We start from the raw sequence: 57671 nt of genomic DNA, 5'->3' as shown, positions 1-57671 counted from the left end.
GGACGCCAGGGACACCGCGCAGGAGGTGGTGGACCAGTACATGAACGTGCCGGGGGAGAAGCATCCGTACACCCTGGCCGCGCAGAACAACCTCGGCGCCTACCTCTCGGGGGCGGGCGCGCCGCAGGAGGCGGAGAAGCTGCTGACGCGGGTGGTCGCCTCGATGCGTGAGGTGTTCGGCCGTGAGCACCCGAACACGCTGTTCTGCGTGATGAACCTGGCGAACGCGACGGCCGGGCGCGACCTCGAACTCGTGCTGGAGACGGAGCGGCGCGTCGCCGGTCAGCTCCGGGAGGTTCTCGGGGCACATCACCCGGAGACCTTGGCCATGACGTCGAACCTCGCGGTCACCCTCGGCGCGATGGGCCGCAAGGACGAGGCGTCGAGGCTGCGGGCGGAGACGGGGGACGAACTGGCACGACAGCTCGGCGACGAGCACCCGCTGACCCGGATAGCGAGGGACGAGCGGCGGTTCTGGCGCGAGCTGGAGCCGATGTCGGTGTGAGCCGGAGGGCGCCGGGATCCGGAAGTCCGGAGCCCGGCGCCCTCCGCGGTCAGCAGACCACTGCTTCCCGGTCGTCCAGCAGCCAGTGGAGCACGTCGGGAAGCACGGACAGCGCGTCGAAGTGCGCAGCCGTGGGTTCCAGTACGGCGGTGGAGCCCGGGATCTGACCGGCCAGCCAGCGGGAGTGGCCGACGGGCGAGAACACGTCCTTCTCGCCGTGCCACAGCATCACGGGACCCTTGATGTCCGAGGGGGCGAACCCCCACGGCCGGCAGAACGCGATCGCGTCGTCGATCCAGCCGTACGCCGAGGTCCGCAGCCCTTCGCGGAAGTTGGCGAGCAGCATCATGCGGATCCCGGCGTCGTTGACCACGATCCGGTCGGAGTCGGTCAGCTCCTGGCGCAGGTCGTCCAGGAGCTGGACCGGGTTCTGTCGGATCGCCGCCGAGCGGATGATGAAGGACTCCGCCAGCCCGTCCGGGTCCTGCGCCGCCGTGGAGTACGCGAGTACGTTCGAGGCGGCCATCCCCTCGAACCAGTCGAGCCCTTCGGCGTCCCAGGGCGCCAGGCTCACCAGCGCGGCCGTACGGGTGACCCGGTCGGGCATCAGCGCGGCGCAGGCCAGGGCGTGCGGCGCACCGCCCGAGCGGCCGACCACGGCGAAGCGCTCCAGGCCGAGCGAGTCGGCGATCGCCCGTACGTCCTCGGCGACATCCATGACCCGGCGCCCCGGCAGGCGGTCGGAGCCGCCGTACCCCGGGCGGTCGAAGGTGATGAGCTGCATCTTCCGCTGGTAGAGGACCATCCCGCGGGGTGCTGGGCCCAGCCGGCTGCCCGGCATCCCGTGCAGGAGGAACACCGGTCTGCCTCGGGGATCCCCCTGACGCTCGACCATCAGATGCCGTCCGTCCGCCACGCGCACCCGACTTCGCACGCCACTCCTCCGCTCGGTCACCCCGCTCGGTCCGGGCACCCAAGTGCCCGGCGTGTACTGCCAGTTCGATGATGACCCATCGGAGGCGATACCGGCACTCCCCGTCGGAACGAGCCGGTGGTGTTCGGAACGTTCGGAGGCATTCGGTGGTGTTCGGCTTCAGGAGTGCTCTCGGCGGCATCCGGACTCCAGGAGCCATTACAGGACAGGACTAGTCCTCACTCGCTGCCGACGGGCCATCGCGCCGGGTGTTCGCGAACGGAACCGACGTGGTGCGAAACCCGGCTTGTGAACGCGGCGCGGGTGAACCGTCGTCGTCGTGTGCGCGTCCGGAAGTCGACCTTGTGTGCTATCCCTCGCATCGGAATAGTGGGCGCCCCATCCTCCGTGCTCCGGACACCCCACTTGTCCGTGCACGGCCCCACAGGAGGTCGAAGTTGAAGCACCGACGCATATCCAGGAAGCGTGTGGCCCTGGCCGGATCGGCCGTCCTCGCCCTGGTCGCGGCAGGAGTCACGTTCCAGACTGCGAACGCCAGTGACGACGTGCCCCAGTTCACCGCGCGCACCCTCGACGCCCACTCGGCCGGAAGCCTCGCCGCCACCCTGGACAAGGCCCTGGGCGCCGACACGGCGGGCGCGTACTACGAGGCCAAGTCCAAGAACCTCGTCGTCAACGTCGTCGACGAGGCAGCGGCGGAGCAGGTCCGCCAGGCGGGCGGCAAGGCCAGACTGGTACAGCACACGCTCGCCGAGCTGACGAACGCCCGGCAGACCCTCGCGGACAAGGCCACCATCCCCGGCACCTCATGGGCCGTCGACCCGGTCAGCAACAAGGTCGTCGTCACGGCCGACCGTACGGTCGACGGCGCGGCCTGGGACAAGCTCAGCAAGGTCGTCGACGGGCTCGGCACCAAGGCCGAACTCAAGAAGTCCGCAGGGGAGTTCAAGCCCCTCATCGCCGGCGGCGACGCCATCTGGGGCAACGGCGGGCGCTGCTCGCTGGGCTTCAACGTGGTCAAGGACGGCGAGCCGTACTTCCTGACGGCCGGCCACTGCACCGAGTCGATCACCAGCTGGTCCGACGCGCAGGGCGGCTCGGAGATCGGTGCCAACGAGGGCTCCAGCTTCCCGGACAACGACTACGGGCTGGTCAAGTACACCTCCGACGTCGCGCACCCCAGCGAGGTGGACCTCTACAACGGCTCCACCCAGGCGATCACCAAGGCGGGCGACGCGACCGTCGGCCAGTCGGTGACCCGCAGCGGCTCCACCACCCAGGTCCACGACGGTGAGGTCACCGCACTCAACGCCACCGTCAACTACGGCAACGGCGACATCGTCAACGGCCTCATCCAGACCACGGTCTGCGCCGAGCCCGGCGACAGCGGCGGCTCGCTCTTCGCGGGTGACACCGCGCTCGGCCTGACCTCGGGCGGCAGCGGCGACTGCTCCTCGGGCGGCGAGACGTTCTTCCAGCCGGTGCCCGAGGCACTGGCGGCGTTCGGCGCCGAGATCGGCTGACGTTCCGGCTTCGCTGAGCGCCGGCGAGCCCGTCCCCTCACGCGGTACGAGGGGGCGGGCTCGCGGGCTGTGGTACGCGGACGCACGGCTTGGAGCAGGGGTGCTCCCTCGCTACCTTCCGGCCGCCAGCCCGCCTGCGGCGAGCCTGTCGCTGATGTCGTCCGCGAGCTGCTCGCCGAGCGCGTCAGCCCTCGTCAGCAACTGCTTGAAGGCCGTGAGGTGCCGGAACGCTTCCGCATAGCCGGCCTGCTCGTCCAGCGGAAGCTGCAGGACATGCAGGCGTCTGATGTCGACGCGGGACGAGCTCGATGCGTGCGTGCCGGCCTGGCGGCCGTTGGACGGTGCACGCAGGCAGCCGGCCAGGAAGTGGGCGCTCAACTTGGCGGGCTCCACGCGCAGGACGTACAGCTGGGGACCCAGGGCGATCGGTGGTCCTTCGTGTACCCAGGCCCTGAAGGCGCGAACGACGCCGGCGACCACGACATCACCCTCCTCGGCCACTGTCTGGGCGTCTTCGGAAGCCACCCGGCTGCTCGGGTTCCCGTCCGTCAGCAGATCGGAGACGGTGAGGAGCGGCATACCGGCGTCGCGGGCCGATTCTGTGGCGTCCCCCGCCTGCTGACCGGCGCGGAAGGTGAGGGCTCCGGCCTTGACCAGGTCGCCGACCGTGGCCGTCGTGCGCGACTCCCCCTCCGAGAGGCCGAGCCTCGACAGGTGGTGCGCCAGTTCCGTCAGCTGACCGAGAGAACCGGTCAGCTCGTCCCACGAGGCCGCCAGATCGACGCCGGACGGGTCACCGCCCGCAGAGGTGTAGCGGCCGGGAGTGACGTCCACCTCGTCGTCCAGCAGGTCGAGAAGGGGGATCCGTACGGCACCGTCCGGCAGCTCCCCCTCCGGTACGTCGAGCTGTGACACGGCGGACAGTACGAAGTCCGTCAGCGGTTCCCAGTCGGGTCCCTGCTCGCGTGCACCGGGCTTCGCGAGCCGGGTCGCATCGACGAGGAGAGCGTCCTGGGCGGCCGGGCCCGCGGAAGCCGGGCCGTCCGGAGCCGCTCGCAGGACCCACAGCTGCAGCGAGACGCTGTGTGGCTGTGCGCAGCCGGGCGGAAGCGCGACGACCGCCCGCAGCATTCCCGTACGGAGCAGCGATCCCCGGATACGGCGGCCCGCCTTGCGTGACGCGACGGCGGGGGGCAGGACGACCACGGCGGTGCCGCCGGGCCGGAGGTGGGTCAGCAGGTGCTGGACCCAGGCCAGCTCCGGTTCGGTGCGCGGCGGCAGGCCGTGAATCCAGCGCTGGTCGGTGGCCAGCTCCTCGTATCCCCAGTCGCGCTCGTTGAACGGTGGGTTGCACAGCGCGATGTCGGCCCGGAGCCCTGCGAAGGGATCGGCACGCAGGGCATCAGCTGTGACGATCTCCGTACGTGTGCCGGCTCGGCCTTCCGTCACGAAGCCGAGGCGGGCAGTGGCCAGTGCGGCGAGTGCCGGGTCGCGTTCGCATCCCAGCAGTGTCAAGCCCTGCCCCGAGTACTCCTCAGCGGCCGCCACTGGCAGGTGACCTGTGCCGCAGGCGGGATCGAAGACAGTGAGTTCTCCGGTGTCCTCACCGAGCCGGGTGCCGAGCGCGATTCTGGCCATCAGCGACGCCAGTGGCGCGGGCGTGGTACTCAGCTGGCGTACGTGGGTGTCCAGCCACCGCTGCAACAGGAACTCGAACGTCTCGCGTTGGCCTTCGCTCCGCCCCAGCCTGGCTGCCTCACCGGCCACATCACGCGCTTCCTCGGAGAGGCCGGTGGGCGTGGAACGGGCCCGCGGGGAGCGCATCCGGCGGGCCGCCTCGGCGACGGCGAGCCCGGACGCGTCCCTGCTGCCGAGCGCTTCGAACCGGGGCCACAGGAATTCGCGGCCGGCGACGTCGTTGAGCTTGCCGTTGTCGCGCAGCCACTGTTCGACTTCGGACAGCGAGAACTGCGGGCTTACGTCCGTACCGCCGATGCGGGAAGGGAACGAGTCGTGGCGCCGGCGCCAGTTGCTGACCGCCGCCCGCCCCACACCGGCGATCCGGGCGATCTCGGCCAGACTGACCGGTACGGCGTTGGTGGTTGTAGCCATTCGAGGGTCTCCGGGTCCTTGGCGGGCCGGGCGGGTCGGCGTCCCAGCGGCCTCAGTCATGGCAGGCTACTACGATCATTGACTTTGTTCACAGGCTGGATCTGCGATATTTCTGTGCGGGAAATGTGGAGGCTTGGAAATATGAGTGGATTTGCTCCGGGGATAGTGCTGCGTGACCGGTACCGGATCGACTCCGTGCTCGGGCGTGGCGTGATGGGCCAGGTGTGGCAGGGGGTCGATCTCTATCTGGACCGGCCCGTGGCCGTGAAGACCATCGCGTCGGAGCTGCTCGCCGTCCCGCGGAGCCGTGAGGAAGCACTGGCACGCTTCAAGAGGGAGGCGCAGGCGGCGGCCCGCCTGGACCATCCCAACATCACCACCGTGTACGACGCGTCGTACACGGACGACACCTGCTGCCTGGTGATGCAACTGGTCGACGGAACAACGCTGGAGTACCTCTTCGATCAGCAGGAGAACGAAAAGTTCGACGTGTCCTCGGCCGCCTCGGTCGCGGCTCAGCTGTGCGCGGGCCTCTCCGCCGCGCACGCCGCCGGTCTCGTGCACCGGGACCTCAAGACGCAGAACGTGATGGTGCGGACGGACGGAGTCGTCAAGATCCTGGACTTCGGTCTGGTCAAGTCCCTCGCGGACGCCGATCCGCGCCTCACCATGACGGGGGAGGGGATCGGCAACATCGTCTGCGCCTCACCCGAACTGCTCTCCGGGCGTGGCACGCTCGACGGCCGCAGCGACCTCTACGCGGTGGGCTGCCTGCTGCACCACATGCTCACCGGGGCGCCTCCGTTCTCCACCGCGCAGCCGGCGCTCCTCGCGTCCCAGCATCTGACGGCAGCCCCGCCCCTCATCGGCGGAGGGGTGCCCGCCCCACTCCAGGACCTGGTGACCGCCCTGCTGTCCAAGAGTCCCGACGCCCGCCCTGCCTCCGCCGCCGAGGTCTACGCCTCCCTCGCTCCCTATCTGCCGATGCCTGAGCACGCCCTGGCCTCCCGCCGAGGTCTGCCCGAAGATCCACGCCGCCCCTTCCTCGTTCCGCAAGGACCACTGCCCGTGTGATCGGTGAGAGGATGGCGTTGCCGGCCGGGTGCGCCCCAATGCCCCGGTCGTAGGGGTGTGGCAGGCGCCGCCGGCGCCGGAACCGGGGACGGGCACGATGCGGCGAAGCCTTGGACGGTACGAGCTCACGCACGAGTTGGGCCGAGGAGGGATGGGCGTCGTGTGGGCGGCCCGTGATCCCGACCATGATCGCGAAGTGGCCGTCAAGCTCCTCGCTCCGTCCGCATACGGCTCCGAGCTCTCGACCCTGGAGCGCCGTTTCCTGCGAGAAGCGCGCCTCACCGGCCGCCTGTACCACCCCGGCATCCCCGCGGTGTACGACCACGGCAGCCTCGATGGCGAGCTGTACCTCGTGATGGAACTCGTCCCGGGTCAGGCCCTGGATGCCGTCCTCAAGGACGAGGGCACTTTGGCTGTCGAGCGGGCCGCGGCCGTCGCACACGGTGTCGCTGATGTTCTCGCATACGCTCACGGACAGGGCGTCGTGCACCGCGACCTCAAGCCGTCGAACCTCATGATCACGCCGTCCGAGAGGGTCAAGGTACTCGACTTCGGCGTTGCCGCGGCTTTGGAGCCTCGTCCCGGCGAGACCCGTTTCACTGCCGCCAACGCCACGCCCGGAACGGTCGTCTACATGGCCCCCGAGCAGGCTGTCGGCAAGACCGTGGCCGGAAGCGACCTCTATTCGCTCGGCTGTGTTCTGTACGAACTGCTTGCAGGGAACCCGCCGTTCACGGACGGCAGCCCCTTCATGCTGTACCACCAGCACGCCCACGAGCCCGTCCCTCCGCTCTCCGGCCACCGCCTCGGCATTCCGACCGGTATGAGAAGGCTGGTGGAGGGTCTGCTGGAGAAGGAGCCGGAGAACCGCCCTGCTTCCGCCGGTGAGGTCCGCGCCCTGCTCACCGCCTGGGCAGCCCCCGCTCCCACGCGTACGGCAGTTCTCCCTCATCCGCGCCTGGCTGAGATGGCGGCCCTGCGTCTGTCCGGTCGCCCTGCGGTCGCGCTGGAGCAGTACCAGGAGTTCCTCGCCACCCCACGGCTCGGGCATGCCGATTTCCTTGCCGCCCGCGTCGGCGCCGCCCTCTGTGCCGGTGTGCTCGGCCGTACCCGTGAGGCCCTTGATGAACTGAAGTCCGTCCTCGCCGAGCAGCGCAGCCTCCTGGGGCCCGCCGACCTTGGAGTGCTGGATACGCGTTACGAGATCGCGGTGCTCCTCGTGCGCGCGGGAGAGCGTCACCCGGCGGCAGAGCTGCTCCGCCGGCTGGTCGACGACGAGGACCGCGTCCTGGGTGCGGAGGACCCTCGGCGCGGCCGTTCGCGTGCCTTGCTGGCTCGGCTCGACCGCATGGCATGACGGGCGAGCGATGCGCACTGTGATCTCTGTTCACAGCGATTTACGCGTGTTAGGCTGTCGCGGCACCGTTCGGGTGGGAGACGGGACACTGTCTACGGACGGCAGCGCCATAGACCGAGGGGACAGCGCCGATGACGCCAGCAGCTCAGCGCGAGAGCGACCGGACCGGTACTGAGGAGCTCCCGGAAGAGGGGAAGCTCGTCGAAGTGCGTGGCCAGTCCTGGGTCGTCGCCCGCGTCGAGCCGTCCCCGCCAGTGGACGACGGCCGTCGGCCCGCCACCCTCGTCCACCTCCAGTCCGTCGCCGACGGCCGCTTCGGCGACACCCTGTCCGTCATCTGGGAGGTCGAGCCGGGGCGCCGAGTGCTGCCCGCGGGATCCCTCCCGGACGCCTCCACCGGACAGTACGACCCCCCGTCCCGCCTCGCCGCGTTCCTCGACGCCGTCCGCTGGTCGGCAGTCGCCTCCGCCGACGGCAAGACCCTCCAGGCACCCTTCCGCTCCGGTGTCGCCGTCGAGCCGTACCAGCTCGAACCCGTCTCCCGCGCCGTCGGCGCCCCCCGCGTCAACCTCCTGCTCGCCGACGACGTGGGCCTCGGCAAGACCGTCGAGGCCGGGCTCGTCGCCCAGGAGCTGCTGCTGCGCGGCCGGGCCCGACGCATCATGATCGTCTGTCCTGCGGGGCTCACCCTGAAATGGCGCGACGAGATGGCGGAGAAGTTCGGCCTCGACTTCACCATCGTCAATTCCGAGCACTGCGCCCGTCTGCGCCGTACCCACGGCACCGCGGCCAATCCCTTCCGCGTGCACCCGCTGACCATCGTCTCCCTTCCTTGGCTGCGAGGCACAAAGGCCCAGCGCCTCCTCGACGAGGTCATCGGAGCCCCCGAGGAGAGCAGCAACGGCGACCACAAACGGTTCTTCGACCTGCTGGTCCTCGACGAGGCCCACCATGTCGCCCCGTCCGCCCCGAAGCAGGTCTACGCGGTCGACTCCCAGCAGACGAAGCTGATCCGGCGCCTCGTCCCGCACTTCGAGCACCGGCTGTTCCTCTCCGCCACCCCGCACAACGGCTACCCGGAGTCGTACACCGCTCTCCTCGAGCTGATCGACGACCAGCGCTTCGCGCGAGGCATGGACCCCGACAAGGACGCCCTCAAGGACACCGTCGTACGGCGCCTGAAGGCCACGGTCACCAACGCGGACGGCACGCCCCGCTTCCGCACGCGGAAGCCTGGGCAGCTCTCCGTCGACTACACCGACGCCGAGCGAGAGATCCACGGCCTGCTCAGCTCCTTCGCCGATCTGCGCCGCAAGAAGCTCGTCCCCGCAGCTCGCGGTGGCCGGCGCGCCGCCGACCTGGTGACGCTGCTGTTGAAGAAGCGGCTCTTCTCCTCCCCGGCCGCCTTCCTCCACACCGTCCGCGTCTACCTCTCGCACCTGGAGGACACGGGCTCCCGTACGCGCACGGCGGCCGCCGAAGTCCCTGACTGGCTGGACGACTTCGCGGACATGGTCGCCGACCTCGACGACCTCGGCCTTGTCGATGCGGAGGACACGGCTCTGACCCGGTCCACTTCGCTGACCCCGGCCGAGGATCACCAGGAGCTCGATCTGCTCCAGCGGATGGAACGCTGGGCGGTCACCCACGAGGCCGACGCCGACTCCAAGGCCGCGGTCCTCCTGCGTACGCTCAAGGCGATCTGCCGCACGTCCGACGGAAGGCACTGGACGAACGAGCGCATCGTCGTCTTCACCGAATACCGTGACACCCTGGACTGGCTCCTCACCTTGCTCCGCCAGGAGAAGCTCACCGACGACGGCCGCACCGCCGTCCTCCACGGTGGCCTGACCACCGAGGAGCGGGAGCGCATCCGTCTCGGCTTCCAGGCCGACCCGTCCACCGGCGAGGGCGCGGTGCGCATCCTGCTGGCCACCGATGCTGCCGGTGAGGGCATCGACCTTCAGAATTACTGCCACCGGCTGGTCAACTACGACATCCCGTTCAACCCCAACAAGCTCGAACAGCGCATCGGCCGTATCGACCGCTGGGGCCAGCGCAAGGACCCGGAGATCTCCCACTTCATCGGCTCCGGCTGGCAGCAGGCCCAGGCCGGATCGTACGAAGCGGACCTGGAGTTCCTCTCCCGCGTCGCCAAGAAGGTGGCACGCATGGAGCAGGACCTCGGCTCTGTCAACGCCGTCATCGCCGAGGCCGTCCAGCGCCGTATGACCGGCGACACGACGCCCGTCGACATCGAGAACGCCAAGCCCCGCACCATTCAGGGCCGCCGCACCGGTGGCGAGGTCGCGCCCGAGCAGAACGTCACCGCCCAGTCGAAGCGCCTGGCCGACCAGTACGACGAGACCGTGACCACGCTCGGGCTCACCCCGGCCAACATCAAACGCGTCGTCGACACCGCCCTCGCCCTGGACCACCAACCGCCCCTGGCCCCCGACCGCACCCTGGCCGAGGACTTCGAACCGGGCCAGCTGCACGAGGTCCCGCCGCTCTCCGGCACCTGGGAGCGAGCGACCCGCGGTCTCGCCCACAAGCTGCGCGAGGACGAGCAGCGCCCCATCACCTTCGACGCGGCCGTTGCCGCCAAGGGGCGTGAGGACGTCGTACTCGCCCACCTCAAGCATCCGCTCGTCGCCCTGTCCACCCGCCTGCTCACCGCAGCCGTCTGGAACGCGGACACTGTCGGCCTGCACCGCGTAGCCGCCGTCGTCAGCGACGACCCGACGATCACCACCACCCTCGTCTCCGCGTACGCCCGGTACGTCCTCGTCGGCAACGACGGCACCCGCCTGCACGAGGAGGTCGTCCACGCGGGCGGCTGGTTCGGTGACACCGGACGCTTTCGTCGCTGGGAGTCCGTACGCACCCAGGGCGCTGTCCTGGCGAAGGCGCTCACCGAAGGCACTGAGGCCGCCCCGCACCTGCGGCAGGAACTCACCACCGCGTGGGAGAAGCTGGCCAAGCCCCTCAACACCTCCCTCGAAGCCCGCGCCCGTGAGCGTGGCGACAGCCTGGAGCGCGCACTCGCCGACCGGCAGACCGAGGAGGAACGCCGCATCACCGCGACGCTCGGCCGCTTCGAAGCCACCCTGCGCGCCAAGCTCAAGGAGGAGGGCGACGACCTGAGCGAACAGTTCGCCCTCTTCAGCCGGCACGACATCACCGCCGCCGAACGCCGCCAGTACGACGACGACCGGGCCCGCTGGCAGCAGCGCCTCGACGGCCTGCCCGGCGAGCTGGAACGCGAACTCGCCGCCATCGGCGCCCGCTACCGCGACCCGCGCGCCCACCTCTTCCCTGTCGCCGTCGTCTTCGTGATCCCCGCAAAGGAAGCCCGCCGATGAGCCCTCGCCCGACCTCACGTGGTCTCGCCGCAGCCAAGGCGCAGGCACTCGACGGCCGCCGCCAGCACCAGGAATGGCTCGACCTCACCGAGGTCTCCGGCCCGTTCCTGACCATGCCCGTCCTGCGCAGGGCCTGGCCCCAGCTCGACGCCCTGGAGAAGGACGAACGCGCCCGCCTGCGCGCCCGCCACGCCGACTGGCAGAACGACACCGCAGCAGGCCGCGACGAGTGGGTCGCCTACCTGCTGCGCTCCGTCCTGGAGTGGGGCGACGCCCTCGCACTGCGCCAGGGCGAGGCAGAGGACCCGGCACTGGACCGCCTCACCCTCCACGTCCCGGAGCACGGCGCCGTCCTGCGCCCCGACTTCGCTCTCGTCGAGCCGGGCATCGACCTCGCCGCCGAACCCGACACGGCATCCGTCGCCAAGCGCGTACGCCTCCTCGGCATGACCGTCCCCGCCGGCACCGTCCCCACCTCCCGTGCTGCGGCGGGCGGAGACTGGGCTGCGTCCCCCGCGGACCGCCTCGCCCGGCTGCTCCGCCACCACGACATCCCGCTCGGCCTGGTCACGGACGGCCGCTGGTGGTGCCTGGTCTGGGCCCCCATCGGCGGCGTCACGACCACCGCCGTCTTCGACACCATCGGCTGGAACGAGGCCGCCGAACGCAACGTCGTCCGCGCCTTCGTCTCTCTCCTTCGCCGCCGTCGCTTCTTCGAGTACGAGGAGTCCGAGACCCTGGTCGGCCTGCTCAAGGCCAGCCTGGCCGCGGGCGAGGACGTCACCGAGGCGCTCGGCATCCAGGTCCGCCAAGCCGTCGAACTGCTCGTCGACGCCATAGGGCGAGCGGACGTACGGGCGATGGACGCGGGAGCACCGGGCCTGCATGCGTCGGGCGTCGCGGCCGGCGAGGTCTACCGGGGTGCCGTCGCCGTCATGATGCGTGTCGTCTTCCTCCTGTACGCGGAGGAGCGCGGCCTGCTCCCGGCGGACAACGAGGTCTACGCTACGGCGTACTCCGCCCGCTTCCTGCGCGCCGAACTCAAGGCCCGCGCCGACGCGGACGGTGAGAGCGCCCTGGAACACACCACCTCCGCCTGGCACCGCCTGATCGCCCTCTTCCACGCGGTCCACGGGGGCGTGGACCACCCGGAGCTGCATCTGCCCGCGTACGACGGGTCGATCTTCGCCCCGGACACGTACGCCTGGCTGGAGCTCACCACCCCGCTCCTCCCGATCGACGACCGCACGGTCCTGCACATGCTGCAGTCGGTGCAGGAGGTCCGCGTCGGCACCGGCAAGAACGCCGAAGTCCGCACCCTCAGCTTCCGCGCCCTGGACGTCGAGCAGATCGGCTACGTGTATGAGGGCCTGCTCTCCTTCGGTGGCGAGCGTGCGGTCGAGGACATGGTCGGCCTGATCGGCCCCGAGGGCCTCGAACACGAGGTGCCGCTGCGGGAGCTGGAGTCCTTGGCCGCCAAGTCCGGGGGATCGGTCAAGGCCCTGGCCAAGGCGATCCACGAGAAGTGGAAGGACCCGAAGCCCCCGGCGAGCGCGTCCAAGCTGGAAAAGCTGCTCGCCCCGGCGAAGGACGAGGTCGAGGCCCGCCGCCAGCTGAACGCGGTGACGAAGAAGAACTCGGGGCTGAGCGAACGCCTGCTCCCCTTCTTCGGCATCCTGCGCCGCGACCTGCGTGACCTGCCGATGGTCATCCCGAACGGCTCGCTGTACGTCACGGAGTCCTCCCTCCGGAAGAACACCGGCACGCACTACACGCCCCGCTTCCTGGCCGAGGACGTGGTCCGGCACGCGCTGGAACCGCTGGTCTACGAGCCGGGCCCGCTCCAGACGGCGGACACGGCGGAGTGGCGGCTCAAGTCACCCGAGCAGATCCTGAAGTTGAAGGTCGCGGACATCGCGATGGGCTCGGCGGCGTTCCTGGTGGCCGCCTGCCGCTACCTGGGCGACCGGCTGATCGAGGCCTGGGAGAGCGAGGGCCGCACGGACGCGATGACGTACCGGGCGGGCCGTGCGGTGGACGCGGTGACGGCCGCGGACGCGGAGCAGGACCCGGTGGTGGTCGAGGCGCGGCGCGAGATCATCGAGCACTGCCTTTACGGGGTGGACATCAACCCGATGGCCGTGGAGATGGCGAAGCTGTCGCTGTGGCTGGTCTCGATGGACCCGACGCGGCCGTTCACCTTCCTGGACGACCGGCTGGTGGCGGGGGACTCGCTGCTGGGGGTGCACACCATGGAGCAGTTGCAGTCGGTGCACATGAAGCCGCAGGGGCAGCGGGACATCCTGGCCGAACAGACGCGTGAGCTGGTTGACGAGCTGACGCGGGAACGCCTGGCGATCACGGCCATCAAGGGCGTGGACCTGCCGGCGCTGAAGCGGAAGCGGGAGCGCCTGGAGGACGTCAACCGGCACTCGCGGAGGCTGCGGCTGGTGGGCGACCTGATCGCGGGGGCGGCGCTGGCGACGTGCGCGTCGGGGCGGGTGGAGTGGTACGCGGCGGACGGGGGCGAGCGGGTCAGGGACCTGTTCCCGCAGGCGGCTTGGATTGTGCAGCAGATTGTCGCTGAGGGCGTCGAGGACGACTCGGACGTGGTGCGGGAGGCGCAGGCTAGGGCGGAGGAATGGCTGGCGGCGGAGCTGCCGGCGGGGGGCTTGGAGCGGCGGCCTGTGCATTGGCCGTTGGTGTTTCCGGAGGTGTTCTCGCAGGGGGGTGGGTTTGATGCGGTGGTGGGGAATCCGCCGTTCTTGGGTGGGCAGAAGCTGACTGGTGCGACGGGGGAGGCATACCGGGAATACATGGTCGGCTATCTAGCGGCAGGGAAGCGCGGCAGTGCAGATTTGGTCGCCTACTTTATGCTCCGGGCTCATCAGCTTCTTCATGGGTGTGGTCAGACTGGTTTGATCGCTACGAACACTTTGGCGCAAGGAGATACTCGCGAGGTTGGGCTCGACCAGCTTGAGGATGCACGAATTACCATTCGGCGAGGCATTAAAAGCGCCCCATGGCCTTCTAGTTCGGCCGCGTTGGAATATTGCGCCGTCTGGACTACTGCGATTTCACCAGAGCAGAGCGCAATCTGTGTACTGGGTGGAGTGGTGGTGCCGAACGGGGTTTCGACCTCATTGAATCCCCAGACGCGGGAGATGTCGTGGGTGGAGCCGCTGACGCGGAACAAGGATGTTTCATTCCAGGGGTCGATCATTCTTGGGTTGGGGTTTACCCTCAGCGAGGTTGAGGGGCGGGAGTGGATTGCCGAGGATGATCGCTACTCAGAAGTATTGTTTCCGTATCTGAATGGTCAGGACGTCAATAATCATCCGGAATACAGTGCAAGTCGATGGGTAATTAACTTTCAGGACTGGTGTGTCGAGAAGGCGGAGCAATACCAGAAGGCGTATGCGAAAATCTTGCGCGAAGTTAAACCGGAACGAGATATGAACAGTCGCAAGGCGCGCCGGGAACGCTGGTGGCAGTTTGCCGAGCGCGCCACCGGGTTGGTTCGTGCCACGGGGTCACTCGACCGCTGTATCGTCATTACGCGGCATACGCATGTGGTTATGCCTGCAATGGTCTCGTCTGCTCAGGTGTTTAGTGAAGCCACTGTTGTTTTCGCCTCTGACGACCTCGCCTTGCTCGCTGTCCTATCTAGCGCACCCCATTACTGGTGGGCGATCGACTGTGGCTCGACGATGAAGGGAGACCTTCGGTATACGTCCACCGATGTCTTTGAAACTTTCGTCCGTCCTACCCTCACCCCACGCCTCCGTGCGGCCGGCGCTCACCTCCACACCTACCGCCGTGAACTGATGCTCGCCCGTAACATGGGCCTCACCACCACCTACAACCTCGTCCACAACCCCGACTGTCAAGACGAAGACATCGTCGAGCTCCGGCGCATCCACGAGGAGATCGACCGAGCCACCGTCGAGGCTTACGGCTGGTTCGATCTCCTGGACGACTCCGGGCAGACCCCGCACGCCGACCCGACCCACGAGACTTTCCCGCTCGACCATGGCTTCCACGAGACCGACCAGGGCACCCGCTACACCATCGGTCTCCTCGCCCGTACCGAGATCATCGACCGCCTCCGCCAGCTGAACCACCAGGCGTACGCCGACGAGGTCCACCTCGGCCTGCACAAGAAGCCCGCCACGCACCCGGACATGCCGAAGCCCTCCGCCGACGCCATCCGGAAGCGCAAAGAGCAGCTGGCTGCACGCGGTGGCTCGGATTTCGGTGAAGGTGCCGAGGGTGCCCTGTTCTGAGCCTTCCGCATGACGACGGGCTGGTCCGCATCACCTCACGTGATGCGGACCAGCCCGTCGTTTCCGTTCAGAAGCTCGTTGGAGCTAGCCCTGAGCGAGCGACACGAACGCCTTCCACTCGCCACGGCCGACCCGCAGCACCGGGCCTCCGCCCGCGACCTTCGAGTCCCTTACGCAGACCGCGCCGTGGTCGGCAGCCACCTCTACGCAGTCGCCGCCGCCCGATCCGCTGTAACTGCTCTTGAACCAGCGCAGCTCGTCCACGTTCTTGGTTACCTGCTCCATGCTCATGTCTCTCCCACCAGCTGTTCGATGAGCCGCGCAGACTCCTGGGCGTTCAGGGCCTGCGATCGCAGCTTGCCATAACGCAGCGCGAAGCCGCTGACGTCCGCCGGATCACTGACGATGCATCCGATCTCCTGAGCTTCGATGTATCCAAGGCGTCGGAGCTCGCTCGTCTCGATCAGGACGAACGGACCGTCCAAGCCGGCATGGAAGCCGCACCCTGCGGGCATCACCTGGACCTCCACATTGCGCAAGGTGCCCACCTTCAGCAGGTGTTGCCACAACTCACGCATCACCTTCCGCCCGCCCACAGGGTCCCGCAGCGCCTCCTCCCCGATGATGAACGACAGCTCCGCCATCGGGTCCCGTGCCAGCAGCCGCTGACGGCCCAGCCGAGCCTCCGTGTGCTGGTCCACGATCTCCTCGCTGAACGGCGGGCAGTGGCCGGCGAACACCGCTCGCGCGTAGGCCTCCGTCTGCAACAGTCCCGGCACCAGCAGCGGGTCGTACGAGAAGCGGCTCAGCACCTCCGCCTCGATGAGCGCGAAGTTACGGAAGAAGCGGGGGAGCTTCGCCCGGTCCACCTCGCCCTGGAGGACGTCCAGGACACCGCCCGCCCCCAGCACCCGTTCCGCCGCGACCGTGAACGTCACCTTCGCTGCCCGCCGCCCCTGCTCGACCGACGCGACCTGCTCCAGCGAGTACCCGATGGCCTCGCCCAGCGCCGGCTGACTCAACCCGGCCCGCTTGCGCAGGTGCTGGAGCAGCCTTCCGTACGCCACCCAGACCCCCGGCAGGTCGTTCTCCTCCTTCGCCTTTACCTTCGTCGCGCGCCCACTACCCGTCTCCCGCACTGCCCTCACGTCCTTCCGGCCACCCCACTGCGACTGGACATGGTTCAACAGCGGGGGCCATTCCAGCGTCACGGCCCCGGACCCGTACAACGCCCGTACAAGCCCCGTACGGTCAGGCCGCTCCGGTTCCTGCCGCCGGGCGAGGCCGTTTCGCGCATCGCATGGGTATTCCTTTGCCGGGTAGGGGAGTTGTCCCGCTGTCGAGCGGGCCGATCCGGCGGCACACCACACACCCGAGGCGCACGTTCAGCCGCCGCTCCAGGTGGTGGCTCGCTGAACAGAACTCCGGTCGCGAAGCCCTCCGCCCGATGGTGCGGCAATTCAGCGAGCGCAGTGGCCCCCGGCTCACGGTTCGCCACCACCGGACGTCTAGCTCTTCGAGCCGGGTTGCTGGGGGCCCAGGACACGCCGGTGTCCTGGTGCGGCTGGGGCAAGACTCGCGATGGGAGCACAACAGGATGAGGCAGTCGTCCGGGAGCCCTGAAGGGGGCCGTTCAATCGAAGAGAAGATCAGCCACGTGGAGAAACGCGCGAAGCACTTCAAGCGGCTGATCGAGAGGCGCATCGCGAGCCAGCACGTCGAGGATGTCTGGCAGGAGGCCCTTGTGCGCCTCCTCCAGCGTCTTCAGGCGGGGCACGTGATCGACAACCTGGACGCCTACATGGCGGCCGTCTGCTCCAACACGACGACCGACATGCTCCGCCATCTCGGCTGTCGGGCGCAGAGCCTCACCGGCGAGGCGGTCGAAGCGGAGCTCGACAGGACGGGCTTCGTGGTGAACTTCGACCACAACCCGGAGTTCGAGCGGATCCAGAAGATCCTCCGGGCGGAGCTGACCGCGTATCAGCACAAGGTCTACATCCTCAAGCACCACTACGGACTCGACTCGCGCAGCATCGCCGACCTGGTCGGAGCAGCCGGCGCGGGCGCGGTACGGCAGGCGCTCAGGTCCGCCAACCGGCGGCTCCGCGTGCCGGCCGTGCTCGAACAGCTGAGCTCGACCGAGGACTAGATCTGCTCCTTGGCCGGTGGGCCACTGTTCCGGTGCCGCCTCATACCGGGACGGCGGTCCGCGGGCCGAGGTGGAGAGCTAGCCGTGGCAGGCAGCATCTCCAGTCCGACAACCGCTCGGAACCCGTCAAGATCGAAAAGGGGCAGCATATGCACACTCGATTTCTCCAGGCGACCACGATCCTTCTGGCTTTCCTGGCCGTCGTCCTCGTCCGCGGATACCGGGCTGTCGACAACCTCCTCGTCGGCTCGCCGGTGTGGCAGAGGTCTCCCGTCCGGAGCGCCGTTGCTCTGCAGCGTCGTGTCCGCATGCTCAGCGGGGGCAAGCTCGTGACCGAGTAGTCGCACCGTTTCCGCGGACAGTTGTCACTGAGGACGAAACTGCACCAGGTTCGGCACCACGTCACACCACGAATCGGCGACGTCGTGCGACGCGGCAGACACATCATGCGGGAGTACGGCCACGGGGAGACCGTCTTCGCGCATGAGGTGGCGGCCCGAACCCGTCATGCCAGGTGAAAGGGCATGACACGGCATTCTCGGGGGAGAGGCCGGTCCCGCCGCTCACGCGGCGGGACCGGCCTTCGTCGTTCCTGTCAGAACCGCGCAGCCGGAACCATCCGCCGTTCGTCGGCACGGAACACTCGCTCGACCAGGCGCTGCGACCCCGTACTTGAGGACTCACCGAAGATGACCATCTCCTCTCCCGCCCAACTCCGCGCGGACAACGCCGCGCTCGTCCGGGCCTTGAAGAGCGCCCAGGCCAAGATCAGGTACCTTAAGGCCGCTCTCGCGGTCATGATCGGCCTGGTGGCCGGCCTGGTCGCCTATCTCGTCGTCGGCAGCCTCGACGCCTCGCCGCTCACCGCGCTCGGGTCGAGCGCCACCTCGTTCGTCGTCGCGACGGGCTTCGTCTTCACCCTCCAGGAGAAGATGGGCCGCCCGTAGCTGCCCGATGACGGAGGCGACGGTCGCGCCGGGCCGGCCTCGTCGGCGGGTTCGGTCCCACCCATAGCACGCGGAGGCCCCTGAGCCCTTGTGGTCTCGGGGGCCTCCGCATGGGCAGGAGCCCTCCACGGATCCGGCGGGAGGGGAGCGGAGCGGCGGGACCCCGAGCGATCACGGACGCCGCGGTGCCGAGATGCCGAGGTCCTGGCGCATGGCGAGCTGCATCACTCCGATCGGCTCCCACACTCCGATCAGGAAGGTGTGGGCCTCCTGCCACTTCTGCTGATCGTGCGTGACGTCCTCGGCCAGTGAGTCCATGAGCTTCCTGGCCTCTGCCAGCGCCACCCGGACCGTCTGGCAGGAGTGCAGGACATCGTCGGGAACGAGCATCTGCGCCTGCGCGTACGTGTCCTGGAACTCGACGCGCGCCAGCTCCGTCGCCGGATCGGGGTCTGCCCCGCGGCGTGCGGCGTAGAGGTCCTCCATCATCAGGAACCGGTACCGCCGGGCGCCGGAGTTCAGCGCGACGTAGGTGTCGCGCCGACGCTCCAGGTTCGCCTGTGCGTCGTCGATGTGCCTCTTCGCCCGGTCGGAGTCCTGCTGGAGTTCGAACTCCTGGCGGCGTGAGCGCGAGCTCACCCAGGCGGTGGTGATCGGGGCGAGCAGAGTGCCCGCCACGCCGACCACGGCGACGAGTAACGCTATGACCCCAGTGCTCATGAATCCCCCTGGAACGGCGTGGCCCGCGTCAGCCGTGAACCTGCCCGACCGTCGCCCGTCGGTGTGGTGACGAGCGACGGCCACCACAAGGCTGACCTTCGATGGAAGACAGATTCAGACGCCCGGAGCCCGTGGTCAAGGTCGCCGTGACCCGTACGGCGGCCGTACGCCGCACCGGGGTACGGCGGGATGCCCTGGCCCGCACTGGAGCGTGACCCGCACGGTGGCGACATGTCATCCAGAAGCCTCACCGCCGGACTCGGCCTCACGCCGGCCGAGTTCGTCATCCGTCTCAGCAGCACGCCCCGCGGAGCCCGACTCGCGCGGCGGCTGACCGAGCAGCAGCTCGCCGCCTGGGGGATCCCGTACGACTCCGGGACCGCCTGGGCCGTCGCCCTCGTCGTGGCCGAGCTTGCATCCAACGCCATCACTCACGGGCGCCTGCCCGGCCGTGACTTCCGCCTGGTCCTCGCGCTCCAGCCCGCCGCCGTGCGCATCGAAGTGACGGACGCACGTCCCGAGCGTCCGCTGCCCGACCCCTCGCCCGCCCGCGCCGACGCCACGGCGGGACGGGGTCTGCTCCTCGTCGACGCGTACGCGGACCGCTGGGGCTGCGTAGCCCGTGACGCCTACACCAAGACGGTCTGGGCGGAAGTGGTATCCGCAGAATCTTGTGAACTCAGTTAACGAGTGGCATGGTTGGTGCCCAGGGGGGAGGGGCGTCCGGACGGGGTGACCCGATTCGAGTGATCGATGTGCCGGCGCAGGCATGGCAAGCCCTTGGCTCTGTCCGCAGTCACCGCGCGCACCCCCACCTGTCAGCAGCCACTTCTGGAGCGGGTCATGGACAACGGGATTCAGCTGATCAGTGACGGTGACGGACTGGCGGTCCTCGGGAGTGAGGCCGACGTCGAACGTTTCCTCGTCTCGGAAGGACTGTCGTCGAAGGATCTCGGAGTGCAACGGTTCAGGTCAGCCGTCGGCATCGGGGCGGTAGCCGCACAGGTGGGCTCTGACCTTGCCGCCAACTCCGGTCGGTGGGTGAAGCTGACCCCGAAGTCCGCACGGCTCGTGGAGAAGTACGGGCTGAGGGAGAGTGCGAAGACCGGCTTCAGTACGGGGGTGGTGAAGGGGCAGAGGGGGCAGATCAAGGGCTTCGTCGAGTTCGTGAAGGGCCCTCGCTCGCTGCTGAGCAACCCCGCGGTCCTCGCCAATGCCGCGAAGCTCATGTCACAGGTCGCGATGCAGCAGAGCATGGACGAGATCACCGACTATCTCGCCACGATCGACGCGAAGGTCGACGACGTGCTGCGCGCCCAGAAGGACGCGGTGTTCGCCCGCATGATCGGAGTGGGCTTCGTCGTCGAGGAGGTCATGACCGTCCGCGAGAACAGGCGGGGAGTCGACGAGATCACCTGGTCGAAGGTCCAGGCCGCGCCGACGACGATCGCAGAGACCCAGGCGTACGCGTTGCGTCAGCTCGACGCAGTCGCCGAGAAGATGGAGCACAAGGGCAAGATCGGTGATCTCGCCACGACGGCCAAGGAGGCTGAGTCCGCCGTTCGGGAGTGGCTCGCTGTTCTGGCTCGCTGCTTCCAACTGCAGGACGCGATGGCCGTGCTCGAACTCGACCGGGTGCTGGACGCGTCGCCGGAGGAGCTGAACGGGCATCGGCTCGGGCTGAAGGCCGCCCGCCAGGACCGCCTGGAACTCATCCTGCGGACCACCGAGCGTCTGCTGGCCAGGATGGACGCGGTAGCTGACACGGCCAACACGAAGGTGTTGCTGCACCCGGCCAAGTCCCCGGCTGTGGTCCGGTCGAGCAACCACGTCGCGACCAGCGTCTGCGACTTCCACATGCTGCTCGGGATCGAGGCCGGTGGACAGTCGTCCGAGGCGAGGCGGTGGGCCCATGCGGCTACGGACGTGAGGGACAAGGCGCTCGAGGCGGGAGCCAAGGGCGTCGACACCGCCAGAAGCCTCGGCAGCGAGACCCTCGACCGGGCCGGCTCGGTGACGGAGAAGCTCGCCGGTGGGATCGCCGAGCGAGTACGCCGTCGACGCGGACGCGATGAGGAGTCCGACGAGAAGGGCTGAGCGGGCGCCGGCTGTCAGGTGCGTGCGCAGCCGACTGCACCCTGCTGAGGATCTGGCGCCGTGTGCAGGAACGGGCCCATGCCGCCCATGGAAACCCATTGAGGTAGTTGCCGCCCCGTCCGACGCCGGAGGCGGGCTCCTGGTGTTGAGCGGGAGTCGGTGGCGTGCTGCGGACACACTGTCGGTGAGGCGGGCGACCTCGTTCACTCCGCTCTCGGTCGGCTCAAGGGCTTTTCGCGGCAGCCCGAGGGCGTCTTCAGACAGGGAGTCGGCAGCTTGTTGGAGGAGTTCCGCATGCGGGTGTGCCCTTGGAACGCGGCGGCTGTCCGGCTGCTCGGCGACCCGTACGTCTTCGTGGCCACAGGGCCTCGCTCGCACGAGAACTGGGCGCACGACGTGCTGGCGGTACTGCACCGCTCGGTCCGTGACCCGCGCGGGTGGGTCCGGCTGGATCCGGACCGCACCAACAGCGCTCGCGACAGCGTGCCCGCCTACCCCTTCGATCCGCCCGCCGCATCAGAGCTGGCCGATCATCTGTACCCCCTGGAAAGGAAGGCGGCGGATACTGCCCTCGCCGTCATGACGGAGGAATGGACGGGGGAGCCCGCCCCCGTGCGAACCCGCCCGGACCAGGACGCCGTGCTGACGGACGCCCGTACACTCCTCGATCGGTACGGGCCGGACGCCAGTTACTGGACCAACGCGAGGGCTGCCGCGTCCGGGCCGGCCCCGGACTTCCTCACGGCGGGCCTCAAGGGCACCGAGTCCCACCACTTCCTCACCGACGAGTACATCAACGGCCTCGACCTGTTGGAGGACCTGGGCGTGATCGCGGTGAGCCACGACGAGGTGGGCGTCTTCTGGTCGATCGGCGCGTACTGACGAGCGTCGCGTTCCCTGATTTTGAGGGCCTTCTGCCGGCACTTGGCCCACAGTCCTTCGGCTTCGTGAACATCGACGACCGACGACCGACGACCGACGACCGACGCGCGTGCACGGACAGGTAGAGGGAGGCGGGCCCATGGGGCATCGGCGCGAAGCGTGAGGTGATCCCGTCTGTGAACCGCTGGACGTCCGACTGGTCGACAGCCGCATGTCGGCGACCCCACCCGTAGAGCGGCCGTACCGCGAGCCGAGGTACGGAGTCATGCCCTGCTTCGCGGGCCGCTTCGTCTCTTGCTCAGTCACGTAGGGCCTGCCTCGCATCGTGCAGGTTGTAGCCGAAGCCGCGCCCGTAGGCCTGCGCGTCGTCGGTCTGCCAGCCCGGGCCACCGTTGTACCGGGCGGCCAGTTCCTCGTATTGCGCGCGAGTCATCTGGTCGGCAGGTACGTCGGCGAATGAGCTTTCGGCCTTCAGCTGGGCGAGATACTCCGAAGCTATGTAGATATGCGCTCCGCCGTCGCACGCATGTGCCGGACATGGCCGGGAGGTGCCCTTCCCCGGCTGACAGGGCGCCGAAGGGGAGCCCGCCCGGTGCCGGTCATGGCGAAGGGGGGCGTGAAGAGTGAGGAAATTCCGCCCGGCAATCCGGTGCGTCGGAACAGTTGTGAACTGAGTCAATGGGTGCGATGCTTAGGGTGGCGGTACTGACCAGCACTCATGGGTGCAACGCGGTAGGCCAGTTGGCGGGGGAGCGCGGGTGCAGGCCCGTAGCGGCGTTCCGCTGGGCGCTGCCAGGGAGGGACAGCGGATGAACACCACCACACGCGACCAGGTCATTGACGATGAGCAGAAGGCCGTCGACCGGGCGTACGACTGCTATGCCGAGCGCCTGGCCGAGATGACCGGGACCTCGGCGGCAACAGCCGCCGCCAGCAACAAGGACGGCATCGCCAACCGGCTCGACGCCGAGGAGAGGGCGGCGGCGTACGGCGGTCTGGGAGACGAATCGCTGGTCACCGTCCGCGTCGACGCGCCGGAAGCGACGGGGGAGGAGTGCCGGCCCTGGTACGTGGGGCGGCGTGCAGTCTCCGACATCCGCACCCGTGAGCCCGTCGTCGTGCTGTGGACCAGCCCGGCCGCTACCAAGTGGCTCGCGGCGCAGCCGGATGCGCCCGGTGACATCACCCTGCGGCGCCAACTGCGTTGTGTACAGCGGGTCGTCGAGGACTACTTCGACGACATCGCTCCGGCTGCTGTCCCCGTAGCTGTTCCCGATTCCGCGCTGCCTGCCGTTCCGACACCTCGGACGGCCGGGGACGACGCGGTAACCCCGGAGCCTGTCGAGGCCGAGGGAATGGAGGGGGAGAGGCCGGGAGCTCGCCCTCCGGTCCGTACCCCCGCCGATGTGGCCCGGCTCCAGCGCCGCAAGCCCCTCCAGCCGGACGACTTGCTGCTCCGGGAGCTCCAGCGCTCCCGCAGCGGCCGCATGCGGGACATCGTCGAGACCATTCGCCGCGATCAGATGGACCTGGTCACGGGTACTCCTTCCGACATCCTCGTCGTGCAGGGCGGTCCTGGTACGGGCAAGTCCGCGGTCGGTCTGCACCGTGTGACCTGGCTCGTCAACAACAACCACTTCAAGGCCCAGGACATGCTGGTCATCGGTCCGCACCAGAGGTTCCTCGACTACGTCGGCCAGGTCCTGCCCACCCTCGGTACGCGTGAGGTCAACGCCGTCCAGCTCTCCCGTCTGTGGGACGGCGACATCCTCGGCACCGACACACCTGCGGCACGGCTGGTGAAGTCCGACGAGCGCATGGCCGCAGTCCTGCGGCGCCGCGTCGAGCAGGAGTGCCGCCCCGAGGCCATCGACCGCCTTCTCGCGGAGCCCTCCTTCGACGGGGACGAGCCGGCGTTCACCGTCACCGCCGGCAGCACGACCCTGCGCGTCCCGCGCTCCGAGGTCCACGCTCTCTTCGAGGAGGCGCGCGGTGGTGAAGGGTCCCACCGCGAGCGCCGTGACCGCTTTCGCAGCCTGCTCGTCGACCGGCTCCTGCGGGAACTCGCCGCCCTGGCCCCGCGCCGTGGGGCGGACGGCACGATCCGCCGCAGCCTGGAACGCAACCGCCAGGTGGAGCGCCTCCTCGACCGTGCCTGGCCCTCGCCGGGCGCCAGGGAAGCCCTGCGCAGTCTCTACGACTCGCCCGACCTCCTGCGCGGCTGCGCCGACGGCATCCTGGGCGAAGAGGAGCAGACCGCCCTTCTCCGCCCTCGGGCGGAGAAGGCGGAGGACGACCCCTGGACCCTGGACGACCGCGTATGCCTGGAAGAACTCCGCTACCTCATCACGGGCGAGACACCCAGGCGTTACGGCCACATCGTCGCCGACGAGGCCCAGGACCTGACGCCCATGCAGGCCCGCGCCCTGCGCCGCCGCGTCGCGCGGGGCGGTTCGATGACCGTCCTCGGTGACCTGGCCCAGGCCACCGGCCCGTATCCGTACACCGGGTGGGACCGCCTCGGTGCGCTCCTGTCCGACCACGGTGACTGGCGCGTCGAGGAGCTGAACACCAGCTATCGCGTACCTGCCGAGATCATGGAGTTCGTCGCTCCACTGGCCCGGGCGGTCGCCCCCTCGCTGCCGTACCCGCGGGCCGTGCGGGAGGCCGGTGCGGGCGCCGTACGCACGATTGCCACCGAGCCGTGGAAGCTGCTCGGCGACACCGTCACCCAGGCCGTCCGCCTCGTCGGCAGCAGCGACGGGCGCACCCTGCGGTCCGTCGCCGTCGTCGTTCCCGACGACTCCGGCCGGCTCGAAGAGATCGCCCGCCACCTGGACGAGGCCGACGGCATCACGGCGCAGGAGCGCGAGGCGGTGTCTGTGCTGACCGCAGCTCAGGCCAAGGGAATGGAGTACGACCATGTCCTCGTCGTCGAGCCCGCCACCATCGCCGAGCGCGGCCCGTCCGGCCTGCGCCAGCTGTACGTCGCACTGACCCGCAGCACCCAGAGCCTGACCGTTCTGCACACCGCGCCGCTCCCCGACGCGCTGATGGACCGCGCCGACAGTGCGCAGGAGACGCTCCCTGGGCCCGACTCCCACGCCACACCGGCGGAGGAAGACACCCCGGAGATCGGCACCGACATCCGGGTCCGCGTCATCGGCCACACCACCGGGGGCAACTACAAGGTGGAGGCGGTCTCACCCACCACCGGCCGCCCGCTGCTCATGGCCGTGCGCCACGGCTCCACACCCCCCGCCGCGGGGGCGGAGCTGAACGCCTGGGTGCTTCGCCACGCGTCGAGCGTCAGCTTCGTCACGGTCGACGAACGGGGCCGCCGACCCATCTCGCCCACCATGGCCCGGCGTTACGTGGACGCCCTCGATGTTGTCGAGGACCTGGCGGGCGGGAACGTCCCGGACGACTTCCGCGCCCGGCTCTCGGAGCTCAAGGGCATGGCCAACCGCTGCCTGCGCCTGGACCAGCACGACTGGCTGGATGTCTGGCGCGTCCTCGGCTCCCCGGACAGGCCCCGACTGAACCTGCTGCGGGACCTGGCAGCCAATGCCAACCGGGCGTCGGTCTCCGGCACACCGGACCTGGACCGGTTCCGGGCCGAACTGGAGCGCAGCGGCCTGGCCGAGGACCTGGCCGAAGCCCGGCGGACCATCGAGCGCCGCTTCCCCACCGAGACCGGCCCGGTGGCGGAACACGAGCAGGACGGACCGCGCCGGTCCGAGGTACCCGAGCCGTCCGATCCGAAGGAAGAAACACTCATGACCACCACGACCTCCCCCGTCGCACCGGAGAAGACGGAACACGGTGCGCATCTCCTCCACACCCTCACGGCGTCAGCCGCGGCGGACCGCACCTGCAAGACCCATGAGGCAGTGCGGTACGAACTCAAGGCGGCTCTCTTCCGAGCGGACCGGCAGCCGGAGCCGGAGCACTCCGTGGTCGATGCCGCCTGCGTCACCGACGAGGGCCACATGCTCTACGAAGTGCTCGGCGCGGGGCTCTCCACCTACGCCGACCTCCGCTCGGGAGCGGCCCGCCTCCACGAGATCAACCACACCCTGCCCAAACCTGCCGATCGCCTCTGCCTCGTCCTGGCCGGACCCCCGGCCGAGGGCTGGTCGGCCGCCACGGTCCACGACGTCTTCGGCGTCCACGTCCTGTGGCGCACCCCGCAGCAGGGGTGGGCGGGTCAGGATGTCGACACGGCCCTGGGGGCGGAACGGGCGTAACCGCAAACCCGCACCACCGTGGCGTGGGCCCCTGCGGCATGGCCGGCGTCGCCGGTTCCGGCCGAAGGGGCAGCCTGAAGCCGTCGGAGCGGGAGAACCGGCACAATGCCCAGTGTGAACGGACACGAAGTCGACCTGGCAGACACCCTCGGTACCTGCGAAACCCCGGCCCTGGAGTTCAAACGGACCGCCAAGCGGGAGGGGAAGCGCGGAGACGCCATCGGTAACGCCGTCTGCGCCATGGCCAACGACCTCGTCGGAAAGGGCGGCGGGGACATCCTCATCGGGGTGGCGGACGACGGGACCCCGGTCGACGACGTGGACGTCAGTGACCGGGCGCTGCTCGCGCTGACCGATCTGCGTAACGACGGACGGATCCTGGACAGGCCGTCCCTCACCGTGCAGGCCGCTGTCTACCGGGGGAAGGCCGTGGTCCACATTCACGTGGAGGCCTCGGCAGCTCTCCCCGTGCGCTTCGAGGGTGTTGTGTGGGTCCGTCCCGGCCCGACCACCCGCAAGGCCACCCGCGAGGACGAGCGGGTCCTCGCCGAGCGGCGACGGGCGAACGACGGCCCCTTCGACGTGAGACCCGTTCCACGCACGACGCTCGACGACCTTGACCTTGACCTGTTCAGGCAGGCGTACCTGCCGTCCATGGTCGACCCCGAGGTCATCGAGGAGAACGGGCGGCCCATCGGTCAGCAGCTCTCCTCCCTGCACCTCACCACTCCCGAAGGACAGCCGACGACTCTTGGGCTGCTCGTGATCGGGCTGGATCCGAGCAGTCGCGTCCCAGGAGCGTACGCACAGTTCATCCGGTACCAGGGCACGGACCTCGACGCGCCCGTGGCCGACGACCAGGAGCTGCGGCAGAACCTCGTCGGTCTGGCGGGGCGGCTCGAACCGCTGCTGCGCAGTAACCTGCGCACGCGCTTGGTGGAGGAGGGATTCAGGGAGACGCCGCAGCCCGACTATCCGCTGGAGGCGTTGCGTGAGGTGTGCATGAACGCGTTGATGCATCGCAACTACGAGACGTCGTACGCCCCGGTCCGTATCGCCTGGTTCGACGACCGGATCGAGGTGACGAACCCCGGCGGACCTTATGGGCAGGTGCGGGACGACAACTTCGACCGTGTCACCGACTACCGGAACCCGTCCCTCGCGGCGGCCATGAAGGGGCTCGGTTACGTGAACCGGTTCGGCCGGGGGATCGGGCGGGTACAGGCGTCACTCGCGAGGAACGGCAATCCGCCCGCCGAGTTCCAGGTCGACGACTCGTCCTGGGCCGTGACCCTGTGGAGGGCCGCATGACCAGGACGTCGATCGCGCTCTTCAACAACAAGGGCGGCGTGGGCAAGACCACCCTCACCTACCACCTGGCCCATATGTTCCGCCGGCTCGGCCTGACCGTGCTGGCCGTCGATCTCGACCCGCAGGCCAACCTCACCTCGATGTGCCTGGACGAGACCGAGATCGAGGAACTGTGGGAAGGACAGTCCGAGCTGATCGAGCAGGGCGCGGCGTGGTCGGCGCTCCCCGGCACCGGGCGGGTACGCAGCGGGCAGACGATCGCCGACGCGGTGAAGCCGATCCTGGAGGGCACGGGCGACATCGCGCCCATAGAGCCGGCCGAACTCCAGCCCGGCCTGTGGCTGCTGGCAGGCAGTCTGGATCTCAGCCGCTTCGAGGACAAGCTCTCCAACGAGTGGTTCAAGACCTTCGCCGGTGACATCGCCGCGATCCGTACCACCACCGCATTTCACCGGGTCGTGGAACAGGCGGCAGCCGGGATCCGCGCGGACATCGTCCTGATCGATGTCGGCCCCAACCTGGGAGCGATCAACCGGGCGGCCCTCATCGCGGCGGACACCGTCCTGATGCCTCTCGCCGCCGACCTCTTCTCGTTGAAGGGCCTCAGCAACCTGGGGCCGACCCTGCGCGACTGGCGCAGGAACTGGCAGCAGCTCGTGCTGCCCCAGGTGCCCGCCGGCTTCTCCGCCCCGCGCGCGGAGATGCGACCGCTCGGGTATGTGATCATGCAGCCCGAGATGAGGCTGGACCGGCCCGTGAAGGCTTACGCGCGCTGGCTGGAGCGTATCCCGTGGGTCTACTCGGTGGCCGTGCTCGACGAGGGAGTGCCCCCGCGGGGGGACGACCGGCATTGTGTGGCCACCCTGCGCAACTACCGCAGCCTCATGCCGCTCGCGCACGATGCGCGTAAGCCCATGTTCGACCTCAAGGCGGCGGACGGTGCACTCGGCAGCACCCAGAAGTACGTACAGACCTGCTACCGGGAGTTCCGGGCGCTCGCCGAAGGTGTACTTGCACGGACGGAAGGACTGTCCCGGTCGTGAGGAGACGGTCCGTGCACGCAGGGCGACACCGCCTCAGGCGCACACGGACCGCATGCTTCACACCCTCCGGGCCAGGTCCAGCGCTGCCGTGTGGATGAACCAGTCCAGCGCTTCGCAGATCGCTTCGCCGTGCTCGGCGAAGACGGCGAGTGGGAACGAGGGGCGGAGTTCCAGTTTGGCCTCGGGGAGGTCGATCCCCTCGACCTTGTTGAGTCGTCGGAGCAGCTCGCGGCGCTGCTCCGTGTCGTCGAACGGGGCGCGGTCCTTGAGGTACTGGAAGACGACCTCCACGGTCCCGCTGACCGGATAGAGGCCGAACGGCCACATGAGGTGCGGGCGGGTGCTCGTGCCCGCGTCGAGCATGGGGAAGCAGCTCGTCTCCTCGTAGCGCCCGTAGTTGAGATAGCCGCCCTGGCGACGCCAGAAGTCGAGGGCTGCGGCCACCCCCGTCGCCGCGTCCGGCCAGTGCTCCTGCAACTGGCTGCGGAAGCGCTCGGCCGCCTCCGGGTTCTCGCGGTCCGGCAGCGGATCGTGCGCGGCCTGCCGGGTGACGTCCTTGCCCAGCAGTGTGGCCAGTTCCGCGGCGGTCAGGCGCTGGGACGGGTGGGCGCGGTTGTAGCGGTCGAACCGGACGCCCTCGCTCCGGAGCACGTCCTGGGGAGGGAGGCGGTCGCTGCCCTCGGCCCAGCGGAATCCGGCTGAGACCTTTCCATCGGAGCTCAGGACGCGATAGGCGTTGATCACCGTCGGGTTGGCCGACAGATACGCGCCGACCGGCACCGGATGGCTGCCGATCAGCTCGGCGACATCGCCGTACGCCGTCCAGGTGCCGCTCGGCATCGCGACCAGAGCTGCGCGCAGCTCGGTCCAGCTCGACGACTCCTCGCCGGCCGCGTGGAATCCGCCGATCGGGCCGGGCCACAGTTCCACGGAACGCTCCCAGAGACGGTCGGCCCGGGCCATGATCTCCGCCTTGCCCCAGCGTTGCGACGAGGCGATCTCCAGGTTCATTCGCAGCGCGCTGGCATCAAGGATCTGCTGCTTGCGCTGGAACGGGTGGTTGGAGAGCTTGGAGTTGTCGCCGGTCAGGGTCAGGTTGCCGAGGGTGTGGACCAGCGAATCGTGCAGTTCCTGGGATGACTGGCCGTCCTCCGTCTCGTCGGAGAGGAGGTCGAACCACGCCTGCGCCGGCTTCTGGGGGAGGATGTGCTCGACACTGAGGGACGCCTTGGCGAAGTCGACGGGCTCGGTGGGGGAGTAGCTCTCCTCCAGCCGGCGCAGGATGAAACTGCGCTGGGGAGGGCGCCCCGCCCAGTAGAACGGCTTGCCGCGGATCGCCGATCGCAGCTCCTCGTCGCTCGGCCACCGGCGCCGCTTGCCCGACAGGAATCGTCGAACCGCCTCGGCCGCCGGACGGTCGGTCTCCAGGTCCTTCGGCGCTTCCATGAAGATGCGATTGATTCCGGCGGTCGGCGTCTGGCAGATGAGGCGCCGGGCGAGGTACGACTCGACGTACAGCAGGGCCTCGGCCGCGTCCTCCGGGCTCCTCGTGCCTGCGTCGACGAGGCCCATCAGATGCAGGGCCAGGGGGTAGTGGGTCGTGCCGCCCCACGCGGCGAGGCGTTCCAGTGACGCCCGCAGAGGTGCCGACGGCTCACGGGCGGGTTCGACGATGCGGAGGAACCGCTGGGCGCGCTCCGACAACTGGGCGATCTCGCGCTGCAGTGCCTCTTCGTCACCGGCGAGGGGCTGCAACCGCTTCTGCTGCTCGCGGTAGATCTCGCTCTGCTTGGTCTTGTTGTGGCCGCGTACGACCAGGTCCAGCCAGACCAGCAGTTCGAGATTCTTGGGGCCGAGGCTCTGCTGCATCGGCAGCCACAGTTCCCGGTAGACCCGTTCACCCCGCTGGGGGAGCAGCATGAAGACGTAGTTGCGCAGCAGGTCGCTCTGGCTGAGACCGACACCGGTGTTGTTGATCGACTCGAAGATGCGGTAGACGTTGTCGCCCGATTCGGCGGTGATCTCGACGATCGACAGCAGGCCCTTGAGGACGCTCTCCACGGCCCCCAGCCAGTCCTTCGGGTGCGCGGCCGTTTCCTGGCCCTCGGCGAGCGCTCCCAGGAAGAACCGGTAGGCGAAGCCGATATTGCCGCCGCCGCCCGCCTGTGGGGCCGACCCGACGCACGCGGTGAAGGCCTGCCGGTCCGCCTGGGTGGGCAACAGCCGGTAGTGGTCCAGCGCCTCCTGGTACTCGTTGACGAGGATCTGGCGGTGCACCCGCTCGGCGCCCCTGGTGTCGCCCGAGTCCCTGAGTTGGTCGCGCAATGCCGTGAACGCCAGCATCAGTGTGGTGAGACGCTGCTGGCCGTCCACGACCAGCCACTTCTGCACCCCGCCGGCCTGGATCTGCCCTGGGGCGAGGACGACGGAGCCGAGGAAGTGCGGCGCAGCCGTCTCACCCGCCCGGAGTTGTTCGACGAGCTCGCCGATGTCCTCCCACAGCCGTTCCAGCTGGTCCTTGCCCCAGCTGTAGGTCCGCTGGTAGAGCGGTACCTGGAACTGCTTCTCCCCCTGGATGAGATTGAGGAAGGTGATTTCCTGGGCGCGCATGCGCTTCCTTTCCTGCTGCGACCGGTGGTGTACGGGCGCTTCAGCGCGATGAGTGGTGTCGTGCCAGATACGCGAGCTCGCCGGCCCACAGTTCTGTGTCGTCACCGGGACGTGAGAACGGGGCGCGGCGGGCGAGCTGGAAGAAGCCGCCGGACGGCCACCTGGTGGCTTGGAGTACGACGAGGGCGGACAGCATCGGGGCGGCCTGTTCGTACTCCAGCGTGTTCCTCTTCATGCGCCCTCCCCAGGACTACGGCTGTCACCGTAATGGATCAGGATGGTGGTGCGTGACCGTTCGTGCGCGCAGGGTTGCGGCTGCCGTACGGGATGCATGGTCATGCGCCCGACCCCGTACCCTCGACCGTTTGGTTCGAGATCCGGGGCATCGTCTCGTTGGGTGAGCGGCGCAGCAGCTTCATGTTGCGGCCCTCGACCCAGGCGTTCCAGGACTTGAGGTAGTACAGAAGGTGCTCGCGGGAGTCGTCCCGACGGCGGCCGGTGTCGCCGTTGGCCATCTTCAGCATGGTGTTGCGGAGCGTGAGGCGGGGATCGCCGACCTCCAGCATCGCGCCCGAGATCACGCCTTCCCGCCAGAGGGACTGATCGATGTCGGGCCGCGCCTCGGTGGTGAGGTACCAACCGATCGTTGCCGCGGTGATGGTGATGCGACAGCCGCGGTTGAGTGCGAGTCCGTGCGGGACCGCGTCGCGCATGGCGGGGTGCTTCTCCAGCAACGTGAGCAGTTGGTCGTTGCTGGTGACCGATGACCCGCCGCTCCACGCAGAGTTGGGGACGTTCAGATAGAGATGGAGACCGCGAAGGGCGGCTGCCAGGTAGTTGGCGTTGGCCTCACCCGCCAGTGCGAGCGTGTCGCGGCCGGTGCGCTTGCGGCCTGTGTCCATGACGGTGAAGGCTGTGCGAGGCACGTCGTGCGTGACGGTCAGCGGCACTCTGACGCCGGCTTTGGCGATCGCGGCCAGGCGGTGCTGACCGTCGATCAGTACCCCGTCCTCGTCGAATGCGATGCCCTGGTGGGTGAGCTGCCATTCACCGCGCTGGATCTGGGCGGCAAGCTGCTGGACGGTGCCCTTGCTCAGTGGACGGTTACTGGTGTTGTGCGTGAGCCACTCGGTGGCCAATTCGGGTGAGACGTCGAGGATTTCCATGTGCACGGCGGTGGGCCTCCCGATGGGGTGGTGTCACTGGAGGTGAGCGATGAGTGCATCAACAGCTTGCCCGTGTCTGTGAACTGAGTCAATATAAAACTGCTAGCGTTCACGTGTCTTGAGGTGGCGGTGGGGTCGCGAGGTTCGCGACGTTCCGGCTGAGCCTTCCGCATGGCGTGTCTCCTGATACGCTCCCGGCGTGTGCTGAGTTCACACCCGAGGCGGGCGCGTGCAGGACCGACGCTCCGGGTGGCCGGGGCGGGATTTCACAAGTGGCCACCTTGTCGGGCGGCCCTCAGTAGCAGTGGGGTGGCGTGTGAGCGAGAGCATGCTGAGCGACGGCATTCAGCCGGTCGGTTCCGTGCATCGGTACGACGACGGGTTGAGCGTCAGGGTCGACGATGTCGTGCCGTACGAGCTGGTGGACGCCGAGGACTCCCACGGGTACCGGCAGGGTGACGACCTCATCCGGTGCACCCTGTACCTGAGCAACGGAACGGGTGAGCCCTTTGACGTGAGCGGGATCCGTCTCGCCGTCCGTGGCGGACAGTACGGGAAGTCCGCCCGGCAGGTGCACGACTACCGTACGGAAGAGCTCGATGACGAGCTGGACGGAACCCTGCGCACCGGACGGCGGGCCTCGGCCACCTGGGCGTACAGCATTCCGGCCGGCACGGCCGGTGAGCTGGACTTCGAGGTGCGGTTCGAAGACGGGCGGGAAAGCCTCACCTTCACGACGGCGGGTGAGTCACGCCCCGCAGATCCCCGGGTGCCCGCTGCCCGGACCGCACCTGCACGGCTGCCCGACCAGGCCGTCCTTTTCGGCGACGGACAGCGGTCGCTGTTCGACGCGACGGAGCCGACGGCCCTGGAACCCGATGTCTCCGGTGACTACGTCGTCCGGCCGAGTGCCCCCCTGTCGGCCCCCTTCCTGTCCGCAGTGGAGACCGACGCCGCGCGTGTCCGGCAGATCTTCCGCTTCCTTGCCGAAGCCGAGGAGTCCAAGGCCAGGCCCGTCCGTACTCTCGACGGGGCGGCGGGGGCCGTGTGGTTCGAGGAGCTCCCGGATGATCCCGGTGTCGCCGTGATGATCGACGGGACACTGTCGACCGATGCTCCGGCCTGGTTGACCGTCGTGCGGCCGCAGCGCGAGGACGCTCCCCAGCTGAAGCCGTTGCTCGCTCCCTGGGTGGACGAGTCCCGGATCCGGGACTTCAAGCAGCCCCGTGCCCCGCATCTGCGCCGGCGGATCGAGCCTCAATTCCCCGACTGGTCCGAGGGGACCCCGCTCGAGAAGACGTACCACGAACTGGAAGCCCACCCGAAGCGGGAGAAGATCGAGAAGCTGTACGCGGCCTGGGAACAGGAATGGGCCGGCTGGGCGGAGCGACGCCGGGCGATCGATCCACTCGTCAGGCTCTACGACCGGCTCCACAAGATGCACGAGGATGCCGCGAATCTCGGTGAGGCGTACGAACTCGTCCTCGGATTCGGTCGGCTGACCTGGGAGACCACCGGTGGCCAGCGTGTGGAGCGGCACCTTGTCACCCACCGGGCGGCCGTCCAGCTCGATCCGTCGACAGGCACGCTCACCGTTGCCCCCGACCCGACCGGTGTCGGTATGGAGCTCGAAGAGGGCATGCTCGATGGCGCGCAGCATGTCCCGGGCCCCGTACGGGAAGAGATCGTCGGGGTCCTCGAAGGTGCCTCGGACGCCACCGATCCCGTACATCTCGACGCTGTGCACACCGCTCTGCGCAGCTGGGTCAACGCCGCCCACAGCGCCGGGAGTTATACGCAGGCCATTGGGCGCGTCAGGCCCCGCGACCTGGAGGTGCCGCACGTCGGTCTCACTCCGGCTCTCGTCCTGCGCGAGCGGAATCGGCGTTCCACCCTGGACGCCCTCAAAGCCATCGCCCGGCAGATCGACGGCGGCACGCCCCCGACCGAGCTGCTCGGCTACATCGCAGGTCGTGACGGGGCTCTCACCGCGGCCGGCCTCGCGGCGGCACTCGATGACGGGATACAGACCGACAGCGGCGAGATGTACTTCGCGCTCCCCGCGAACGAGGAGCAGCGCACCATCGCCGAGCGACTGCGAGCCAACAGGCTCGTCGTCGTCCAGGGCCCGCCCGGGACCGGAAAGACACACACCATCGCCAACCTGGTGACCGACCTGTTGGCACAGGGCAAGCGCGTCCTGATCACCAGCCACACCCCGCGCGCGCTGCGTGTCCTGCGGGACAAGCTGCCCGAGTCCGTGCGAGACCTGTGCGTGAGCCGCACCGAGGACGGTGCCGCCGCACAGCGCGAACTGGAGGCGTCTGTATCCAAGATCCTCAGCGAGTACGCGGGATATGACCCGAAGGCATCGCAGCGTGAGATCCGGACGCTGCAGGCCCGGCTCGCCGGTGCCCGGTCCGCGCAACAGGCCATGCTGCGCGACCTCGCCGTGCTGCGACAGCAGGAGACCCACCGCTTCGAGGCGGACATCGGCGACTACTGCGGGAGCCTCCAGAAGATCGCCGAGCGACTTGCCGCCGAGACGGGAACGTATGACTGGATCGGACGGGTCCCGCAGGAACAGCCGGCCCTGAGTGCTGAGGACGCGCTGAGGGTCCTGCACACCACCCGGGCGTTCACACCGCACCACCGGGCGCTCGCCGCCGAGGTTCCCGGTCCCTCCGAGCTGCCTGGCCCGGGCGACTTCGAGGACGCCGTCGAGGTCGTGCGCTCCGCCGAAGAGGCGCATGCGGCCGTGAGACAGGACGCACTGAGCCAGCAGTACGACACGGCGGTGCGGAGCCTCGGCGAAGACGAGCAGAAGCGGGTCTCGGTCGCTCTCGACGCCTTCGCGGGGGCTCGTGTGCGGGCGGGTGCCCTCGCTGCTCCGGCCGGTGAGTGGGCCATCGCGCTCCTGCGTGAGGTCAGCGCAGGTCAGGACTGGCAGACCCGCAGCAGATACGCCGCTGTGAACGAGGCTCTCGCCGTCGCCGACGCGTCGCTCTCGGCCATGGGCAACGCGATGGTCAGCGGACTGGAGCAGTACGATCCTGTCGCTGCGCTCGGCCAGGCCACGGCGCTGCACGACGGACTGCGGCAGGGGCAGAAACTGCGGGGCACGCTGGGCATGCGCTCGAAGCTGTCCAAGACCGTGGGCCCCTTCGTGGAGGCAGTCCGCGTCGACGGTCGCGCACCCGAGGACGCCGGTACGGTCGCCGTCGTGCTGGCCCGTGTTCGACTTGAACTGCGCCTCGCCCAGGTCGAGTCCGAGTGGGGAACGCCTGCGGCGCCCTGGCAGGGCCACGGCCCCCGGATCGCCCGGCTGCGGCAGGAGGCCGAGGCGCTCGAGGCACTTCTCGCTGTCGCGGCAGCGCGCACCGATGTGCTCACGGCCGCCGCCACCTCATCGGAACTCTCCGTCGCGCCCTGGCACGACCAGGCTGTCGAAAGTGCCGTACGGGCGCTGCTGCGTGCGGCGACCACGCTCCGCGCGGCCGAGCGGTCGCGACGGGTCATCGCGGCCACCGAAGAGCTGCTGCGCGCCTGGAGCGACCGGCCCGGTGTCTCGCCTGCGGTGGAACGTGCCCTCGATGCCGTCCGCGCCCGGAACCCGGAAGGTTACCGGGAATTCAGCCAGGAGATCGCCGAGGTCCGTGAGGCTGCCCGGATTCGCGCCGAACAGCACGCGGCACTCCTTCGCGGCCAGGAAGCCTTCCCCTCGCTGGCCGAAAGGATCACGGCAACGCCCGAGGATCCGAGCTGGGACGAGCGGCTCGCCACCCTGGCCGAGGCCTGGGCCTGGTCCGCCTGGCACGAGCGCATGGAACGACTCACCGACCCTGACGCCGAGCGCATCCTGCGCAAACAGCTCACCGAGGCCGACGACGAAGCTCGCATCATGCTCGCGCGTCTGGCCGCGGCACGCGCCTGGCACCGCTGCCTGGGACTGCTCACCGGCGACCAGTCGCGTGCGCTCAGCGCCTATCAGCAGGCTGCCCGGCGGATCAAGGGCAAGTACCAGCACCGCTACCGGCGTGACGCCCAGGCCGCTCTGCGTAAGGCCCAGACCGCCGTACCCGCATGGATCATGCCCCTGCACCAGGTCGCGGAGACCGTGCCGATGGACCGGCCCGGCATGTTCGACGTCGTCATCGTCGACGAGGCCAGCCAGTCCGGCCTCGAGGCCATGCTGCTCAGCTGGCTCGCCGACCGCATGGTCGTCGTCGGCGACAGCAAGCAGGTCAGCCCCTCCAATGTCGGACTCAAGCAGGACGAGTACTTCCACCTCCGGGATCGGTTGCTCACCGGACTCGACGCGGACGTCCGCAGCCTCTTCGGGCCCGAGTCCAGCTTCTTCGACCTCACCGAGGCACTGTCGGCGGGCCGCGGCACCCTGATGCTCAAGGAGCACTTCAGGTGCATGCCGGAGATCATCTCCTTCTCCAACGAGCTCTGCTACAACGAACGGCTGCAGCCTCTGCGACAGTACGGTGCCCATCGGCTGCCGCCCGTACGCACCGTGTACGTCGGTGACGGCGAGGCCCTCGGTGCCAACAGCCGGCTGGCCAATATCGCCGAGGCCGAGACGCTCGTGGCCGAGATCGTGCGCTGCTGCGCGGATCCCGCGTACGACGGGAAGACCATGGGCGTCATCAGCCTCCGCGGAAGCAAGGCACACCTGTCCGAGCTGGAGAACCTGCTGGCCGAGCGCCTCGATTACGAGCAGCGGGAGGAGCGGCGCATCAGGGTCGGTGATGCCGAGGACTTCCAGGGTGACGAGCGCAACGTCATCTTCATCTCGTGCGTCAACTCGCCCACCACGGCTGCCGGGACCGTGCCCGGAGGCTTCACCGGGAAGACCTACGAGCAGCGCCTCAATGTGGCCGCCTCGCGTGCCCAGGACCAGCTGTGGGTGTTCCACAGCGCCCGGATCGAGCAGTTCCATGAGAACGACCTGCGCCGTCGGTGGCTCGACCACCTCACCCGGCCCGCGGAGGAGGAGACCGCCACGGTCGACGGGGAGGTGCTGCCCGATGTACGGCACGAGGCCTTCGACAGTCTCTTCCAGCAGCAGGTGTACCTGGAGCTGACGAGGCGTGACTACCGCGTTCGCCCCGGCTACCGGGTGGGTCGTCACGCCATCGATCTGGTTGTCGAAGGTGGTACGCGCCGCCTGGCAGTGGCCTGCGACGGCGACACGTTCGCGGAGGGCGAGGACGCCTCGACCGCGGCTGCCCGCCAGCGCGATCTGGAGCGGGTGGACTGGACATTCGTACGCATTCGCGGTAGCCGGTTCCACCTGGACCGAAAGCAGGCGCTGTCCCCGCTGTGGGCGGAGCTGGAGCGGCTGGGAATCGAGCCGGTCAGCGAGTCGACGGTTGACGGCCCGGTCGGCGAGCCGCTCAGTGAAGAGGCGCCGGCCGTCGAGGACGGGGACGCACGGGAGGCGGCCGAGGTCACCGAGCCGGAACCGGAGCCTGCACCCGAGCCCGTGGTTCCGGCACCGGCCGCCGTCGCTCCCGAGGTTCCGGAGTGCAGCGGCGGTCCCCGTATCACCCCGGGGTCCTTCCCCGTCCAGGAGATCCCGGCCGCCGCCTTCCAGCGGCTGGTCCGCGAGATGCAGCAGTTGCAGGCCACGGTCGACGCTCCCGACGACACCCCCCAGGGCCTCGACGCCGCCAAGCTGGTGTTTCTGCGCCGGACGCAGGCCGATCAGCGCGATCGCCGCGTCAAACGCCTCGCATTTCTGCGGGCGTTCCTCGACGCGGTAGCTGTGGGCGGTGGCATCGGCGCACCCCAGGTGGTCGTTCCCGGTGCGTTGCTCGTCCTCGAACTCGATGGCCAGGTCGATGAGGACACGCTGTACACGATCGCCGAACTTCCCACGGCCGGAGCGGACATCGTGTCTCCCTCGTCGCCGCTCGGGCTCGCCCTCATGTGGCAGCGAGCGGGACGCGACCTCTCCTACAACGCTTCCGATGACAAGGCGCATCGCGTGGTCGTCCGCGAGATTCGGGCCTGACCTGTGGAGCCGCTGTTCACCCGCCCGGGCGGGTGAACAGCGGCTCGGTCGCACCTTTCAGCCGGCGACCGGGTCGAGCATCAGGCTGCGCTGCCCGCTCCATGAGACCGACAGCGCGTCGCGGGCCCGCGTACAGGCCACGAAGAGCAGGCAGTGTTCCGCCAGCAGGTCCGACTGGTGCTGGACCGGGTCCACCTCGGCGGGAGTCACCTGCTGCGCGAACGGCAGCACCTTGGACGTCACCCCGACGACGCCCACACACCGGAACTCCAGCCCCTTCATGGCGTGCATGGTGGCCACCCTGACCCCGGACACCCCGGGGCCCGGGTCGTCCTTGACCGCGACCGCGCCGATGCCCTCCCGGCGCAGACGAGCGATGACCGCGTCGACGAGGGTGTTGAACCGTGCGCACACCGCGACCTCGGAGGGCTTCACGCCGTCCTTGTCGATCCAGGTCCGGATCTGTTCGGTCAGTGCCCTGAGTTCTTCTTCCTGGCTGTCGTAACCGCGGGCCGACGGAATCCGGCCGTGCAGCTGGGACCGGTATCCACGCAGTGAGTCGCGGCCGGCGTCCTCATCGTCGTCCTCGCCGAGACGGCCCACCGGATGCCCGTCCAGAAGGGAGGCCGACCAGCGCAGGATCTCCTCCGTGCTGCGGTAGTTGAGCCGCAGCCGGGAGGTCCGGCCCCTGACATGGATGCCCAGTGAGCGCAGCGAGACCCGGGAGTCGTAGACCCGCTGGTGGGGGTCGCCGACCAGGAACATGTCGTCGGGCCCCGGCGCCACACACGCGCGCAGCACACGCCACTGCGCGGGATGGAGATCCTGCGCCTCGTCCACGACCACGTGGCGGTAGCGGGGACCGGTGCCGTCCAGGCACCGAGCGGCCTGGTCGCACAGTTGCGTGTACGTCGCCGACTCCCGGGAGGACAGGTCGGCCGCGAAGCGTTCCATCACGCGCCAGAGCCGAGCCCGCTGCACCCGCCCCACCTGTGTGCCGCGCCCCCGCCGCACACAGCGCAGATACTCCTCAGGCGTGCGGAGCCCCTGAGCGAGGACGACGTTGCGGAATTCCTGGGCCAGGAACTGTTCGGACCAGGGCAGGTCCTCGCGAGCGGTGGCCCGCGTCCAGGCGCTCTTCTCCGCGGCGCCCGTGAGCGGCCGGGGAGCATTGCCGCGTGACTCTCGGAGGACGCGTGCGGCGAGTGAGTCCACGGTGGTCACGTCGACGCGCTGGAGGAGGTGCGCGTCCGACTCGCCGAGCAGGAGCGCGAGGCTGCTCCGCAGTGCGGAGGCCATGGCGTTGGTGAAGGTGGTCAGCAATATCCGGTCGTCGTCGCGCCCGGTGCGCAGCAGGTGGCGGACGCGGTGCAGGGCGACCACCGTCTTGCCGGTGCCGGGGCCGCCTGTGACCTGAGCGGGTCCGTTGAAGCCCGGATGGTAGGCGTACCGCTTCTGGGCGGGGTGGAGGAAGATGCGCCATCGCGTCAGGTCCTCGGTGAGGATGCGCTCCAGCTCGCCGGGACCCGTGACCTCCACGATGCGGTCCGGGCTGTTGAGAATCGCTTCGGTGAGAGTGACGGCGGGCCGGTCCCCGGCCGTGCGGACCGTCTGGCCGCGCGAGGCGATCAGCTGTTCCCACACGTCCTGGACCGCATAGTCGGCCGCCAGGTACTCCAGCACCTCGTACTGGTCGGCGGGCATCATGGGCGGCGCCATGACCGTCAGGTCGTCGGCGGTGAGGCAGACCCGGGCGAGGCGCAGAACCTGGTCGTCGATGCCCAGATCGCGCAGCACGGTGTCCGAGTGCTGGTCGAAGAGGCGGGTGGGGGCAGCGACCGCCTTGGTCTCAAAATACGTCTCCATCTGCTCCAGGGCCTCGACGTTGCGTACTTCGAGGCCGCCGGTGGCACCGTTGACGGAGTATGCGCGCTTGCAGGCCCAGTTGATCGCCTCGTCGTGCGGGGCGACGCGCAGCAGCGTGAACAGTTCGCTGCCGTCGTCGGGTGCGAGCAGGACACCGCGGTAGGACTTGGTGATGCGAATCGTGCGGATCCGCTTGTCGTGCGCCTGCTCCAGCTTCTCCAGATGCATGCCCTTGCTTGCGTGGAGCTGCGGGACGGTCAGGCTCCGGAACATCTGGATCGCGTCTTTCACCTCCTTCTGAACAGGTCTCTGCAGGGCGATGAGGTCCGCGACGAAGTCGTCGGAGAGGGCGAGTCGGGGCATGGGCGTCCTCAGATCGCGGGATGGCCGGTGACCGGTTGTCGGTGGGCTGTCGAGGACCAGAGTAGAGACTCCACGCAGGGCGGGGCGAGGACGTGGGCGACTGTTGTGTGAACTGAGTCAACGATCTATATTCGTCGTGCTGTTGTTGTATGCTCACCACTTCACCGGCCCTCGTCCGAAAGGACCCACCACATGCCGGCCCAGCCCGACCCGGCCGCCGTCCCGCACCCGCTCGACGAAGTGCCGCAGACCTTTCTCTCCGGTGACTCCTACGCCGTGCGGGACGGACTCGTCACCTACATCCGACGTGACCTGCTGGGACCGTGGGACGGTGAGACCGAGACGCTTCCCCGGTACTCGTCAGGCCCCCGTGACCGCTACCTCGTCGGCATGCTCGGCCCGCGGCCTCACGCCACGACGGCGGACCGGATCGCGCTGGCCGCCGCGCAGAGCGCGGACAGCGAATCCGGAGACGAGAGCAGGGGGAGCGATGACAGCGAACCCCGGGACCACTTGACCCCACAAGCGGCCGGTCATATCTGGGCCTCGTCCATGGGCCTCTCCTTCACCGTCCCCGCCTCGGTCGGCACGCTCAGCGTCACCGCCCGTTGGGGCCGCTACACCCAGTCCGAGAAGGCCACCGACCAGGGCACGGCCCATAAGGTGTGGTCGCGGGAGCCGGTGGAGTATCCGGTCGACATCGATGTCTCCGGTGCGGCCGGGCGGACTGTGACCCTCGACGGAGCCGTCGTCCTGGACGTACAGGTGCGTCACCACAGTGCGGGCGACGGCGAAGCCCTGCGCGTCGTCGAACTCGCCCTGGTGAACGGACAGGAGGACAGCCGCGAGGCCCGTGACGCCCGCTGGCTCTTCCAGGTGTCCCTGGAGGTCACGGCCTTCCCCGACGACCAGGCAGCGGTGTTCTTCCCCGTCGACGACCCCCTCGATCCGGCGAACCGCGGCAACGCCCCCGAAGATCCCGAGGACCGCCGCCTGCGTCTCCTGTACCGGGACAGCCTCAGCCACGCCAAGGGCCGTAACGCCGCCGTGCACGCCCACGTACGTGAAGGCGAACGTAACGCGCACCGGCTCAGCACCACCTGGCTGCCCGAGTACGACGTCCGGGCCACGACTGCTCCCACAGCCCAGGACCTCGACCTGCTGCGCGGCCTGGAGCTGGGCATGGACGAGTTGGCCGAGCTCGCGGTACCTGGGCGCCGCAGCGAACTGAGCGCTGCTCTCGCCCCCCTGGCCGACGGCTACGCCACCTGGCTCGATCAGCAGCGCCACAGCGCCCGTTCGCTCCCCGACGACCTGCGCGAATCGGCACTCGTCGCCATCGAGCAGGCCCTGGAGATCTGCGACCGCATCACCCTGGGCATAGACACACTCGCCGCCGACGACACCGCGCTGGCCGCGTTCCGGTTCGCCAACCGGGCCATGGCTCTCCAGCGCCGAAACACTGCGATCGCGGCCGCCAGAGGCGGCCGTGAGGACGACAACGCTTCCTACCAGGAGACTCGCGACGAGGTGTACGACAAGGGCAAGGAAGGAGCCAGCTGGCGCCCGTTCCAGATTGCTTTCGTGTTGCTCAACCTCGCCTCTCTCAGCACACCGGGCCACCCGCACCGTGGAACGGGTCGCGAAGCCCTGGTAGACCTGCTGTTCTTCCCGACCGGCGGTGGCAAGACCGAGGCATACCTCGGACTCGCCGCGTACACCTTCGCCCTGCGCCGCCTGCAGGGCACCGTCGGCTCCGGGACCCAGGCCCGCAGCGGGGAGGCCGGCGTCGGCGTACTCATGCGCTATACGCTGCGGCTGCTGACCGCCCAGCAGTTCCAGCGCGCCGCCGCTCTCGTCGCGGCCTGCGAGGTGCTGCGCCGGGAGGAGTTCGCCCGGGACGTGCGCTGGGGCGCCACTCCGTTCCGTATCGGACTGTGGGTAGGGACCTCCGTCTCGCCCAACTGGTTCGACGAGGCCAAGGAACAGATTGCGGGCGCTCGCGAGAGCGCCAGCGACAAACACGCCCGGGTCCTTCAGGTCCTCACCTGCCCGTGGTGCGGCAGCGGTCTGACGGCCCGCTCCCACATGGAGTACGACGAGGCCAGGCGTCGGGTCCTGTTGTACTGCCCGCGCGGCGAAGGCGCCGACCGATGCCCCTTCTCGAGGCTGGAGTCCCCGGGCGAGGGCATTCCGGTCCTCACGGTCGACGAGGAGATCTACCGGCTCGCGCCGTCGCTGCTGATCGCCACCGTCGACAAGTTCGCCCAGCTTCCCTGGAACGGGTACGCCGGTCTCCTGTTCGGGCGCGTCACCGAGATCTGCCCGCGCCATGGCTACCGGCACGAGGACCTGGATGCCAGGACCGGCTGCGGAAGCCGCCACCACGCCAAGGGCGACCTGCCCGGTGTCACCGCACACCCCGTCACCCGTCTACGGCCGCCGGACCTGATCATCCAGGACGAGCTCCACCTGATCTCCGGCGCCCTCGGCACCACTGTCGGTCTGTTCGAGTCCGCCATCGACCAGCTGTGCACCTGGAGCTTCACCGATGCCCAGGGCAGGCAGTGCGAGGCCGGCCCCAAGATCGTCGCTTCCACGGCGACCACCAAACGGGCTGCGGACCAGGTGCTCGGGGTCTTCGGTCGTAAGGTCGCTGTCTTTCCGCCGCAGGTCCTGGACGTCGGCGACACGTTCTTCTCCCGGCAGGTCGAGCTCAGTCGTGAGAACCCCGGCAGGCGCTATCTCGGAGTGTGCGCCCACGGGACCCGCCTCAAGGCCGCCGAGATCAAGGTTGCCGAGATCCTGCTGCTGGCCGGACAGCAGCTCTTCGACGACTACGGCAAGCCCGCCGATCCGTACATGACTCTCGTCGGCTACTTCAACGCGACCCGTGAACTCGCCGGTATGCGCCGGTACATGGATGACGACATCACCACCCGGGTGCGCTCCAACGGCAGCCGTAAAGGGCACGACACCCTGTCCGACCGCATCGTCAGCAAGGCTGGGATGCTCAGCATCCAGGAGCTGACATCACGCATCTCCTCCGCCGACATCGGCGCCGCACTCAAGCGGCTGGAGACCGGCTTCGATCCGGAACGCGACACATCCGAGCGGCGACGCGCGTTTCTGCGCGAATACGCCACCGCCATCAAGGAGAAGCGTGAGCCCCGGGCATCGATGACTCCCCTCGCCCGTCAGGCCGTGGACGTCGCTCTCGCCACCTCCATGCTGCAGGTCGGCGTAGACGTTTCACGGTTCGGACTGATGCTCGTCGTCGGTCAGCCCAAGAACACCGCCGAATACATTCAGGCGTCCTCACGTGTCGGCCGTGACGCCAGACGCCCCGGCCTCGTTGTCACCCTCTACAACTGGGCACGCCCGCGCGACCTCGCGCATTACGAGGACTTCGAGCATTACCACGCAACGTTCTACCGGCAGGTCGAAGCCCTCTCCGTCACGCCGTTCACCCGCCGGTCCCTGGACCGGGGAGTGGCCGCCACCTACGTTGCCGCGCTGCGCCAGGCGGCGGACGAGACCTCCCGCAATCTGGACGCCCAGGTGGTCGACCTTGACGGACCGCTCGCTGCAGAGGTGGAACGCCGGTTCCTGGACCGCGCCGAAAGGGTCGGCCAGGAACGTGCCCGTGAGTACCTCGGCGAACGCCTGGACCGGCTCAAGGACGAATGGCGCCGCAAACGGGACGAGAGCAGCGCGGCTCTCGGCTACCGGCGGGAGAAGCGCAAGAACACGATTGTGAACGGACTCCTGCGACGGGCCGACGGCTCGCAGTGGACCGAACTCACCGTCGGTATGTCCATGCGTGAGACGGAGAACGAGATCAACATGCTCCTGCCCGGCGGCGGCGCGTTCCTCGACGAACCCGCGGGTGCAGGGCCCGAGTGGAATTTCGGTGCGGCCGGCACCGACTCGGACTCCGACGAAACGGGTGTCGTGGACAGCGACGAATACGGACCCACCACAACCGGCGCAACCGGAAAGGGACAGCGATGAGCCACAACTCCAACCGCCGGGTGGGCGCTGTCCGCCCCAGCCACCTCATGTTCACCACGGGCATCGGTTCCCTCGTCGACCTTCCCAACTTCTCCGTCCTGGTCAAGGGGCTCGACTTCTGGAGCTACTCCGGGGTCACCGACTACGACATCGATGAGCCCCGTCTGCGAGCCGCCGCCAACCGTTCGCTCCAGCGCTACGGGCGCAACGAGATCGAGCAGTTGCGGTCCGCCCCCTGGCTGGAGGGCGGGGACAGCGACCCCAAGGGGTGGGCCGCGCAGGGGATCGGTGTTCCCGTCACTCCGTTCCCACAGTGGCTGCGATGCACGGCGTGCAATGTTCTGGCAGCTGTCGACTCGGGTGAGTTCGCCTTCATCAACTCCAATCCGCGCACCCCGCACGAGGCGAAGTTCGTCCATGACTGCAAGAAGAGCAAGCCCCTCGCCGTCGCGGCCCGCTTCACCCTCGTCTGTACCGCCGGACACCTGGACGAGTTCCCGTACACGGCGTACGTCCACCACGGTCAGAGCTGCTCGAAGACCGCTCGTCCCAAACTGCGTATGAAGGACCACGGTGGCAACCAGGCGGCCAATGTCACCATCGAATGCGTCGCCTGCGCCGCCAAGCGCAATATCCGCGAGGCGATGGGAGAACGGGGCCGCCGTAACCTGCCCCGGTGTCGGGGGCGCCATCCGCACCTGGGTTCCTTCGAGTCGAACGGCTGCACCCAGGGGGCTGTATTGATGGTTGCCGGTGCGTCGAACCAGTGGTTCCCACTGGTCCTCAGCGCTCTCGCGCTGCCGAAGGGACAGGGGGGCGACATCGACAAGCTTCTCGAGAACCACTGGCCGGATCTTCAGGTCATCGGGGAACGCGCCCAGTTCGACTTCATGGCCGGCATGGCCAAGTTCGGGTTCCTGAAGGAGTTCGATGCCGATGCGGTCGTCGCCGCCATCGCGGCCCGAAAGGAGGGTGCCGAGGGGGCCGCTCCCTCGGCACCGGATGTCCAGGCGGGTCTGTACGGCCCGGAATGGGATGCCCTCTCCGGTCCTGTCCCACAGCCGAGCGACGATTTCGCCCTGCGGCAGGTGCCCGTGCCCTCGCCACTTGACGAGCTGTTCTGTGACGTTCGGCAGGTCGAACGCCTCCGCGAGGCACGTGCGTTGATCGGCTTCACCCGGCTCGACGCGCCCGACCCGGAGTCGCCGGAAATCGGCCAGGAGGTGCGTCTCTCCCGCACCGCGCAGAACTGGGTGCCGGCCAGTGAAGTGCGCGGTGAGGGCATCTTCCTGCGGGTTCACGACGGACTCATGGCCGAATGGGTGGCGAGGGTGGAGAACTCCTCGCAGATGGAGGCCCATCGGGAAGCCTTCGGCCGCTTCCGTACCAACCGCAGGTCGGACCGCAAGACCAGTGACTTCGACCCCCTGCACGGCTGGCCCGGGGCACGCTACATCGCTCTGCACACTCTCTCCCACTTGCTGATCCGTACCATCGCGCTGGAGTGCGGCTACAACTCGGCCTCCCTCGCCGAGCGGATCTACGCGGGGACCGAGGAGGACCCGAGGACAGGCATCCTCATCTACACCGCCGTGCCGGACTCCGAAGGCACCCTGGGCGGCCTCGTCTCGCTCGCGGAGGAGCGGGAGTTCGGCCGTATCGTCCGCCGGGCGCTGGGGGACGCGTCCCACTGCTCGGGCGACCCGCTGTGCTCGGAGAGGCTGCCGCACGATCCTGCGGACTTCCTGCACGGAGCTGCCTGCCACATCTGCCTCTTCGTCTCCGAGACCACATGTGAGCGCGGCAATCGGTTCCTCGACCGCCGCTTCCTCGTACCCCTCGCCGGCGACAAGGACCAGGTGCTCACGCCGGTCGCTCTGCTGCCATGAGCCGGCGCAGGTTCGAAGCCGCGGCCGCGGCGGCGGCCGTGGCTCTCGGCCCTTCTCGCACCAAGGACCTGGCCGGGATGCTGGCCCGAGGACACAGCAAGGAACGGGTTCTGACGGAACTGGCCACGCCCGCAGTCCGGGAAACCGTCGCCGAGATGTACGAGAGCCTGGAGGCGGACGAGTTGCGCGCCGCAGAGGCGGCGGCCTACCTGCGGGGGTATGTCGCGGCGCAACTGCGCGCACGGGACGCGGTCCGGGTGGCAACGGTGTGGAGCGGCCCCTCCACCCCCGGGGTGCCCGTGCGGGCGACGGCCCAGGTTCTGGTCGAGGTCATCGACGAATCCCGGGACGAACTGCTCGCGATGACATACGCGGCCCGCCCCTACCCGGCACTGACACGGGCCCTGACCGAGGCCACGGCCAGAGGGGTGCGGGTCCATGTGGTGGTGGAGACGCTGGCAGGTGCGCGTGGTCTTCTGACGGGCCGGGAACCGGCCGGTGCATTTGCATCGATACCCGGACTGAACCTTTGGCACTGGGTACGCGACCCCGCTGCCGGGCCCGCCTCACGTCAGCACGCCAAACTCGCCGTCGCCGACCGACGGGTGCTCTTCCTGGGCAGTGCGAACCTCACGGGGTCCGCCGCCCGACGCAATATCGAGGCAGGTGTCCTGATACGTGGCGGGGAAGCGCCGCGACGGGCTGCCGAGCACATCGCGGAACTGCAGCGCCGAGGGATACTGCGACATCTCGTGTGAGACGACGCCATGCGCAGACTGGCCGCTGCCCGCCCCGGGAGCCGTGCGCTGCGGGAGCTTGCTGATGCCACCGGAAGTGGCCTCTGCCTCCTTTCAGGTTCTCGTATCGACGAGGGGCCTGAGGCCGCTGCAACAGCGGCTTCAGGCCCCGTCCTTGTCAGGGGCACGACGGTGACGGTCAGGCGGCCCCGGATCTGTCGGGCGTCGACTTGGCCGGGGCCACGCCGAAGATGTCCACGGCGTGGTAGTACGTCCAGGCCGTGCCGTTGCACGAGGTCAGTTTGGCGCCGGAGTAGGCCGCGCACACGCGCTTGAGGTCCGAGTAGAACGCGGAGTCGATCCGGGACTTGTTCGCGGGGAATGTGCCGGCGACCTTGTAGTTGCGGTAGCCGAAGTCATGGCGGGCGCAGGCCGTCTGGAAGGGGAAGCCGAACGGGTTGTCGGGGGAGGTGCTGCAGTAGTCCGTCGACCAGTCGAAGCCGTACGCGGCCCAGGCGCCCTGGTTGTTGCGGGCGGAGTTCCACGCGTTGTAGCTGGAGGCGCTCGTCTGGGTCCAGGAGCTGAGGACCTGCGGCTTGTCCGACGGGGCGGCCGAGGCGGAAGCGGCAGGTACGAGGGCGAGCGGGAGCGACAGGGCGAGTGTGGCGAGCGGGGCGGCGAATCGGCGACGCATGAGCAACCTCCGGTGAGTGGAAGGGGGTTGGGCCGTCCGTACTCCTCGCGGGTCTCGCGAGGCCGCTCCCAGAATGACGTCATGGACCTGTCATGCCTAGCGTCTTCGTCAATTGGACGCCAGGAGTTCAGCTGCGCCGGGGGCCGCGGGTGCGTGCCTCCCCGGGGCGCTGCGCATGTACGCCCGATCGGCGCCGCTCCGCGCCGGCGCCCGGGCCGAGGGCGGTACGGCGCGGGCCGTCGTCAGCCGAGGCGTGAGCTGCCGCCGGAGGGGGCCGCCTCCGGCGGCGTGCCGTCCGTGTCCCGGCGGCGCATCGACAGGAACAGCGTCAGGATCGTGCCGACGGCCGCCCAGGCCGAGAGCACCAGCAGGGGACCGGTGACCGCGTTGCCCCTGAAGTACGCGATCGAGCGCGCGGTCCAGGTCCCCGCTCCCGGTGGCAGGGCCGGGCCGATCGCCCGCCAGAAGTCGGGCAGCATCGGCAGCGGGAAGGCGCCGCCCGCGCTCGGGTTGCCCGCGATCACGACGATCAGGACGGCCAGGCCGATGCCGACGATCCCGGTGAGCGCCTCCAGGGCGAGCGTGATCATGCCGACCGCGAAGACGATCAGGGCGCCCAGGCCGGACAGCGCCCAGAAGCTGCCCGGCAGCGCGCCGAGGATCGGACCGATGATGATCGCGCCGCCGATCCCGCCCGCGATCGAGTACAGCGCCATGACCCCGGTGCGGATCACCGCGCGCTGCCGGTTGGCGGGCTTGGCGCCCGCGCTGATCGCCAGGATCGAGGCGCAGAGGTAGCCGCCGACGCACCAGCCCACGACCAGGTAGAAGGACGAGAGGCCGTTGAAGTCGCCCGGGGAGGCGGGGGCCACGTCCACGGTCCGCACCGTGCGCCCCCGGGGGCCGTCCGCCTCCTTGATGATCTTGACCAGGGTGTTGGCCAGTACGGTTCCGCCGCCGGAGGCGACGAGCACGGTGTCGGTCGACCCGGTGGGGCTGACGATCAGGGCGCCGTCGAGGTCGCGGTTCTGGATCTGCCGGCGGGCCTCGCCCTCGTCGGCGACCGCGCGCGGATCGAGCGGGCCGCCCGGCAGGCGGTCCAGCTGGGTGACGAGCTGTCCGGACGTCTGCTTCGGAGCGACGACCCCGAAGGGGACATCCGTCGGGTCGGGCCTGTGCAGCGCGCCGACGTAGGAGGCGATGAACAGCAGCTGCAGTGCCAGTACGCCGATGACCAGCAGTGCGGCCCGTGTGGTGACGGCGCTCTTCACCTCGTCAGCGAAAGTCATGCCCCCACGGTCGGGGCGGTGCGCCGTTCGCGCAGGCGGGAGCGGGCCGAATGGCGGAGAGGTGGCCCCGCCCCTGGTTATCGTACGAACGTTCGAAACTTGGTCTATGGTGGAGAGCGAGGGGTGGTGAGTACGGATCGGTCCAGGAGGTGCGGATGCCAGGGTTCACGCATCTGCATACCGTTTCCGGGTTCTCCCTGCGGTACGGGGCGTCGCACCCGGAGCGGCTGGTCGAGCGTGCCGTCGAGCGGGGGATGGACGCTCTCGCGCTGACCGACCGGGACAGCCTCGCGGGTGCGGTCCGCTTCGCCCGGGCCTGTGAGGAGGCCGGGATACGGCCGCTCTTCGGGGCGGAACTCGCGGTGGCGCCGCAGATCGGCGGGGAAGGGCGTACGCACAAGCCGCGTACACCGGTCCGCGGAGGTGCCTTTGTCGATGAATCCGCACCCCGGGTCACCTTCCTCGCCCGGGACGGCGCCCGTGGCTGGGCCGGGCTGTGCCGACTGGTCAGCGCCGCCCACGCCCCCGGCGCCGGGGTCCCGGACGCCGGGCAGCCCCTGGTCGGCCGGGACGCGCTGCCCGCCGAAGGGCTCACCGTGCTGCTCGGCCCCGCCTCCGAGGTGGGCGCCGCGCTGGCCGCGGGCAGGCCGGACCGGGCCGCCGCGCTGCTCGCTCCCTGGCGGGAGATCTACGGCGACGCCCTGCGCCTGGAAGCCGTCCACCACGGCCGCGAGGGCACCGGCCCCGGATCGCTGCGGCTCGCCGCCCGTACCGTCGGCTTCGCCGCCGAGCAGGGGGTGCGGGCCGTGCTGACCAACGCCGTCCGGTACGCCGACCCCGGGCAGGGCCCCGTCGCCGACGTACTCGACTCGGCCCGCCGGCTCGTCCCCGTCGACCCGCGCCGCTCCCCCCTCGACAGCGGGGAGCGCTGGCTCAAGGACGCCCATGCGATGCGGGAGACCGCCGAGCGGATCACCTCTGCCGCGGGGCTCGGACAGGGTGCCGGTGAGCGGCTGCTCGCGGAGACCCGGCACACCGCCGACGCCTGCCTCGTCGACCCGTCGGACGACCTGGGGCTCGGCAGCGTCCACTTCCCCGAACCGCACCTCGTCGGCGCCGGGCGGCGCACCGCCCAGCGGGTGCTGGCCTCCCGCGCCGCCGCGGGCATGGTGCGGCACGGCTACGACCGCAGGCGCGACTACTGGGACCGGATGCACCGCGAGCTGGACATCATCGCCCACCACGGTTTCGCCTCCTACTTCCTGACGGTCTCCCAGGTCGTCGACGACGTGAAGAGCATGGGCATACGGGTCGCCGCACGCGGATCCGGGGCCGGCTCCCTGGTCAACCACCTGCTCGGGATCGCCCACGCCGACCCGGTCGAACACGGGCTGCTCATGGAGCGGTTCCTGTCCAAGCGGCGCTTCGTGCTGCCCGACATCGACATCGACGTGGAGTCCGCCCGCCGGCTGGACGTCTACCGCGCGATCATCGGACGCTTCGGCGCCGAGCGGGTCGCGACCGTCTCCATGCCCGAGACCTACCGGGTGCGCCACGCCATCCGCGACGTCGGCGCCGCGCTCTCCATGGACCCGGCCGAGACCGACCGGCTCGCCAAAGCCTTCCCGCACATCCGGGCCAGGGACGCCCGCGCCGCGATGGAGGAGCTGCCCGAACTGCGCGCCGTGGCCGGGCGGAAGGAGCGGTACGGTCGGCTCTGGGACCTGGTGGAGTCCCTGGACGCCCTGCCGCGCGGCATCGCCATGCACCCGTGCGGGGTGCTCCTCTCGGACGGCGCGCTGCTGCGCCGTACCCCGGTCGTGCCCACCAGCGGCGAGTGCTTCCCGATGTCCCAGTTCGACAAGGACGACGTGGAGCACCTCGGGCTGCTCAAGCTCGATGTCCTCGGCGTACGGATGCAGTCGGCGATGGCGCACGCGGTGACCGAGGTGAAGCGGGCCTCGGGGCGGGAGGTCGACCTGGACGCCGTACCGCAGGGCGACCCCGAGACGTACCGGCTGATCAGGAGCGCCGAGACGCTGGGCTGCTTCCAGATCGAGTCGCCCGGCCAGCGCGACCTGGTGGGCCGGCTCCAGCCCGCCACCTTCCACGACCTGGTGGTCGACATCTCGCTGTTCCGGCCGGGGCCGGTCGCCGCCGACATGGTGCGGCCGTTCATCGAGGCCAGGCACGGCCGCGCGCCCGTGCGCCATCCCCATCCCGATCTGGAGGAGACGCTGCGCGACACCTACGGGGTGGTCGTCTTCCACGAGCAGATCATCGAGATGGTGGACATCATGACCGGCTGCGGACGCGGTGAGGCCGACCGGGTGCGGCGCGGGCTCTCCGACCCCGGGTCGCAGGCCCGGATCAGGGTCTGGTTCGCCCAGCAGGCGGCGCGCAGGAAGTACGGCGCCGAGGTGATCGCCCGTGCCTGGGAGATCATCGAGGCGTTCGGGAGCTACGGCTTCTGCAAGGCGCACGCGGTCGCCTTCGCCGTGCCGACGTACCAGTCGGCCTGGCTCAAGGCGCACCACCCGGCGGCCTTCTACGCCGGGCTGCTCACGCACGACCCCGGGATGTACCCGAAGCGGCTGCTGCTCGCGGACGCGCGGCGGCGCGGGGTACCGGTGCTGCCGCTGGACGTGAACCGGTCGGCGGCCACCCATAGGATCGAACTGGTGTCTGGTGACAATGGTGAGAAATGGGGATTGCGGCTGGCTCTCTCGGACGTCCACGGCATCAGCGAGGCCGAGGTAGCCCGGATCGAGACCGGGCAGCCCTACACCTCGCTGCTGGACTTCTGGCAGCGGGCCAGGCCCGGAAAGCCGGCCGCGGAACGGCTGGCCCAGGTCGGCGCGCTGGACGCCTTCGGAGCCAACCGCCGTGATCTGCTGCTGCACCTGTCCGAGCTGCACCGCGCCCAGCGGAGCTCCGGTTCCGGTGCGGCGGGAGCCCAGCTCCCGCTCGGCGGCGGGCACAGGACCGGCACCGTCGGGCTGCCCGACCTCAATGACGCCGAACGCCTCAGCGCCGAGCTCGGCGTCCTCAGCATGGATGTGTCGCGTCATCTGATGGGCGATCACCACGCCTTCCTGGAGGAGCTGGGCGCGATCTCCGCCAAGCGGCTGCGGGAGGCCGGACACGGGGAGACCGTGCTGGTCGCGGGTGCCAAGGTGGCCACCCAGACCCCGCCGGTCCGCTCCGGGCGCCGGGTCATCTTCACCACCCTCGACGACGGGACCGGCCTGGTCGACCTCGCCTTCTTCGACGACAGCCACGCCGCCTGCGCGCACACCGTCTTCCACTCCTGGCTGCTGCTCGTGCGCGGAGTGGTCCAGCGGCGCGGCGCGCGCAGCCTGAGCGTGGTCGGCTCGGCCGCCTGGAACCTGGCGGAGCTGGCCGAACTCCGGCGCACCGGCGGCCTCGACGCGGTCGCGGCGCGGCTGGCGGAGGAGCCCGCCTCCGGCGAGGAGGAGAAGGCCGCCGACGACGGCCGCCGCATCCAGCTGCCGACCGGCTACGAGATGAACCCGTGGTCCGATCTCCAGCCCGCCGGTGAAGGGACACCCACCGGAAGGAAGCTGTGGCACCAGAGCCAGGGGAGCGCGGGATGAACGACCGGCCTGCCGTCCTGTGCCTGCGGTTCCGCCTGATCGGCGGCGGACTGCCGGACAGCGCGCGTTACGAGGGACTCCTCGCCCTCCTCGGGGCGTTCACCCCGGTCGTCGAGGCGGCCCCGCCCGGCGCCGCGCTCGCCGATGTCAGCGGCGCCCTGCGCTACTTCGGGCAGGACACGGCAGGTCTGGCCTCCGTGATCCGGGTGCGCGCGCTGGCCCTGCACGGCGTGGACTGCGCGATCGGGGCGGCCACCAACCCCATGCTGGCCAGGATGGCCGCACGGCAGGCGACGGCCGGAACGACCTTCGTGGTGCCCCCCGGTGAGCACGCCGGCTTCCTCGCGTCCAAGCCCGCCGCCGCACTGGACGGCGTCGGGCCGGCGACCGCGCGCACCCTGTGCGGATACGGGCTCGACTCCATCGGCCGGATAGCCGCCGCACCGCTCGCCACCCTGCAGCGGATCACCGGCGTTCGGGCCGGGCGCGAGCTGTGGGAGCGGGCCAACGGCATCGACCGTACGCGGGTCGTGCCCAACGCCGCCGCCCGGTCGATCGCCGCCGAACGCTCCTTCCCCCGCGACGAACTGGACCCGGAGCAGCACCGCCGCGCGCTCCTCTCGCTCACCGAGGAGCTGGGGGCCAGGCTGCGCGGCGACGGGCAGGTGTGCCGCTCCCTCGCGGTCTCCGTGCGCTACGCGAACCGCACCGGTTACGCGACGCTGACCCGCAGCCGTACGCTCCAGGAGCCCACCGCCCACTCGGCGGCGCTCACCTTGCTCGCGTACCGGATCCAGGACTCGTTCGCCCTGCAGCGGGCGCGGGTGCGGGGGATCGGGCTGCGGGCGGAAGGGCTCCACGACGCGGAACGCGCCGCCCACCAGCTCACCTTCGACCCGGTGGACGAACGGGCGCGGCGGATCGAGGCGGTGTCCGACAGGCTGCGGGCGAGGTTCGGTCCGCAGGTGGTGAAGCCCGGGCGGCTCGCGGCCTGACCTCGGGCACCCGGAATCTTTTTACCGACGCGTAACTTCCCCCGCGACCTTACCCATGCGTAACTTGGCATGAGCACGTAGAGACGTATCTCACTTGTGGTCCGGACCGCAGGGCGCACGACATCGCAACTCCCTTGAGCCGCAAGGAGATCAACCGATGCTGCCCTGGACCCGTGCCCGGCGCTCCCCACGCGCCCGCCGCACCCTCGCCGCCCTCCTCCTCGCCGTCACCGCGCTCGTCGCCCCCACGGCGACCGCGACCGCGGCGGAAGCCGCCGCTCCGTCCCGTGGATGGAACGACTACTCCTGCAAGCCCTCCGCAGCCCACCCCCGCCCGGTCGTCCTCGTCCACGGAACCTTCGGGAACTCGGTCGACAACTGGCTGGTCCTCGCGCCGTACCTCGTCAACCGGGGCTACTGCGTCTTCTCGCTCGACTACGGCCAGCTCCCGGGCGTGCCGTTCTTCAACGGACTCGGCCCGATCGACAAGTCGGCCGGACAGCTCGACGTGTTCGTCGACAAGGTGCTCGGCGCCACCGGCGCCCCGAAGGCCGACCTCGTCGGCCACTCCCAGGGCGGCATGATGCCCAACTACTACCTGAAGTTCCTCGGCGGGGCCGACAAGGTCAACGCACTCGTCGGGATCGCCCCCGACAACCACGGCACCACGCTCCTGGGCCTCACCCGGCTGCTGCCGTATTTCCCGGGGATCGAGGACCTCCTCACCATGAACACCCCCGGCCTCGCCGACCAGGTCGCCGGTTCCGCGTTCATCACGAAGCTCAACGCGGGCGCCGACACCGTGCCCGGGGTCCGCTACACCGTCATCGCGACCCGTTACGACGAGGTCGTCACCCCGTACCGCACGCAGTACCTGGACGGACCGAACGTACGCAACGTCCTGCTCCAGGACCTGTGCCCGGTCGACCTGTCCGAGCACGTGGCGATCGGGACCATCGACCGGATCGCCTTCCACGAGGTGGCGAACGCCCTCGACCCGGCGCGCGCCACCCCGACCACCTGCGCCTCGGTCATCGGCTGAGACGCGCCGACGGGCCCCCGGGTGTGTTCTCCGGGGGCCCGCCGGTCACCGGTCAGGCGCGGTGCGCGCCGCCCGCGGCCCGCCGGCGGACCGACACGAACAGGGCGCTCGCGCCGAGCGCCAGCGCGGCGGCCCCGCCGATCGCGAGGTACGAGGTGCTGCTGCTGCCACCCGTCTCGGCGAGCGCGGTGTCCCCGGGCGCCGCGTCCACGGGGGACGCGCCGGCGCCGTTCGGCTCGGGAGCGTTCGCCGAGGATTCCTCGGCCTCCGCGGCCGGAGCCGCCTCGGTGACCTCCGCGCCGGTCGCCGCGTCGTCGTCACCATGGCCGTTGTGCTCGACGGACGACTTGCCCGCGCCCTCGTCGATCTCCGCCTCGGACGGGGCGGACGCGGCCGGCGCCGGAGCGGCCGCGACGGAACCGCTGCCGCCGCTCGCACCGCCGAAGACCACGTCGGAGCAGGCGTAGAAGGCCTCGGGGGAGTCCGACCGCTGCCAGACCGTGTAGATCAGCTGCCGCCCCGACGCCTCAGGCACGGTGCCGTCGAAGACGTACGACCCGTCCTGCAGCGTCGGGTCGGTGGCCGTGGCGAACGGCTTCTCCTGGAGGTCCGACCACTTCAGGGGCTGCGTCGGGTCGTAGCTCGCCTTGGTCAGGTAGAGCTCGAACGAGCCCTTGTGCGGAGCGGTCGCCCGGAACCGGAAGGTGTGGCTGCCCGCCTTCATGGGCGTGGACGGCCAGTCGGCGCGCGGCAGGTCGAGCCCCTTGAACTTGTCGTTGCCCGCGCTGCACAGCTTGCCGTCCGGGATCAGCTCACGGTGCTTGCCCGCCGCGTTGGCGATGTTCACGCCGTTCCAGTCGTACAGCGCCTGGGTGCCGCCCGCCGCCACCGCCGCCTGGCAGGCCCCCGACTGCGGGTTCTCCGGCCCCTCCGCGAAGCAGGCCGAGACCCGGCTGACGGGGTCGCTCAGCGAACCGTGGGCGGCGGCCGGGACGGCGGAGAGCCCGGTCAGCGCCAGCGGCGCGATGCCGAGCGCGACGACGGTTCCGGCGACCTTGCGGCGGGCGGTGGTGATGACGGCCATGGTGGTGGTTCTCCTTCGGCGGCACGGCTTCTGACCAGGACTGGTGATCAGCAAGCTAGCCGCCTCCGGGACCGGATCCGGGCGGGAAAAGGCGCAGGTGGCGATCGTTATGGCGCGCTTAAGGGACGGTTAGGAGAGGGCTCAGGAACCGGCCGCCGGACACCCCGGTACGGAGGTGCCCGGCGGCAGGGGAGCGGACGTCAGACCTGGACGCCGGGCGTCCCGTCCTCCACGACCACGCTCGCCCGCGTGCTGATCGCCGCGTCCGGCTTCGTCACGAAGGGCAGGACGCGGAAGTCGCTCGTCCACCGCTCCCGGTCCACCGTGACGCGCACGTAGCCGCGCTGGTTGTTGAAGAACTTCATGTGCGGGTTGGCCGCGAGGAACGTCTCGCCCTGGGCCGTCATGTCCGCGCCGTCGCCGCCGCTCGTGATCGAGGTGCCCACGAACTCCGAGCCGACGGTGGCCGATTCGGGGTCGGCGTAGTCGCGCTTGAGGTCCCAGGCGTAGTTCTGGTGGCGGTCACCCGTGATCACGACCAGGTTGCGCACCCCGCGGGTGTCCGCCTCGGCGAGCAGCCGGTTGCGCTCGGCGACGTAACCGTCCCACGGGTCCATCCAGACCGTGGTGCCCGGGCCGGGGTCCTGGTCGGTCTGGCCCATCGGGGCCTGGTTGCCGAGGATCTGCCAGCGCGCCTGCGAACGGCTGAAGCCCTTGAGGACCCAGTCCCGCTGCCGGGCCCCGAGCAGGGTCCGGTCGGTGTCGAAACGGTCGTCGCAGTCGGCCGACGCGCCGTCACCGCACGGCTGGTCGTCGCGGTACTGGCGGGTGTCGAGCATGGTGAAGTCGGCGAGCCGGCCGTAGGGGAGCCTGCGGTACATCTGTACGTCGGGGCCCTTCGGCAGCTGGGTGCGGCGCAGCGGCGCGTGCTCGTACAGCGCCTGGAAGGCGTCGGCCCGGCGCAGCAGGAACGTCGCCGGGTCGTCGTCGTTCTCGGAGATCTCGCCCGCCCAGTTGTTCTCCACCTCGTGGTCGTCGAACGTCATGATCCACGGGAAGGCGGCGTGCGCCTCCTGGAGCGGGGCCTCGGACTTGTAGAGGCCGTACTGGAGCCGGTAGCGGGCGAGGTCGAGGGTCTCCGTGTGGAACTTCGGGTCCGTGACCACCCCGCGCTTGTTCGTCTTCACACCGGACTCGTACAGGTAGTCGCCGAGGTGCACCACCAGGTCGAGGTCCTCTCGCGCCATGTGGTGGTACGCCGTGAAGTAACCGTCCTGCCAGGCCTGGCAGGAGGCGAAGGCGAACTTCAGCTCGCGGGGGGAGGCCGAGGGGGCCGGGGTGGTGCGCGTACGGCCCACGGGGGAGATCGCCGAGCCGGCCCTGAAACGGAACCAGTACGTGCGGTCGGGGGCGAGCCCGTGCACCTCGGGGTGGACGGAGTGCGCCAGTTCGGGGCTCGCGACGACGCTGCCCCGGCGTACGACCCGGCGGAACCGTTCGTCGAGGGACACCTCGTACTGGACACGGACGGGCTTCGCCGGCATACCGCCGAGACCGTCCTGGGCGAAGGGCTCGGGAGCCAGGCGCGTCCAGAGCACCACACCGTCCGACGTCGGGTCGCCCGAGGCGACACCCAGGGTGAACGGGTCACCCTTCAGGGCGGGTACGGCGAACGCGGACTGCGCCTCCCACGCCCCCGTCCCGAGCATCAGCGCGGCGGCT

General features: G+C 69.5%; 36 protein-coding genes (2 of these 36 running past the window's edge). 22 read left to right on the top strand and 14 right to left on the bottom strand.

The annotated features are described in order from the left end of the window. A protein-coding gene (gene fxsT / locus ACIRD8_RS23070) for an FxSxx-COOH system tetratricopeptide repeat protein (RefSeq protein WP_403994535.1) crosses the window boundary here: on the top strand, positions 1-505 show its 3' end. Its footprint begins 3425 nt before the window's first position; only the last 505 of its 3930 coding nucleotides appear in the window; the start codon falls outside the window, past its left edge; its stop codon occupies positions 503-505. A 49-nt stretch (positions 506-554) separates the two neighbouring features. Here fxsT and ACIRD8_RS23065 read toward each other — a convergent pair whose 3' ends face one another. Beyond that, entirely contained in the window at positions 555-1439 is an 885-nt protein-coding gene (locus tag ACIRD8_RS23065) for an alpha/beta fold hydrolase (RefSeq protein ID WP_403994532.1), read from the bottom strand. 437 nt (positions 1440-1876) lie between these two features. Between ACIRD8_RS23065 and ACIRD8_RS23060 the strand changes: the two genes are divergently transcribed. Next, complete coding sequence (locus ACIRD8_RS23060) at positions 1877-2962, top strand: S1 family peptidase (protein WP_403994529.1); 1086 nt, start codon at positions 1877-1879, stop codon at positions 2960-2962. A 111-nt stretch (positions 2963-3073) separates the two neighbouring features. Here the strand turns inward: ACIRD8_RS23060 and ACIRD8_RS23055 are convergent, their stop codons facing one another. Continuing rightward, a complete protein-coding gene (locus ACIRD8_RS23055) occupies positions 3074-5074 on the bottom strand; it encodes an N-6 DNA methylase (protein WP_403994526.1) in 2001 nt (666 codons plus the stop codon). 141 nt (positions 5075-5215) lie between these two features. On the opposite strand from ACIRD8_RS23055, the gene ACIRD8_RS23050 reads away from it, so the two are divergent. The 4 genes from ACIRD8_RS23050 to ACIRD8_RS23035 all read left to right on the top strand — a co-directional run bounded on the left by ACIRD8_RS23050 (position 5216) and on the right by ACIRD8_RS23035 (position 15156). Beyond that, positions 5216-6148 (top strand): serine/threonine-protein kinase, encoded by a 933-nt coding sequence (locus ACIRD8_RS23050; protein WP_403994523.1) that lies wholly within the window; start codon positions 5216-5218, stop codon positions 6146-6148. A 97-nt stretch (positions 6149-6245) separates the two neighbouring features. Then, positions 6246-7505 (top strand): protein kinase, encoded by a 1260-nt coding sequence (locus ACIRD8_RS23045; RefSeq protein ID WP_403994521.1) that lies wholly within the window; start codon positions 6246-6248, stop codon positions 7503-7505. 131 nt (positions 7506-7636) lie between these two features. After that, positions 7637-10870, top strand: a complete 3234-nt coding sequence (drmD, locus tag ACIRD8_RS23040; RefSeq protein WP_403994518.1) for a DISARM system SNF2-like helicase DrmD — start codon at positions 7637-7639, stop codon at positions 10868-10870. Beyond that, positions 10867-15156, top strand: coding sequence for an Eco57I restriction-modification methylase domain-containing protein (locus ACIRD8_RS23035; protein ID WP_403994515.1), 4290 nt, complete (start codon positions 10867-10869; stop codon positions 15154-15156). Before drmD ends, ACIRD8_RS23035 begins: the two co-directional genes overlap by 4 nt. An 84-nt stretch (positions 15157-15240) precedes the next feature. On the opposite strand, the gene ACIRD8_RS23030 is transcribed toward ACIRD8_RS23035, so the two are convergent. Together ACIRD8_RS23030 and ACIRD8_RS23025 are read right to left on the bottom strand one after the other, a co-directional pair. After that, positions 15241-15441 carry a DUF397 domain-containing protein gene (locus ACIRD8_RS23030; RefSeq protein ID WP_403994512.1) on the bottom strand — a complete coding sequence of 67 codons (201 nt, stop codon included), beginning with the start codon at positions 15439-15441 and terminating at the stop codon, positions 15241-15243. Positions 15442-15443: 2 nt separating this feature from the next. Continuing rightward, positions 15444-16295 (bottom strand): helix-turn-helix domain-containing protein, encoded by an 852-nt coding sequence (locus ACIRD8_RS23025; RefSeq protein WP_403994509.1) that lies wholly within the window; start codon positions 16293-16295, stop codon positions 15444-15446. Positions 16296-16813: 518 nt separating this feature from the next. Here ACIRD8_RS23025 and ACIRD8_RS23020 point away from each other — a divergent pair. The 3 genes from ACIRD8_RS23020 (at position 16814) to ACIRD8_RS23010 (ending at position 18255) form a co-directional block, all read left to right on the top strand. Beyond that, positions 16814-17308, top strand: coding sequence for an RNA polymerase sigma factor (locus tag ACIRD8_RS23020; RefSeq protein ID WP_403994506.1), 495 nt, complete (start codon positions 16814-16816; stop codon positions 17306-17308). Between the two features lie 149 nt (positions 17309-17457). Next, positions 17458-17649, top strand: a complete 192-nt coding sequence (locus tag ACIRD8_RS23015) for a hypothetical protein (protein WP_403917339.1) — start codon at positions 17458-17460, stop codon at positions 17647-17649. A 348-nt stretch (positions 17650-17997) separates the two neighbouring features. Then, a complete protein-coding gene (locus ACIRD8_RS23010) occupies positions 17998-18255 on the top strand; it encodes a hypothetical protein (RefSeq protein WP_403917342.1) in 258 nt (85 codons plus the stop codon). A gap of 171 nt (positions 18256-18426) precedes the next feature. Here the strand turns inward: ACIRD8_RS23010 and ACIRD8_RS23005 are convergent, their stop codons facing one another. Next, positions 18427-18975, bottom strand: a complete 549-nt coding sequence (locus ACIRD8_RS23005; protein ID WP_403994504.1) for a hypothetical protein — start codon at positions 18973-18975, stop codon at positions 18427-18429. Positions 18976-19206: 231 nt separating this feature from the next. Between ACIRD8_RS23005 and ACIRD8_RS23000 the strand changes: the two genes are divergently transcribed. From ACIRD8_RS23000 to ACIRD8_RS22990, 3 genes are all read left to right on the top strand, one after another. Continuing rightward, positions 19207-19662, top strand: coding sequence for an ATP-binding protein (locus tag ACIRD8_RS23000; protein ID WP_403994502.1), 456 nt, complete (start codon positions 19207-19209; stop codon positions 19660-19662). A gap of 156 nt (positions 19663-19818) precedes the next feature. After that, on the top strand, positions 19819-21072 hold the full coding sequence (locus ACIRD8_RS22995; RefSeq protein ID WP_403994499.1) for a hypothetical protein: 1254 nt from the start codon (positions 19819-19821) through the stop codon (positions 21070-21072). 294 nt (positions 21073-21366) lie between these two features. After that, positions 21367-21954: a hypothetical protein gene (locus ACIRD8_RS22990; RefSeq protein WP_403994497.1), complete on the top strand. Its 588-nt coding sequence runs from the start codon at positions 21367-21369 to the stop codon at positions 21952-21954. 298 nt (positions 21955-22252) lie between these two features. On the opposite strand, the gene ACIRD8_RS22985 is transcribed toward ACIRD8_RS22990, so the two are convergent. Further along, positions 22253-22387: a hypothetical protein gene (locus ACIRD8_RS22985; RefSeq protein WP_403994494.1), complete on the bottom strand. Its 135-nt coding sequence runs from the start codon at positions 22385-22387 to the stop codon at positions 22253-22255. Positions 22388-22763: 376 nt separating this feature from the next. Here ACIRD8_RS22985 and ACIRD8_RS22980 point away from each other — a divergent pair, with 376 nt between their 5' ends. The 3 genes from ACIRD8_RS22980 (at position 22764) to ACIRD8_RS22970 (ending at position 28558) form a co-directional block, all read left to right on the top strand. After that, positions 22764-26204, top strand: a complete 3441-nt coding sequence (locus ACIRD8_RS22980) for a HelD family protein (RefSeq protein WP_403994491.1) — start codon at positions 22764-22766, stop codon at positions 26202-26204. Positions 26205-26318: 114 nt separating this feature from the next. Continuing rightward, entirely contained in the window at positions 26319-27515 is a 1197-nt protein-coding gene (locus ACIRD8_RS22975; protein ID WP_403994488.1) for an ATP-binding protein, read from the top strand. Beyond that, on the top strand, positions 27512-28558 hold the full coding sequence (locus ACIRD8_RS22970) for a ParA family protein (protein WP_403994485.1): 1047 nt from the start codon (positions 27512-27514) through the stop codon (positions 28556-28558). The genes ACIRD8_RS22975 and ACIRD8_RS22970 overlap by 4 nt, the downstream gene beginning before the upstream one ends. A 57-nt stretch (positions 28559-28615) precedes the next feature. Here ACIRD8_RS22970 and ACIRD8_RS22965 read toward each other — a convergent pair whose 3' ends face one another. The 3 genes from ACIRD8_RS22965 to ACIRD8_RS22955 all read right to left on the bottom strand — a co-directional run bounded on the left by ACIRD8_RS22965 (position 28616) and on the right by ACIRD8_RS22955 (position 32334). Beyond that, positions 28616-31168 (bottom strand): DUF262 domain-containing protein, encoded by a 2553-nt coding sequence (locus ACIRD8_RS22965; protein ID WP_403994482.1) that lies wholly within the window; start codon positions 31166-31168, stop codon positions 28616-28618. A 40-nt stretch (positions 31169-31208) separates the two neighbouring features. Next, positions 31209-31403, bottom strand: a complete 195-nt coding sequence (locus ACIRD8_RS22960; protein ID WP_403994479.1) for a hypothetical protein — start codon at positions 31401-31403, stop codon at positions 31209-31211. A gap of 100 nt (positions 31404-31503) precedes the next feature. Beyond that, entirely contained in the window at positions 31504-32334 is an 831-nt protein-coding gene (locus ACIRD8_RS22955) for a hypothetical protein (protein WP_403994477.1), read from the bottom strand. Between the two features lie 316 nt (positions 32335-32650). Here ACIRD8_RS22955 and ACIRD8_RS22950 point away from each other — a divergent pair, with 316 nt between their 5' ends. Then, positions 32651-38359, top strand: coding sequence for an AAA domain-containing protein (locus ACIRD8_RS22950; protein WP_403994474.1), 5709 nt, complete (start codon positions 32651-32653; stop codon positions 38357-38359). A gap of 57 nt (positions 38360-38416) precedes the next feature. Here the strand turns inward: ACIRD8_RS22950 and ACIRD8_RS22945 are convergent, their stop codons facing one another. Continuing rightward, positions 38417-40588: a UvrD-helicase domain-containing protein gene (locus ACIRD8_RS22945; protein ID WP_403994471.1), complete on the bottom strand. Its 2172-nt coding sequence runs from the start codon at positions 40586-40588 to the stop codon at positions 38417-38419. Between the two features lie 192 nt (positions 40589-40780). Here ACIRD8_RS22945 and drmA point away from each other — a divergent pair, with 192 nt between their 5' ends. Genes drmA through drmC form a run of 3 tightly spaced genes read left to right on the top strand, consistent with a single transcriptional unit; the run spans position 40781 to position 47249 of the window. Further along, positions 40781-44602, top strand: a complete 3822-nt coding sequence (gene drmA, locus ACIRD8_RS22940) for a DISARM system helicase DrmA (protein ID WP_403994469.1) — start codon at positions 40781-40783, stop codon at positions 44600-44602. Further along, entirely contained in the window at positions 44599-46491 is a 1893-nt protein-coding gene (drmB, locus tag ACIRD8_RS22935) for a DrmB family protein (RefSeq protein WP_403994466.1), read from the top strand. Before drmA ends, drmB begins: the two co-directional genes overlap by 4 nt. Next, entirely contained in the window at positions 46488-47249 is a 762-nt protein-coding gene (drmC, locus tag ACIRD8_RS22930; protein ID WP_403994463.1) for a DISARM system phospholipase D-like protein DrmC, read from the top strand. Before drmB ends, drmC begins: the two co-directional genes overlap by 4 nt. Before the next feature lie 178 nt (positions 47250-47427). On the opposite strand, the gene ACIRD8_RS22925 is transcribed toward drmC, so the two are convergent. Then, a complete protein-coding gene (locus ACIRD8_RS22925) occupies positions 47428-47922 on the bottom strand; it encodes a phospholipase (RefSeq protein ID WP_403994460.1) in 495 nt (164 codons plus the stop codon). Between the two features lie 242 nt (positions 47923-48164). Beyond that, positions 48165-49211: a DUF3533 domain-containing protein gene (locus tag ACIRD8_RS22920; protein ID WP_403994457.1), complete on the bottom strand. Its 1047-nt coding sequence runs from the start codon at positions 49209-49211 to the stop codon at positions 48165-48167. Positions 49212-49366: 155 nt separating this feature from the next. On the opposite strand from ACIRD8_RS22920, the gene ACIRD8_RS22915 reads away from it, so the two are divergent. The 3 genes from ACIRD8_RS22915 to ACIRD8_RS22905 all read left to right on the top strand — a co-directional run bounded on the left by ACIRD8_RS22915 (position 49367) and on the right by ACIRD8_RS22905 (position 54865). Continuing rightward, on the top strand, positions 49367-52828 hold the full coding sequence (locus tag ACIRD8_RS22915; protein ID WP_403994454.1) for a DNA polymerase III subunit alpha: 3462 nt from the start codon (positions 49367-49369) through the stop codon (positions 52826-52828). After that, positions 52825-53823 carry a hypothetical protein gene (locus ACIRD8_RS22910; protein WP_403994451.1) on the top strand — a complete coding sequence of 333 codons (999 nt, stop codon included), beginning with the start codon at positions 52825-52827 and terminating at the stop codon, positions 53821-53823. Before ACIRD8_RS22915 ends, ACIRD8_RS22910 begins: the two co-directional genes overlap by 4 nt. 157 nt (positions 53824-53980) lie before the next feature. Further along, complete coding sequence (locus tag ACIRD8_RS22905) at positions 53981-54865, top strand: esterase/lipase family protein (protein ID WP_403994448.1); 885 nt, start codon at positions 53981-53983, stop codon at positions 54863-54865. Positions 54866-54917: 52 nt separating this feature from the next. Here the strand turns inward: ACIRD8_RS22905 and ACIRD8_RS22900 are convergent, their stop codons facing one another. Further along, positions 54918-55949 carry a lytic polysaccharide monooxygenase gene (locus ACIRD8_RS22900; protein ID WP_403994445.1) on the bottom strand — a complete coding sequence of 344 codons (1032 nt, stop codon included), beginning with the start codon at positions 55947-55949 and terminating at the stop codon, positions 54918-54920. Positions 55950-56149: 200 nt separating this feature from the next. Further along, a protein-coding gene (locus ACIRD8_RS22895) for an alkaline phosphatase D family protein (protein WP_403994442.1) crosses the window boundary here: on the bottom strand, positions 56150-57671 show its 3' portion. 53 nt of this gene lie beyond the right edge of the window; the window shows 1522 of its 1575 coding nt (coding positions 54-1575); the start codon falls outside the window, past its right edge; it ends in the stop codon at positions 56150-56152.

The sequence above is a fragment of the Streptomyces sp. NPDC102451 genome (genome assembly GCF_044765485.1).
Classification (GTDB): Bacteria; Actinomycetota; Actinomycetes; order Streptomycetales; family Streptomycetaceae; genus Streptomyces.
The sequence above is the reverse complement of the archived record's forward strand: the minus strand, read 5'-3'. Positions and strand labels throughout refer to the sequence as shown.

Bases quoted from the DNA above. Each gene is read 5' to 3' on its own strand.
- ACIRD8_RS23055 (WP_403994526.1), bottom strand. From the start codon at position 5,074: ATGGCTACAACCACCAACGCCGTACCGGTCAGTCTGGCCGAGATCGCC.
- ACIRD8_RS22915 (WP_403994454.1), top strand. From the start codon at position 49,367: ATGCCAGGGTTCACGCATCTGCATACCGTTTCCGGGTTCTCCCTGCGG.
- ACIRD8_RS23045 (WP_403994521.1), top strand. From the start codon at position 6,246: ATGCGGCGAAGCCTTGGACGGTACGAGCTCACGCACGAGTTGGGCCGA.
- ACIRD8_RS22910 (WP_403994451.1), top strand. From the start codon at position 52,825: ATGAACGACCGGCCTGCCGTCCTGTGCCTGCGGTTCCGCCTGATCGGC.
- ACIRD8_RS22945 (WP_403994471.1), bottom strand. From the start codon at position 40,588: ATGCCCCGACTCGCCCTCTCCGACGACTTCGTCGCGGACCTCATCGCC.
- ACIRD8_RS23050 (WP_403994523.1), top strand. From the start codon at position 5,216: ATGAGTGGATTTGCTCCGGGGATAGTGCTGCGTGACCGGTACCGGATC.
- ACIRD8_RS23000 (WP_403994502.1), top strand. From the start codon at position 19,207: ATGTCATCCAGAAGCCTCACCGCCGGACTCGGCCTCACGCCGGCCGAG.
- ACIRD8_RS22995 (WP_403994499.1), top strand. From the start codon at position 19,819: ATGGACAACGGGATTCAGCTGATCAGTGACGGTGACGGACTGGCGGTC.
- ACIRD8_RS22905 (WP_403994448.1), top strand. From the start codon at position 53,981: ATGCTGCCCTGGACCCGTGCCCGGCGCTCCCCACGCGCCCGCCGCACC.
- ACIRD8_RS22965 (WP_403994482.1), bottom strand. From the start codon at position 31,168: ATGCGCGCCCAGGAAATCACCTTCCTCAATCTCATCCAGGGGGAGAAG.
- ACIRD8_RS22985 (WP_403994494.1), bottom strand. From the start codon at position 22,387: ATGACTCGCGCGCAATACGAGGAACTGGCCGCCCGGTACAACGGTGGC.
- ACIRD8_RS22955 (WP_403994477.1), bottom strand. From the start codon at position 32,334: ATGGAAATCCTCGACGTCTCACCCGAATTGGCCACCGAGTGGCTCACG.
- ACIRD8_RS22990 (WP_403994497.1), top strand. From the start codon at position 21,367: ATGCGGGTGTGCCCTTGGAACGCGGCGGCTGTCCGGCTGCTCGGCGAC.
- drmB (WP_403994466.1), top strand. From the start codon at position 44,599: ATGAGCCACAACTCCAACCGCCGGGTGGGCGCTGTCCGCCCCAGCCAC.
- ACIRD8_RS23030 (WP_403994512.1), bottom strand. From the start codon at position 15,441: ATGGAGCAGGTAACCAAGAACGTGGACGAGCTGCGCTGGTTCAAGAGC.
- drmD (WP_403994518.1), top strand. From the start codon at position 7,637: ATGACGCCAGCAGCTCAGCGCGAGAGCGACCGGACCGGTACTGAGGAG.
- ACIRD8_RS23035 (WP_403994515.1), top strand. From the start codon at position 10,867: ATGAGCCCTCGCCCGACCTCACGTGGTCTCGCCGCAGCCAAGGCGCAG.
- drmC (WP_403994463.1), top strand. From the start codon at position 46,488: ATGAGCCGGCGCAGGTTCGAAGCCGCGGCCGCGGCGGCGGCCGTGGCT.
- ACIRD8_RS22960 (WP_403994479.1), bottom strand. From the start codon at position 31,403: ATGAAGAGGAACACGCTGGAGTACGAACAGGCCGCCCCGATGCTGTCC.
- ACIRD8_RS22925 (WP_403994460.1), bottom strand. From the start codon at position 47,922: ATGCGTCGCCGATTCGCCGCCCCGCTCGCCACACTCGCCCTGTCGCTC.
- ACIRD8_RS22970 (WP_403994485.1), top strand. From the start codon at position 27,512: ATGACCAGGACGTCGATCGCGCTCTTCAACAACAAGGGCGGCGTGGGC.
- ACIRD8_RS23015 (WP_403917339.1), top strand. From the start codon at position 17,458: ATGCACACTCGATTTCTCCAGGCGACCACGATCCTTCTGGCTTTCCTG.
- drmA (WP_403994469.1), top strand. From the start codon at position 40,781: ATGCCGGCCCAGCCCGACCCGGCCGCCGTCCCGCACCCGCTCGACGAA.
- ACIRD8_RS23005 (WP_403994504.1), bottom strand. From the start codon at position 18,975: ATGAGCACTGGGGTCATAGCGTTACTCGTCGCCGTGGTCGGCGTGGCG.
- ACIRD8_RS23010 (WP_403917342.1), top strand. From the start codon at position 17,998: ATGACCATCTCCTCTCCCGCCCAACTCCGCGCGGACAACGCCGCGCTC.
- ACIRD8_RS22900 (WP_403994445.1), bottom strand. From the start codon at position 55,949: ATGGCCGTCATCACCACCGCCCGCCGCAAGGTCGCCGGAACCGTCGTC.
- ACIRD8_RS22980 (WP_403994491.1), top strand. From the start codon at position 22,764: ATGAACACCACCACACGCGACCAGGTCATTGACGATGAGCAGAAGGCC.
- ACIRD8_RS22920 (WP_403994457.1), bottom strand. From the start codon at position 49,211: ATGACTTTCGCTGACGAGGTGAAGAGCGCCGTCACCACACGGGCCGCA.